The organism is Herbaspirillum sp. CAH-3 (assembly GCF_009668275.1).
In the GTDB taxonomy this organism is placed as follows: Bacteria; Pseudomonadota; Gammaproteobacteria; order Burkholderiales; family Burkholderiaceae_D; genus Herbaspirillum; species Herbaspirillum aquaticum.
Genome location: NZ_VSWE01000002.1, coordinates 113,883 through 170,873, shown reverse-complemented (window position 1 = coordinate 170,873; position 56,991 = coordinate 113,883). Strand labels below are relative to the sequence as shown.

The 56,991-nt window shown below is 65.2% G+C and carries 48 protein-coding genes (2 of these 48 running past the window's edge); 13 read left to right on the top strand and 35 right to left on the bottom strand.

Annotation, left to right across the window (positions count from 1 at the left end; all coding sequences use genetic code 11):
- The 13 genes from FYB76_RS03520 to FYB76_RS03460 all read right to left on the bottom strand — a co-directional run.
- On the bottom strand, window positions 1-111 hold the beginning of the coding sequence (locus tag FYB76_RS03520) for a DUF5666 domain-containing protein (protein WP_370516295.1). Its footprint begins 516 nt before the window's first position; the window shows 111 of its 627 coding nt (coding positions 1-111); its start codon is at window positions 109-111; the stop codon falls past the left edge of the window.
- 256 nt (window positions 112-367) lie between these two features.
- Window positions 368-781 (bottom strand): hypothetical protein, encoded by a 414-nt coding sequence (locus tag FYB76_RS03515; protein WP_154132713.1) that lies wholly within the window; start codon window positions 779-781, stop codon window positions 368-370.
- A gap of 193 nt (window positions 782-974) precedes the next feature.
- Window positions 975-2,525 (bottom strand): dynamin family protein, encoded by a 1,551-nt coding sequence (locus tag FYB76_RS03510; protein ID WP_154132712.1) that lies wholly within the window; start codon window positions 2,523-2,525, stop codon window positions 975-977.
- Window positions 2,522-3,793 carry a GTPase gene (locus FYB76_RS03505; RefSeq protein ID WP_154132711.1) on the bottom strand — a complete coding sequence of 424 codons (1,272 nt, stop codon included), beginning with the start codon at window positions 3,791-3,793 and terminating at the stop codon, window positions 2,522-2,524. Before FYB76_RS03505 ends, FYB76_RS03510 begins: the two co-directional genes overlap by 4 nt.
- A gap of 17 nt (window positions 3,794-3,810) precedes the next feature.
- Window positions 3,811-4,980: a benzoate/H(+) symporter BenE family transporter gene (locus FYB76_RS03500; RefSeq protein ID WP_154132710.1), complete on the bottom strand. Its 1,170-nt coding sequence runs from the start codon at window positions 4,978-4,980 to the stop codon at window positions 3,811-3,813.
- 99 nt (window positions 4,981-5,079) lie between these two features.
- Entirely contained in the window at window positions 5,080-6,447 is a 1,368-nt protein-coding gene (locus FYB76_RS03495) for an MFS transporter (RefSeq protein ID WP_088757081.1), read from the bottom strand.
- Between the two features lie 96 nt (window positions 6,448-6,543).
- Window positions 6,544-6,954, bottom strand: coding sequence for a RidA family protein (locus FYB76_RS03490; protein WP_088757080.1), 411 nt, complete (start codon window positions 6,952-6,954; stop codon window positions 6,544-6,546).
- 34 nt (window positions 6,955-6,988) lie between these two features.
- Entirely contained in the window at window positions 6,989-7,777 is a 789-nt protein-coding gene (gene benD, locus FYB76_RS03485; protein ID WP_154132709.1) for a benzoate diol dehydrogenase BenD, read from the bottom strand.
- Window positions 7,774-8,799, bottom strand: coding sequence for a benzoate 1,2-dioxygenase electron transfer component BenC (benC, locus tag FYB76_RS03480; protein WP_154132708.1), 1,026 nt, complete (start codon window positions 8,797-8,799; stop codon window positions 7,774-7,776). The genes benD and benC overlap by 4 nt, the downstream gene beginning before the upstream one ends.
- Window positions 8,800-8,820: 21 nt before the next feature.
- A complete protein-coding gene (benB, locus tag FYB76_RS03475; RefSeq protein WP_088757077.1) occupies window positions 8,821-9,315 on the bottom strand; it encodes a benzoate 1,2-dioxygenase small subunit in 495 nt (164 codons plus the stop codon).
- A complete protein-coding gene (locus FYB76_RS03470; protein WP_088757076.1) occupies window positions 9,312-10,685 on the bottom strand; it encodes a Rieske 2Fe-2S domain-containing protein in 1,374 nt (457 codons plus the stop codon). Before FYB76_RS03470 ends, benB begins: the two co-directional genes overlap by 4 nt.
- Window positions 10,686-10,797: 112 nt before the next feature.
- Window positions 10,798-11,733, bottom strand: a complete 936-nt coding sequence (gene catA, locus FYB76_RS03465) for a catechol 1,2-dioxygenase (RefSeq protein ID WP_088757075.1) — start codon at window positions 11,731-11,733, stop codon at window positions 10,798-10,800.
- Between the two features lie 49 nt (window positions 11,734-11,782).
- Complete coding sequence (locus tag FYB76_RS03460; RefSeq protein WP_088757074.1) at window positions 11,783-12,976, bottom strand: muconate/chloromuconate family cycloisomerase; 1,194 nt, start codon at window positions 12,974-12,976, stop codon at window positions 11,783-11,785.
- Between the two features lie 144 nt (window positions 12,977-13,120).
- On the opposite strand from FYB76_RS03460, the gene FYB76_RS03455 reads away from it, so the two are divergent.
- The 4 genes from FYB76_RS03455 to FYB76_RS03440 all read left to right on the top strand — a co-directional run bounded on the left by FYB76_RS03455 (window position 13,121) and on the right by FYB76_RS03440 (window position 15,855).
- Window positions 13,121-14,074, top strand: a complete 954-nt coding sequence (locus FYB76_RS03455) for a LysR family transcriptional regulator (protein WP_088757073.1) — start codon at window positions 13,121-13,123, stop codon at window positions 14,072-14,074.
- Between the two features lie 225 nt (window positions 14,075-14,299).
- Window positions 14,300-14,587, top strand: coding sequence for a muconolactone Delta-isomerase (gene catC, locus FYB76_RS03450; protein WP_013233325.1), 288 nt, complete (start codon window positions 14,300-14,302; stop codon window positions 14,585-14,587).
- 77 nt (window positions 14,588-14,664) lie between these two features.
- Window positions 14,665-15,450, top strand: coding sequence for a 3-oxoadipate enol-lactonase (gene pcaD / locus FYB76_RS03445; RefSeq protein WP_154132707.1), 786 nt, complete (start codon window positions 14,665-14,667; stop codon window positions 15,448-15,450).
- Between the two features lie 111 nt (window positions 15,451-15,561).
- Window positions 15,562-15,855, top strand: a complete 294-nt coding sequence (locus FYB76_RS03440) for a hypothetical protein (protein WP_154132706.1) — start codon at window positions 15,562-15,564, stop codon at window positions 15,853-15,855.
- 52 nt (window positions 15,856-15,907) lie between these two features.
- Here the strand turns inward: FYB76_RS03440 and FYB76_RS03435 are convergent, their stop codons facing one another.
- The 15 genes from FYB76_RS03435 to FYB76_RS03365 all read right to left on the bottom strand — a co-directional run bounded on the left by FYB76_RS03435 (window position 15,908) and on the right by FYB76_RS03365 (window position 41,761).
- Window positions 15,908-18,721 carry an ATP-binding protein gene (locus FYB76_RS03435; RefSeq protein WP_154132705.1) on the bottom strand — a complete coding sequence of 938 codons (2,814 nt, stop codon included), beginning with the start codon at window positions 18,719-18,721 and terminating at the stop codon, window positions 15,908-15,910.
- Entirely contained in the window at window positions 18,721-19,467 is a 747-nt protein-coding gene (locus FYB76_RS03430) for a hypothetical protein (RefSeq protein ID WP_154132704.1), read from the bottom strand. The genes FYB76_RS03435 and FYB76_RS03430 overlap by 1 nt, the downstream gene beginning before the upstream one ends.
- Window positions 19,460-20,797, bottom strand: a complete 1,338-nt coding sequence (locus FYB76_RS03425) for a hypothetical protein (RefSeq protein WP_154132703.1) — start codon at window positions 20,795-20,797, stop codon at window positions 19,460-19,462. Before FYB76_RS03425 ends, FYB76_RS03430 begins: the two co-directional genes overlap by 8 nt.
- 202 nt (window positions 20,798-20,999) lie before the next feature.
- Entirely contained in the window at window positions 21,000-22,163 is a 1,164-nt protein-coding gene (locus tag FYB76_RS03420; RefSeq protein WP_229296863.1) for a cell division protein FtsQ, read from the bottom strand.
- A 7-nt stretch (window positions 22,164-22,170) separates the two neighbouring features.
- Window positions 22,171-23,595 carry an MBOAT family protein gene (locus tag FYB76_RS03415; protein WP_154132702.1) on the bottom strand — a complete coding sequence of 475 codons (1,425 nt, stop codon included), beginning with the start codon at window positions 23,593-23,595 and terminating at the stop codon, window positions 22,171-22,173.
- A 36-nt stretch (window positions 23,596-23,631) separates the two neighbouring features.
- Window positions 23,632-24,300, bottom strand: a complete 669-nt coding sequence (locus FYB76_RS03410) for an alginate O-acetyltransferase AlgF (RefSeq protein ID WP_154132701.1) — start codon at window positions 24,298-24,300, stop codon at window positions 23,632-23,634.
- Window positions 24,297-24,968: an SGNH/GDSL hydrolase family protein gene (locus tag FYB76_RS03405; RefSeq protein ID WP_088757064.1), complete on the bottom strand. Its 672-nt coding sequence runs from the start codon at window positions 24,966-24,968 to the stop codon at window positions 24,297-24,299. The genes FYB76_RS03410 and FYB76_RS03405 overlap by 4 nt, the downstream gene beginning before the upstream one ends.
- A gap of 33 nt (window positions 24,969-25,001) precedes the next feature.
- Window positions 25,002-28,724, bottom strand: a complete 3,723-nt coding sequence (locus FYB76_RS03400; protein ID WP_229296862.1) for a cellulose biosynthesis protein BcsC — start codon at window positions 28,722-28,724, stop codon at window positions 25,002-25,004.
- A gap of 291 nt (window positions 28,725-29,015) precedes the next feature.
- Window positions 29,016-30,233: a cellulose synthase complex periplasmic endoglucanase BcsZ gene (gene bcsZ, locus FYB76_RS03395; protein ID WP_154132700.1), complete on the bottom strand. Its 1,218-nt coding sequence runs from the start codon at window positions 30,231-30,233 to the stop codon at window positions 29,016-29,018.
- On the bottom strand, window positions 30,226-32,535 hold the full coding sequence (gene bcsB, locus FYB76_RS03390; protein ID WP_154132699.1) for a cellulose biosynthesis cyclic di-GMP-binding regulatory protein BcsB: 2,310 nt from the start codon (window positions 32,533-32,535) through the stop codon (window positions 30,226-30,228). The genes bcsZ and bcsB overlap by 8 nt, the downstream gene beginning before the upstream one ends.
- On the bottom strand, window positions 32,535-34,814 hold the full coding sequence (gene bcsA, locus FYB76_RS03385) for a UDP-forming cellulose synthase catalytic subunit (protein ID WP_229296861.1): 2,280 nt from the start codon (window positions 34,812-34,814) through the stop codon (window positions 32,535-32,537). The genes bcsB and bcsA overlap by 1 nt, the downstream gene beginning before the upstream one ends.
- Before the next feature lie 50 nt (window positions 34,815-34,864).
- Window positions 34,865-36,205: a cellulose biosynthesis protein BcsQ gene (bcsQ, locus tag FYB76_RS03380; protein WP_154132698.1), complete on the bottom strand. Its 1,341-nt coding sequence runs from the start codon at window positions 36,203-36,205 to the stop codon at window positions 34,865-34,867.
- Window positions 36,206-36,801: 596 nt separating this feature from the next.
- Window positions 36,802-39,108 carry an ATP-dependent DNA helicase gene (locus FYB76_RS03375; RefSeq protein ID WP_154132697.1) on the bottom strand — a complete coding sequence of 769 codons (2,307 nt, stop codon included), beginning with the start codon at window positions 39,106-39,108 and terminating at the stop codon, window positions 36,802-36,804.
- The gene (locus tag FYB76_RS03370) at window positions 39,105-40,757 is read right to left on the bottom strand and encodes a VRR-NUC domain-containing protein (RefSeq protein WP_154132696.1); all 1,653 of its coding nucleotides are present in this window, start codon (window positions 40,755-40,757) and stop codon (window positions 39,105-39,107) included. The genes FYB76_RS03375 and FYB76_RS03370 overlap by 4 nt, the downstream gene beginning before the upstream one ends.
- A gap of 122 nt (window positions 40,758-40,879) precedes the next feature.
- Window positions 40,880-41,761, bottom strand: coding sequence for a LysR family transcriptional regulator (locus FYB76_RS03365; protein ID WP_167386324.1), 882 nt, complete (start codon window positions 41,759-41,761; stop codon window positions 40,880-40,882).
- Window positions 41,762-41,946: 185 nt separating this feature from the next.
- Here FYB76_RS03365 and FYB76_RS03360 point away from each other — a divergent pair, with 185 nt between their 5' ends.
- A complete protein-coding gene (locus FYB76_RS03360; protein WP_154132695.1) occupies window positions 41,947-42,702 on the top strand; it encodes an SDR family oxidoreductase in 756 nt (251 codons plus the stop codon).
- A gap of 115 nt (window positions 42,703-42,817) precedes the next feature.
- On the top strand, window positions 42,818-44,335 hold the full coding sequence (locus FYB76_RS03355) for a lyase family protein (RefSeq protein ID WP_088757429.1): 1,518 nt from the start codon (window positions 42,818-42,820) through the stop codon (window positions 44,333-44,335).
- A 39-nt stretch (window positions 44,336-44,374) separates the two neighbouring features.
- Here FYB76_RS03355 and FYB76_RS03350 read toward each other — a convergent pair whose 3' ends face one another.
- Together FYB76_RS03350 and FYB76_RS03345 are read right to left on the bottom strand one after the other, a co-directional pair.
- On the bottom strand, window positions 44,375-45,283 hold the full coding sequence (locus tag FYB76_RS03350) for an SDR family NAD(P)-dependent oxidoreductase (RefSeq protein WP_154132694.1): 909 nt from the start codon (window positions 45,281-45,283) through the stop codon (window positions 44,375-44,377).
- Between the two features lie 37 nt (window positions 45,284-45,320).
- A complete protein-coding gene (locus FYB76_RS03345) occupies window positions 45,321-46,091 on the bottom strand; it encodes an SDR family oxidoreductase (protein WP_154132693.1) in 771 nt (256 codons plus the stop codon).
- Between the two features lie 110 nt (window positions 46,092-46,201).
- Here FYB76_RS03345 and FYB76_RS03340 point away from each other — a divergent pair, with 110 nt between their 5' ends.
- Window positions 46,202-47,128: a LysR family transcriptional regulator gene (locus FYB76_RS03340; protein ID WP_154132692.1), complete on the top strand. Its 927-nt coding sequence runs from the start codon at window positions 46,202-46,204 to the stop codon at window positions 47,126-47,128.
- Between the two features lie 24 nt (window positions 47,129-47,152).
- On the opposite strand, the gene FYB76_RS03335 is transcribed toward FYB76_RS03340, so the two are convergent.
- A complete protein-coding gene (locus tag FYB76_RS03335) occupies window positions 47,153-48,208 on the bottom strand; it encodes an aldo/keto reductase (RefSeq protein ID WP_154132691.1) in 1,056 nt (351 codons plus the stop codon).
- Between the two features lie 160 nt (window positions 48,209-48,368).
- Between FYB76_RS03335 and FYB76_RS03330 the strand changes: the two genes are divergently transcribed.
- The gene (locus tag FYB76_RS03330) at window positions 48,369-49,265 is read left to right on the top strand and encodes a LysR family transcriptional regulator (protein WP_154132690.1); all 897 of its coding nucleotides are present in this window, start codon (window positions 48,369-48,371) and stop codon (window positions 49,263-49,265) included.
- Here the strand turns inward: FYB76_RS03330 and FYB76_RS03325 are convergent.
- Window positions 49,254-49,676 (bottom strand): EamA family transporter, encoded by a 423-nt coding sequence (locus FYB76_RS03325; protein WP_154132689.1) that lies wholly within the window; start codon window positions 49,674-49,676, stop codon window positions 49,254-49,256. The genes FYB76_RS03330 and FYB76_RS03325 overlap by 12 nt on opposite strands.
- A gap of 54 nt (window positions 49,677-49,730) precedes the next feature.
- The gene (locus FYB76_RS03320) at window positions 49,731-50,834 is read right to left on the bottom strand and encodes an alpha/beta fold hydrolase (RefSeq protein ID WP_154132688.1); all 1,104 of its coding nucleotides are present in this window, start codon (window positions 50,832-50,834) and stop codon (window positions 49,731-49,733) included.
- 205 nt (window positions 50,835-51,039) lie between these two features.
- Between FYB76_RS03320 and FYB76_RS03315 the strand changes: the two genes are divergently transcribed.
- The 3 genes from FYB76_RS03315 (at window position 51,040) to FYB76_RS03305 (ending at window position 53,837) form a co-directional block, all read left to right on the top strand.
- The gene (locus tag FYB76_RS03315; protein WP_088757426.1) at window positions 51,040-51,423 is read left to right on the top strand and encodes a thioesterase family protein; all 384 of its coding nucleotides are present in this window, start codon (window positions 51,040-51,042) and stop codon (window positions 51,421-51,423) included.
- Window positions 51,424-51,606: 183 nt separating this feature from the next.
- Window positions 51,607-52,854, top strand: coding sequence for an MFS transporter (locus tag FYB76_RS03310; protein ID WP_154132687.1), 1,248 nt, complete (start codon window positions 51,607-51,609; stop codon window positions 52,852-52,854).
- Window positions 52,855-52,916: 62 nt separating this feature from the next.
- The gene (locus FYB76_RS03305; protein WP_088757436.1) at window positions 52,917-53,837 is read left to right on the top strand and encodes a LysR family transcriptional regulator; all 921 of its coding nucleotides are present in this window, start codon (window positions 52,917-52,919) and stop codon (window positions 53,835-53,837) included.
- Window positions 53,838-53,946: 109 nt separating this feature from the next.
- Here the strand turns inward: FYB76_RS03305 and FYB76_RS03300 are convergent, their stop codons facing one another.
- A complete protein-coding gene (locus tag FYB76_RS03300; RefSeq protein ID WP_154132686.1) occupies window positions 53,947-54,636 on the bottom strand; it encodes an SDR family NAD(P)-dependent oxidoreductase in 690 nt (229 codons plus the stop codon).
- 226 nt (window positions 54,637-54,862) lie between these two features.
- The gene (locus FYB76_RS03295) at window positions 54,863-55,783 is read right to left on the bottom strand and encodes a LysR family transcriptional regulator (protein WP_154132685.1); all 921 of its coding nucleotides are present in this window, start codon (window positions 55,781-55,783) and stop codon (window positions 54,863-54,865) included.
- A gap of 143 nt (window positions 55,784-55,926) precedes the next feature.
- On the opposite strand from FYB76_RS03295, the gene FYB76_RS03290 reads away from it, so the two are divergent.
- On the top strand, window positions 55,927-56,487 hold the full coding sequence (locus FYB76_RS03290) for a carboxymuconolactone decarboxylase family protein (protein WP_154132684.1): 561 nt from the start codon (window positions 55,927-55,929) through the stop codon (window positions 56,485-56,487).
- Window positions 56,488-56,621: 134 nt separating this feature from the next.
- A protein-coding gene (locus FYB76_RS03285) for a carboxymuconolactone decarboxylase family protein (protein ID WP_154132683.1) crosses the window boundary here: on the top strand, window positions 56,622-56,991 show its 5' portion. Its footprint extends 164 nt past the window's final position; the window shows 370 of its 534 coding nt (coding positions 1-370); the start codon lies at window positions 56,622-56,624; the stop codon falls past the right edge of the window.

Below are 56,991 nucleotides of genomic sequence, written 5' to 3'. Positions count from 1 at the left end.
GATGCCGACCTGCTGCGGCGCCTGCGCCATGGCCGGGGCAGCGAGCAACTGGGTGGCCAGCAGCGCCGGAACCAGCGCAAGACGGAAAACGCGAGGAATGAATATGTTCATCATGGGAATGTGCACCTGAAAGACGTCATTGAAGGGGGAGATTGATTTTAGGCAAAGGAAAACGTCATTCGAATGACGGTTGAATGACAAAAATGTCATTCTTCTCGCGCGCTGGAAGACCGCGCACAAGCGCCCATAGCCCGCACTGCAAGGCGGGCTATGGATGAGGTTGGGAGGGGGCTGGGGCGACGGCCCACAAATGGGCCGACAAACGAAGGGCGAACGGCCTGTGACTGGCCGATCAATGCGCCGGGACTCAGTTGTCCTGATGCGCCCAGTTCAAGCTCAGCGAGACGGGCTTCTCACCCACGCTGACCTTGCTGGTCTTCTTGACGCCGTTGTAGACGGCAGTGATCTCGTAGTCGCCCTTGGGCAGCTTGAGGTTGGTCATGGGGCCGGCGTTGGGCAGGCTGAAGACGCTCTTGCCGTGATGATCGGTCACGTCCAGTTTGACGTTGCTGACGTAGGCACCGTCCTTGGCTTCCGAGAACAGCAGGCGCAGGTTGTAGTCCTTGGCCGATTCGCGCAGCTTGGCCTGTTCGCCGGCGCCGATGCCGCCGTTCATGTAGGCGACCGAACCCTGCATGTCCTGGGCGTAGGTCAGGGGCGCGGCCATGCCGGCCAGGCCGAAGACGATGGCGCTGATGGCGGTGATCTTGTTGATGTCCATGATGGCTCCTTGTCGTGGTTCAGGATGAAAGCGCTGCCGTCGGGGCCGCTCCACTGCTGAGCTGGCCGCCGATGCAGATACTGTAGGTCTGCAGAATTAAGGGATCCTTAACACGACAAAAGATTCCGGGGGTGGAAAAATGCAGGCGCTCTTGCCCGCCCGCAAACTGCCCGGCCCCACCCCGAGCACCGCGTCAGCGCTGTGCCATGTCCTCCGGGACCGGTCGCAACTGTTCTTCAATGCTTGCCAGTTGCTGCGCATGCTCCTCGATGATGTCCTTCTGCACGGACACCGCATCAGACAGTCCCGCCAAGCGGGCAGTACAGTGCCCGGCCACTTCATCGGCCAGTTGCTCCAAGGCCGCCAGTACACTTTGACTCAGCGCTTCGTACAGTTTTTCATAGGATGGCGGCAAGTCGTCGGCAACGCGTTCATAGCCGCTGCCCGCCGGCAGGACCAGCGCCACCGGTGCCGGCGCCGCCAGCACATGGCTGTCCAGCACGGCGCGTGCGTGGCGGTCGAAGGCGTGCAGCAACTGTGGCTGCAAGCGAGCCAGCACGGCATCCACCTCACCGCTGGCGGCATGCTGCTCCAGCAAGGCCGGCACACCGGGCATCACTTCGCGCCAGGCCAGTTGCACGATGCGGGCGCGCTGGGCGGGCAGCGCTGCCTGTTCGCCCTCCAGTAACTGCTGCAAGCCCTTCAGCGCCGGCAAGGTCTGTCCCAGCAGGGGCGCCAGTACATCCTCCTGCAGATGATGCAGCAGCACTTCGGCCGGCTTGCGATCGCGATAGGCCAGGGCCGGTGCCAGCAGGGTGGAGAGCGCGGCATACAGGCGTTCGAAACCGGCGCCGCGCATCGCTTCGGCATCCGCACCGGCGGTACGGGCCACATAGGCGGAGATGGAGACGGGGGCCTTGAGCTGATGCAATGCCACGCCCAGCGCCTGCAGTTTGTCGGCAGCACGCGCGCGGACATCGGCTTCCTGGTCGGCGCGGTTGGCATCGGATTTGTTGCGCAGGCATTTGACGATCTGGCCGTCCACCTCATCCTCATCGATCACGTCGCTGCGCGTGAGCACCGGCAGCAGCGGCTTGCCACGGCGCAGTTCGCGCGCCAGTTCATCGAGCTCCTGCACCTGTCCCGGCGAAGTCGAACTGGTCAGCCACAGCACCGCATCGGCACTGTCCAGGAAACGCTGCGTGAGGGCGGCATTTTCGCCGGTGGCCGAATGCAGGCCGGGGGTGTCCAGCAGCACCAGCCCGTCACCCAGGCAGACGCCCTGCAGGCGCGCCGTGGTTTCGGTAGCGCCCTCATGGAAAGCCTCTTCACTCTCCACCAACTGACCGCCTTGCAGGTGGAAATACTGCACCGCCTGCTGGCGCTGGCGGAAACGCTGCGCGAGAAAGTTGCATAGCGAGCTTTTGCCGGCATTGAACTTGCCGAACACCAGCAGCATGAGCTTGCCCTCGAAACGCTGGGCCAGCGCGCGCGCAGGGGCAAGGGCAATCCACTGCTGCTCGCGGCGCCGGGCCTGGTGGATCCGGTCTTCGTGCAGGGCGGCGATGCGGCGCGCCAGGGGGCTGGCCGATTGCAGGCCACCAGCCGGCAGCGGCGCATCGTCGAAGGCCTGTCCCAAGGCTGCAAGCCACGTACGCAGTGCGGCCAGCACCGGCTGCAGGTCGGCCTCGCCCTGGCCGGTGCGGCCGATGGAATCGATGAAATGCTGTTCTTCGCGGCTCATGCGCCCTCTCCTTCGCGCAGCCGCGCCAGCGCCTGCCGGGCGCGGGCATGCGCGTGCAGCTCGGCCTGGGTGATGGCGATCTGCTGCTGCAGGGCCTGGCGGTCCTCCGACAATTCGTAGTAATGCAGGAAGGATTGCTTCAGCTGCGCCTGCCCTGCGGGCTCACAGAAACGGCGGCGCAGGTCGGCGCGGTATTTGATGGAGATGCCCAGCACGGCCACCATCACCGTATCGAGACTGGCCACCGAGGTCTGCTGGCTGGCCGGCAGGCCCTCCACACCATGCTGGATCAGGTGTGCGCGAATGGCGATGCAGGCGCGCGAATAGGCAACATGGATGCGCGCCCGCTCGCGCTTGCCGGCGGTGAGCTTGAATTCGTCGGCGGCGGTATCGGGCACCAGGGCAGGATCGTCCCCTTGAAATTCCACGACCGGCAGCAGGTCCTGATGCACTTTTTCCAGCACGGCCTGCAATCCCTGTTCGAAATCCTGGCGCTGCTGCTGCTGGCGCTGGCGCAGCGCCAGCAGAGCGCTTTCCAACGCGGCCTGCTGCTGCTCTACCTGTCGGGCGATCTCGGTGAAGAGCAAGCTGCGTTCATGTTGGCGCGCGCCCGGCACCTGCTCGACCACCTCCCGCAGCAGGGCCTGCAGCGCCGGGATGCCGCTACGTTGCAGCAGCAGGGACTTGCCGCCCTCCACACCACTGCGATGCCGCGTCGATGACACCGGATGCAGCGCGAGTCCCGGCATCTGCGCAACGATGGCGGCGCTGACCTTGGCCAGCTGCTCTTCGTCGCTCATCTGGTCCACCTGCGTGAGCACGAACAGCGTCTGCCGCCGCGTGCGCTGCTGATCCTCGCGCAGGGCCTGCAGCAGGTGGCGTTCGGCCGCATCCAGTTCGCCCTCTTTGGCCGCATGCACGAACAGGCGCACATCGGCTTGCAGCCAGGTGGCTTCCTGAGCGTGACTGTCATCCTGCAGGGCGACGTCGGCGTCCAGTCCCGGGGCATCCAGCCAGCGCAGTTCGGCGTGATGGTGCTCGGAGAGCGTGACCGTCTCGCGCCGGTCGGCCACCGCGAACACGTCGCGCCCCATGAGTTCGTTGAGCAGGCGGCTCTTGCCGTGGTTGTACTTGCCGACCACCGTCACGGTCGGCGCGGCCTTGGCTTGGGCCAGCACGCGCAGGCGCGCCAGGTCATGCGCGCGGCCCGGCACCACGGCCAGGACTTCGCGCGCGAGCGGATCAAAGGAATCATGCTGCGGGTTCATTGGGAGTCTCCATGTTTTCATTTTTCCCGGGCGGGACGGCCGATGAGCCAGTGTGCGGCCATGCCGATGACCACGCCCCAGAAGGCCGCGCCCAGTCCGAACAGGGTCATGCCGGACGCGGTAGCGAGGAAGGTGATGACGGCGGGCTCGGCGTGGATGCCGTCCTCGCTCATCAGGCGGATGTTGGACACGATGGCGCCGATCAGTGCCAGCCCGGCCAGGGCCGCGATCAGTTCCTTGGGAAAGGCGGCAAACAGCGTCACGATGGAGGCCGCAAAGGTGCCGCCGATGAGATAGAAGACGCCATTGGCAATACCGGCGATGTAGCGCCGGCCCGGTTCCGGATGCGCATCCTTGCCGGTACAGAGCGCGGCCGTGATGGCGGCCAGTACGATGGTGATGCCGCCGAAGCAGGCCGTCACCAGCGAGGCCAGCCCGGTGCCGGTGACCACGGCGCGCGTGGGCGGATGGTAGCCTGCCAGTTGCAGCACCGCCATGCCCGGCAGGAACTGGCCGGTCAGGCTCACCAGCACCAGCGGCACGGTCAGGCTGAAGAACATGCCGATGCTGAAGTGCGGAGCGATGAAGACCGGCTGCGCCAATTCCAGATGCAGGGCCGCCAGTTCGGTGCGGCCACTGGCGAAGGCCACCGCAAATCCGGTCAGTGCCACCACCACGATGCCGTAGCGCGGCCACCAGCGGCGTCCTGCGAGATAAGCCGCCAGCATGGCAAACACCATCAGCGGCGCCCCCACGCTGGAGCGAAAGGCCTGAACCCCGAACTGGAACAGGATGCCGGCCATCATGCCGGCGGCAATACCCTTGGGAATGAAGGCGAGAATCTTTTCAAAGCCGCCGGTCACGCCGATGGCGATCAGGATGACCGCCGCCATCAGGTAGGCCCCCACCACTTCCGGCATGCCCACCCCGGGAAAGAGGCTCAACAGCAGCGCCGTGCCCGGTGCAGACCAGGCCGTGATGATGGGCATCCTGAACCACCAGCTCAGCAGCAGCCCACTCACGCCCGCGCCCATCGAAATGCCCCACACCCAGGACACCAGTTGCGCTTGCGGTACCTGGCCGGCATGGGCCGCCTGCACGAAGATCACCAGCGGACCGGCATAGGAAATCAGGACTGCCAGGAAACCCGCCACCCACGCGGTGAGCGAGCCTTGTCGTTGAACCATCGAAGCTTCCTTGCGAAATGCAACTGCACGAACGCACAAAAGGTCCGGCACCCGTGGAACGCTTCCCCAGGTGCCGGACCGGCTTGACCGACTACGATCTTAAACGCTGCGCGAGATCGGTGCGGCCGTCACGGTCGGTGCGGCCTCTGCCGTCACGGCACGCTGGCCATGGCGATAGCGCAGCAGGAAGATGCCGATGGCCAGTGCGGCGACCAGTCCCGGCACGGCGAACACCAGGAAATTCATCTTCAGCGGCAGGGCTGCCGCCATCAGTGCACCGCCCAGCAAGGGGCCGACGATGGCGCCCGAGCGGCCCACCCCGGAAGCCCAGCCGAGGCCGGTGGAGCGGATCGCCAGCGGATAGAACTGGGCGGTGTTGGCATACAGCAGGATCTGCGTACCGATGGTCGTGGCACCGGCCACGATGATGAGCAGGTACAGCACCGGGGTCGGGCTGTTGAAGCCCAGCAGTGCGATGGCCACCGTGCCGACCGCGAAGAAGCTCACCACCACCTTGGGCAAGGTGAAGCGGTCACCCAGCCAGCCGCCGCCGATGGCACCCACAACGCCACCGAAGTTGAGCGCCAGCAGGAACGAGAGCGACGACCCCAGGCTGTACCCGGCGCTGGCCATCAGCTTGGGCAGCCACGAGCCCAGCGCATAGACCATCAGCAGGCAGCAGAAGAAGGCGACCCAGATCATCAGCGTACCGAGGGTGCGCTCCTGCTTGAACAATTCCAGCATCGGCGCGCCGGAACCCTTGGCGTCGCTCTGCACCAGCTGCACATCGGCACCCAGGGCCGCCTGCGGCGCGACCTGCGCCAGCATGGCACGGGCCTGCTCCTGCTTGCCTGCACGCAGCAGGAAACCGACCGATTCAGGCAGCTTCCACAGGATCACCGGCAGCAGCACCAGCGGCACGGCGGCAGCGAAGAACATCGATTGCCAGCCGAAGTTGGGCAGCATCCAGATGCCCAGGCCTGCGCACAGCACGCCGCCCAGCGAATAGCCGCTGAACATGATGGCCACCAGGGTGCTGCGCAGGCGCTTGGGCGCGTATTCATTCATCAGCGCCACGGCATTGGGCATGAGGCCGCCGCAACCGAGGCCGGCCATGAAGCGATAGATGCCGAACTCGCTGGGCGAAGTGGCAAAACCGCTCAGGAAAGTGGAGACGCTGAAGAGCACGAAGCTGATCGCCACGCCCTTCTTGCGACCGATGCGGTCGGCCAGGGGGCCGAAGACAAAGGCACCGAACATCATGCCGAAGAGCGCATAGCTGCCCAGCGCACCGGCCTGCACCGGCGACAGGGACCACTCCTTCATCAGCACCGGCAGCACGGCGCCGTAGATGAACAGGTCATAGCCGTCGAACACCAGCAGCAATGCGCACAGGCACATCACCATCCAATGGAATTTCGTGAAACGTGCGCCATCGATGATCTGGCTCACTTCCTGGGTCTTCATGGGTCTCCTCCGTTGTCGTTTGTCTTGCGGGATTGGCGTTGTTATGTGTTCTTGTGTTTGTTGCGCCCAGCGTTTTTCTTGCGGTGATCCTGCGGGTCAGGCCGGTCCCTTCTTGCGCAGATGCGCCACCGCCTTGATCTCGATGATGTAGCCAGGCCCGCCGCCCAGCATGTGGGCGCCGGTAGCGGTCCAGGCTGGCAGCGGGTAGCTTGTCAGGTACTGGTTGCGCACCTTGATGAACAAGGGCAGGTCGCGCATGTCGGTATGGAAGGTGGACAGATCGACGATGTCCTCCAGCGTGCCGCCGGCCTTCTCCAGCACCCGCTTGAGGTTTTCGAAGGCCTGCACGATCTGGGCTTCGCGCGGCTCGACCAGCTGCATGTCGGGACCACGGCCAATCTGGCCGGAGACGTATAGAACATCGCCGACCAATACGCCGGGTGCATAACCGATTTTTTCGTAGACGTCTTCCATTCCCTCGGGAATGATGGCCTGGCGTTCAGACATGGTGTCTCCGTTCAATGAATGGGATCAAAGGGCCTCAGCCGTTGTCGCCACCGGCGACCGGCAAGACGGCCCCGGTGATGTAGCTGGCCTCATCGGAAGCCATGAAGAGGATCGGTGCGATCTGCTCTTCCAGCGTGGCATAGCGTTTGAAGAAGGTGGAGCCGGTCACCTGCTGCACGGCCTCCTGCATCCACGCCTGTTCCTGTGCGCTGTCGCCTTGCGCATTGCGCGGCACGCGGCGCGGCGGTGCCTGGGTGCCGCCGGGCGCAGTCGCCACCACGCGGATACCCTGCTCGCCATATTCCATGGCCAGTGCCATGGTCATGGCATTGACGCCGCCCTTGGCCGCGGAATACGGCACCCGGCGGATGCCGCGCGTGGCGTTGGAGGAGACGTTGACGATGGTGCCCCGGCCCTCGCGCAGCATGTGCGGCAGCACCGCGTGGCAGCCATAGAGCGTGGGCATGAGCGAGCGGCGGATTTCGGCATCGATCTGCGCCGCTTCGAATTCGGCGTAAGGACGCATGCGAATCGCACCGCCCACACCGTTGACCAGCAGGTCGATGCGGCCGTGCAGTTCGATGGCGCGGGCCATGGCGGCCTGCGCGCCGTCATAAGTTTCAAGGTCGGCGACAAATCCGGTGGCGCGGCCACCAGCTGCTTCCATGGCGACTTCATGGATGAAGTCGGCACGGTCCACCATCAGCACCTGGCCCCCTTCGGCGGCGATGCCCAGCGCCACGCCGCGCAGGATGCCCTGGGCGGCGCCGGTGACCACGGCCACCTTGCCGGCGAAACGGGCCCGCGTGAGCGCAGTGCTCATGCCGCCACCGCCACCGGCTGGCTGGTGACGAACTTCTCGTAATGGAAGCTGGCCGGGGCGATGCCCTGCGACTGGAAGTGCTTCTGCACCGCCTCCACCATCGGCGGCGGACCGCACAGGTAGACATCGACTGCGCCATCGTGCAGTACCTCGGCCGGCATGTGCTGGGTCACGTAACCCTGGCGCGGATGCGTGGTCGCGGCATCGGCCACACAGGTGGTGAAACTGAACCCGGGCAAGCGCTTGGCCAGGTCTTCAAGACGATCCACCAGTACCAGGTCCTGGTCGCGCGTGACGCCATAGATCAGGTGGACCGGATGCTGCACACCCTGCTGCACCATCTCCTCCAGCATCGCCAGGAACGGCGCCAGACCGGTCCCACCGGCCAGCATCAGCACGGGCCTGTTGACCGGACGCAGGTAGAAACTGCCCAGCGGGCCGGTCATCTCCAGCGCGTCACCGGCGCCGGCCTTGTTCAGCCAGCCGCTCATCAGGCCCCCCGGTACGTTCTTGATGAGAAAGCTCATGCGCGTGGCGCCCGAGGGCGAACTGAACGAATACGAGCGATGCTGGCCACTGCCCGGCACGGCGATATTGACGTATTGCCCCGGCAGGAAAGCCGGCGCGTCGGCCGCAACCTCCAGCACCAGTTCGAAGGCCGCCTCACCGAAGGCGGTGACCTCGGCCACCTTGCCGTTGAACTTGGCACTGCCGGTCTTGCAGGCGGTGGAGGCCACCGGCACGGCGACCACGCAATCGGATTGCGGGATCATCTGGCAGGTCAGCACCAGGCCTTGCTCGGCTTCGTCGCTGCTGAGCGCATCATCGATGTAGTCGTCGCCCAGGTCGTACTGCCCGCTTTCGGCGCGGCACTTGCAGGTGCCGCACACGCCGTCGGAGCAATCCATGGGCAGGTTGATGCGTTGGCGGAACGCCGCGTCCAGGACCTTTTCCTTGGCGCCGCACTGGATGATGCGGGTCACCCCGTCTTCGAAGTTGAGGGCGATGCGATAGCTGCTCATGTCATGTCTCCTGCGCGCTGGTCAGACGTGGTAGACGTCGATGACCTGGCGGATGTAGTCGTTCTTCAGGGCGATCTTCTTGCGGGCGATCTGGAAGCCGCCTTCGGTCTTGCGCAAGCTGACCAGGGTGGTGCCGAAGAACTGGTCGGTGATCTTGTAGCGGTGCGACAGCGTATGGAAGTTGTAGCGCACCTCCACCGCGTCATCGGTCTCCTCCAGGATCTCCACGTTGGCGATCATGTGGCTGGTGCGCGGCTCCGGCATGGAGGCGCTGGAGCGCTCGGTCTTGATGCGGAAGACGCGGTCTTCCAGGCCATCGCGGTTGGCGTAGTAGATCAGCGAAATCTCGCGCTGCGGGTCTTCGGTGAGCTGGTCGTCGTCGTCCCAGGCCGGCATCCAGTATTCGACGTCCGCGGCGTACAGTTCCAGCCAGGATTCCCACTGGCGTTCGTCGAGATAGCGCGCCTCGCGATAGAGGAAGGCGCAGACGGCATCGAGTCGGGTCGGCTGGCTCATGCTTGTTCTCCTTGCCCTGCGGCTGCGCGTTCCTTGCTGACCGCCTTGCGCATCTGCTCGGTCCAGTAGTGGTGCTGGCAGACGAAGAGACCTTCGTCCTCGCTGCGCTCACCGCTCAGTTTGGGGTTCATGCCCATCTTCTTCGCATTCTCGTCCGGGCCCTGCTTCCACAGCGGCGCCCCCCGGCTCATGTCGTTGTAGCGCACGGCCGAACCGGCATAGCCAGCCTGGCAGGCGCGGAACTCTTCCAGGTCGTCGGCGGTACCCATGCCGGAGACATTGAAGAAATCCTCATACTGGCGAATCCGCACGCGACGGTCTTCATCGCTCTCGCCCTTGGGGCCGAAGCAGAAGATGCTGATCTCGGTCTGGTTCACGCTGATCGGACGGGCCACGCGGATCTGCGTGCCGAACTGGTCCATCAGGAACACGTTGGGATACAGGCACAGGTTGCGGGTCTGGGCCACGATGGTATCGGCGCGCGCCTGGCCCACGCGGGCGGCGAGTTCTTCGCGCTGGTTCCAGATCGGGCGCACTTCCGGATTGAGCGTGTTGGTCCACAAGAGGATGTGGCCGTTCTCGAAACCATAGACACCGGCAACAGCCTTGCTCCAGTTGTTGGCGTCGGTGGCCTTGGTGCCGCCTTCCTTGCGGCGGCTCATGGTGGCGGCGTAGTTCCAGTGCACCGAGCTGACATGGTAACCATCGCAACCATTTTCCATCTGCATCTTCCAGTTGCCGTCATAGAGGTAGCTGGAATTGCCGCGCAGGACTTCCAGGCCGTTGGGGGCCTGGTCGACGATCTGGTCGATGATGACGCGGGTCTCGCCCAGGTACTCTTCCAGCGGCAGCACATCTTCCGAGAGGCTGCCGAAGAGGAAGCCGCGATAATTCTGGAAGCGCGCCACGCGGGTCAGGTCATGCGAGCCGTTCTTGTTGAAGGAGACCGGATATTCGGTGGTCTTCTCGTCCTTGACCTTCAACAGCTTGCCGCTGTTGGAGAATGTCCAGCCGTGGAAGGGGCAGGTGAAGCTGCTCTTGTTGCCATGCTTGCGACGGCACAGCATGGCCCCCTTGTGGGCGCAGGCATTGATGATGGCGTGCAGCTCGCCGTTCTTGTCACGGGTGACCACCACCGGCTGGCGGCCGATCCAGGTGCTGTAGTAATCGTTGATCTCGGGGACCTGGCTCTCGTGGGCCAGGTAGACCCAGTTCGATTCGAACAGGTGCTTCATCTCCAGCTCGAACAGGTCGGCATTGGTGAAGATGTCGCGGCGGCAGCGGAAGATGCCGTTGGTGGCGTCTTCGTCCAGGGCGGTGTCGAGCAGGCGCTCGACCTCGTCATACTTGTCGGCGGCAAGGGTGGTCATGTCTTTTCTCCAGGGTGCAGCCCGCCTGTGGCGATGGAAAACCATCGCGGCAAGGCAGTCGGCGGGGGTGAGGCTGGCCTGCGCCAGCGGCTGGCGCAGGACGATCAGGCGATCAGGCGGCCAGGCGCGGACGGTCCACGACCTGGTTGTCGGCACCGTTGACCAGTGCGGTCAGGCTGATGTCGAAGACGATCTCGGCGAACGGGCCTTCCAGTCCTTCGGCCTTGATGCTGGCCGCGTCGGTGCGCTCGACCAGCGGCGGCACCAGGCCTTCGCGGGTGGCGTAGGCGAAGTCGTCATAGATCAGCGGATCACCGTCGATGTTGATCTGGGTGGTCAGCTTGCGATGGCCGTCCGCCGTGACGAAGAAGTGGATGTGCGCCGGACGGTTGCCGTGGCGGCCCAACTGGTTCAGCAGGCCCTGGGTGGGGCCGGCCGGCGGGCAGCCATAGGCGGCCGGCATGATGCTGCGGAATTTGTAGCGGCCCTGGGCATCGGTGATGATGGTGCGGCGCATGTTGAAGGGCTTCTGCTCGCCGGTCGGGTCGAAGTGGGAATAGAAACCCTTGGTGTTGGCATGCCAGACTTCCACCTGTGCGCCCGGCACGGGCTTGCCATCGGCGCCATAGACGGTGCCGTGCATGATGATGGTCTGGCCGTCCTTGTCGCTGCCGTCATCCAGCCGCGCGAAGCCCTGTTCCACCGGCGCACCGGCCACGTACAGCGGGCCTTCGATGGTGCGCGGGGTGCCGCCGGTGATGCCCAGTGCGGCGTCTTCGGCATCCATGCGCATGTCCAGGAAGCGGTCCAGGCCCAGGCCAGGCGAGAGCAGGCCGGCTTCGCTGGACGCGCCCAGGCGATTGATGTAGGCCACACCGGCCCAGTATTCGTCGGAGGTGATCTCCAGGTCTTCGATGGTCTTGAACAGGTCGGACAGGATGCGATGCACGATCTGCTTGGTGCGCGGGCTGCCGCCTTCGGTATCGAGGCCGCTGGCCAGGCGCAGGAAGTCCTGGACTTCGGGGGTGCTGAAAATCTTGGCTGCCATGTTGAGTCTCCTTTTCGATTTGTAGATTGGGGAAGTGCGTTTTCTTGTTTTATCCGGCCAGGGTGGCCGGCCTCGCTGCTGTCACTGTCGCCCCTTGCTTGCGGTCGCGCCGGAAGTATTGCACACGCTCCTCATCGAGCACGATGCCCAGGCCAGGGCGGTTGGGGATGGCCAGCTGGAAATCCTGGTATTGCAAGGGCTCGGCCAGGATTTCCTCTGTCAGCAGCAGCGGACCGAACAATTCAGTCCCCCACTGCAATTCACGGAAGGTGGCAAAGGCATGGGCCGAGGCGATGGTGCCGATGGCGCCTTCCAGCATGGTGCCGCCGTACAGTTCGATGCCGGCCGCGTCGCCGATGGCGGCCACCTGCTGGGCGGCACGCAGGCCACCCGATTGTTCGATCTTGATCGCGAACACGTCAGCGCCGCCGATGCGCGCCAGCGCAAAGGCCGAGGCCGGGCCGGTGAGCGATTCGTCGGCCATGATGGCGATATTGTGCTTGCCCTTCAAGCGGGCCAGCGCCGGGGCCGAGGCCACCGGCTGCTCCACCAGTTCGCAGCCGGCATCGACCAGGCCGGCCAGGCCGCGCTGGGCTTCCAGTTCGCTCCAGGCCATGTTCACGTCCACCCGCACCGAGCCGCGGTCACCGAGGGCCTTCTTGATGGCGGCCACGTGGGCGACATCGGCCTCCACTTCGCGGCGGCCGATCTTGAGCTTGAAGATCTTGTGGCGGCGCGCGGCCAGCATGCGCTCGGCTTCGTCGATATCCTTGGCGGTGTCGCCGGAGGCCAGGGTCCAGGCGATCGGCAGGCTTTCACGGGCACGGCCGCCGAGCAGTTGCGAGATCGGCAGGCCGGTGCGCTGGCCCAGCGCGTCGAAGAGCGCAGTCTCGATGGCGCACTTGGCGAAGCGGTTATCCTGGATGGCCTTGTTCAGGCGCGCCATGATGGCCGGGATCAGGCTGGCATCGGCACCCAGCAGCAGCGGCGCGAAGTAGGTATCGATGGCCAGCTTCATGCCCTCGGGCGATTCGGCGCCGTAGGCCAGGCCACCGATGGTGGTGCCCTCGCCCACGCCGACGGTGCCGTCGGAGCAGTACAGGCGCACCAGCATCAGGGTCTGCCCGTTCATCGTCGCCATGGACAATTGATGGGGACGGATGGTCGGCAGATCGACCAGGAAGGTCTCGACCCGGTCGATCAGGGCCGGGGCCGCAGCGTGAAGGTGTTGTGGGGTATCCATGGACTGCATTGAACACCGGGAAGCCCTGCCATTGCCAACACCAAATTCGTCTAGTTTCATACCTTTTTCATATAGTTTATGAGCGCTCCTATAAAAATCAAAGGATTAGACATCATTAGTTTCTGTGAGATATGATTTTCCGCCATGGACATCAGACAACTGAAATACTTCGTGGCCGTGGCCAATACGCGCAACTTCACGCGCGCCTCGGAACAGCTGCACATTGCGCAACCGCCGCTGTCGCGCCAGATCCAGCTGCTCGAAGAAGAGCTGGGCGTGCAGCTGATCCTGCGCAACAGCCGCCCGCTGCGTCTGACCGAAGCCGGCCGGGTGTTCTACGAGCAGGCGCTGCAGATCCTGAACCGGCTGGAACAGCTCAAGAACGCTACCCAGCAGATCGGACTGAACCAGCGCCAGACGCTGTCCATCGGCTTCGTCGCCTCCACGCTCTATGGCGGCCTGCCGGTGCTGGTGCGCAAGCTGCGCCAGCACTATCCGGAGGTGGACATCCAGTTGCTGGAACTGACCTCGATGCAGCAATTCGCCGCACTCAAGTCGGGCCGCATCGACGTGGGTTTCGGGCGTATCCGCAGCAATGACGCGACGGTGGCACGCATCGTCCTGCGCGAAGAAAAACTGGTGCTGGCCATTCCCCCTTCCTTCCCGCTGGCCGCCAGCCACCAGCGCGTGAGCTTGAAGGAAGTGCATGGACAGAAGCTGATCGTCTATCCCAAGGAGCCGCGTCCCAGTTTCGCCGACCATATCCTGAGCCTGCTCAATGACCAGGACATCCATCCCTCCGAAGTCCACGAGGTGCGCGAGATCCAGACCGCGCTGGGCCTGGTGGCCGCCGAATCGGGGCTATGCCTGATCCCGGCCTCGGCGCGGCTGCGCAATGACCTGCATTACCGGCTCATCGACGATCCGCGCGCGACTTCGCCCATCATCCTCACGCATCGCATCAACGACAATGCCTGGTACATCGAAGCCATCAAGCAACTGGTGGCTGACATGTATGCCGAACGCCCGGCCTGGCTGGACATCGAGACCAGCTCCTTCCCGGCCACGGGTTTCCCGAATCCCGAACGGCGTGATTGAGGCCCGCGAAAGCAGGCCATCCAGCCGAGCTTGAGCGGGCGTTGACCAGGAGCAAACCGTCTGCCCAAGTTGACAGTTCACGGCGCAGACGCCTACACTCGTTTGTGCGAATAAAGGATTTATGTTCGTTTATCGAACATTTCGACTTCCCGCCGCGCGGACAGACCCGCGATCACGGCGCGCGCTGCACGACATCCCACCCATAACGACAACGGAGCAAACATCATGCTGTTCATGGTTCAAATGCAGGTCAACATTCCCGCCACGCTGGACAAGGCCGTGGCCGACCAGTTGAAGAAGGACGAGAAGGAGATGTCGCAAAAGCTGCAGCGCGAAGGCAAGTGGCGCGACCTGTGGCGCGTGGTCGGGCAGTATGCCAACGTGAGCATCTTCAATGTCTCGGGCAACGACGAGCTGCACAACATCCTCTCGGCCCTGCCGCTCTATCCCTTCATGACCATTTCGGTCACGCCGCTCACCCAGCATCCGTCGGCCATCGCGCAGATTGGCTGATGACCGGCGCATCTGACTCTTTTTGATTCACCCATGCCCGCACCCACCGTAATGTGGGGCGGGCCGAGGACCTCTTCATGCCCTTTGCAACACTGAACGGAATCAAATTGCATTACCAGCTCGATGGCGACGCGGCCCTGCCGGTGCTGGTGCTGTCCAATTCGCTGGGCACCTCGCTGGCGATGTGGGACCCGCAGATCCCCGAACTGAGCAAGCATTTCCGCGTGCTGCGTTACGACACGCGCGGCCACGGTCAATCGGAAGTCACGCCCGGCCCTTACACCATCGCCCAGCTCGGCAGCGACGTCATCGCGCTGCTCGACCAGCTCGACATCAAGCAAGCGCACTTCTGCGGCCTCTCCATGGGCGGCAGCACCTTCATGTGGCTGGCGGTGAACCATCCGCAGCGCGTGGCCAAGCTCATCCTCTGCAACACCGGTGCCAAGATCGGCACGCCCGATGCCTGGAACAGCCGCATCGACACCGTGCGACGTGATGGCCTCTCTGCCATTGCCGCTGCTGTCGTTTCCCGCTGGCTCACGCCGGATTATGCAGAACAGCATCCTGAGCAGGTCCAGGCCTTGACCGCCATGTTGCTGGCCACACCGGCCGAGGGTTATGCAGGGGCCTGTGCAGCGGTGCGCGACAATGATTTGAGGGAAGCGATTGCGGGAATCCGGGCACCCACGCTGGTGATTGCCGGCAGCGGCGACGTGCCGACGCCGCCGGCCGATGCACAGTTCATGCGTGCCACCATTCCGGGTGCACTGTATGTGGAATTCGATGCGGCCCACATCTCCAACCAGCAACAGCCACGCGCCTTCACGCAGGCGGTGGTGCAGTTCCTGACCGAGGCGAGCTGATCGCGGGAGCCGCGCCAAGGGGTGAGCGGCGGGCGATTGCGTGCACTTAGCAGGAGGCCACTATAATGGCGGCCATGTGAATTTTTGTTAGTGTCTGTTCAACGCACTCACATGGTCTCCTGTTACGAAATCACCGCCGACTCCTCCCCGTTCACCTTCCTGGTATGGTGTGCGGCCAATGACGCACAATGGTTCGTCAGTGGCGTGGAAATCCGTCATAGCACGATCGGCAAACTCTTCCCGAAACGTTCCCTGCCGGGCCGCTATTCTTCGCGGCCGCTGGCCCTGGCGCGCGGCATCCACTGGTGCGAATGCGTGGCGCACCAGTTGCTGGAAGCGGAAGTGCCGGACGTGCCGGCCGGACTGCTGCCGCCGGCACCGCGCATCGTGCGCGAATTGCGCTGAAAAAAAGCCGGCATCGCCGGCTTTTTCCTTGCACCCTGCAGTTCAACCGGGCTCAGGCATCCAGCCGCAAGCGCCGCTGCAACACGCCGATGGGCGGAGCCCAGCGCGCTTCGCGCGGCTTCTTCGAAGTGACCAGCGTGATATCGGCCGGCTCGAAGACTTCGACGTTGTGCGTGATGGGCGTAGTCAGCACGTACTGCGCGCGAGTCGACTTGAGGAAGTTGCCGACCAGCTGGATGTTGCGCACGTCCAAGTGAGCAAAGGGTTCGTCGATGAAGACGAAACCGCCCGGCATGTCGTCATCCTTCAACAAGCCCACCAGCAGGATCAGCGACTTGATGACCTGCTGGCCGCCCGACGCCTCGCCGTCATTGAGGCCAATCTCGCCCTTGCCATCGAAGTTGAAGCTGACCTTCAGTTCCGCCTGGCGCAGGATGGTGTCGTCATTGTCCAGGTGCGGCAAGTCGGCACTGACCACCACCCCGGCCAAGGCGCCGAGGTCGACGATGTTCTTGCGATAGCGGCGCACCGTCGCACGCAGCACGTCGATGTAACGTTCGCGCGCATTGCCCACCGCTTCCTCGGCCTGGTGATTGCTGATCTTGCGCGAATCCAGTTCGTTGCGCTGGTTGCCCACCGTGCCCTGCATGATGAGGTGCTTGTCCTCGACCGTGCCGTCCTTTTCCCACTGGCCGGTTTCCAGTTCGTTTTCGACAGAGGCCATGCGCAGCTCGGCCTGTTTGGCGTTGCTGTATTTCTCATACAAGGCCTGTACCGCGTCAGCGGCGGTCCAGCGCGCCGGGAAGCGTCCCTTCTGCGCGCGTGAAGCCAGCGCACGGGCACGCTGGTCGTCGTGACGGCTGCGCCACTCGCGCTCCTGCCCGGCCAGGTCGCCTTCGCTGTCGCGCAGGCGGCGCTGCAGGGCATCGAGCTTGCCATCGAGGATGGTGCGCTGTTCGATGGCCGCGGCATGCTGGGCATCGAACTGGCTGAACCGTTCACTGGCGGCCGCGCGCGCGGCCTTCAAGGCCGGCAACTGGCGCCGCGCCTCGTCGAACTCTTCACTTCTCCTGGCCAGCGCCTCTGCCGCGAGGTGGCCCTCGGTGGCTTTCTTGGCGGCGTCGAGCTGGCGCTTGACTTCGCTTTGCTTCAAGACGATGTCGGTCAACTGCTCGTCCAGCGTAGCCAGGCGCTTCTGGATCGAAGCCTGGCGCGCCGCCATGGCGGCCGCACCGAACTGGTAATCGCCCGGATCGCGCCACACGCTGCGCCCGCCCCGGCCATCGCGCCAGTAGGCTTGCGGCGTGATCCATTCGCCACCACTACGTGCACCTTCGGCGGTATCGGCTACGCGGCGGATCTGCGCCAGCTGGCGCAGCAGCCATGATGGTGCTTTTGCAGAAAAGCGCAGCACCGCAAGCAGACTCTCTGCCGGTGGCTGGGAAGTCGCCGTGGCGGCATCGGAGACCACGTAATGGCGATAGCGCTCACGCTCGGCCAGCGCCATGGCGGCGGCTTCGTCCTTGGGATCATCCAGCACCACCACCCAGCAAGAGGCGCGCAAGACGCCTTCGGCGGCGGCCCGCCACTGGTCGTCCGCGATCTCGATCACGTCAGCCAGCAGGTGATGGGCGATGCCGGCCTGACGCAAGGCCCGCGTGAATTGCTGCACGTCGTTGGGGCGCGGGGCCTGGCGTTGTCCGGTCAGGCGGTCCAAGGCAGCGCTGGCGTCCTTGCGTTGCTGCTCCAGATCGCGCCAGCGATCATGCAGGCTGCTCTTCTGCTGCTCCAGTTCGTCCACGCGGGCCAGCAATTGCGCGGCATCGCCTTCCACGGCGGACAGGGCCAGCAGTTCATCGGCCTGCTTGACCAGTTCTTCCACGGGCTTCTCGGCCTCGCGTGCCTTCTGCTGGGCTTGATAGGCCTCGGCCTTGTCGTGTTCCAGCGTGCTCACCTTCTCGCGCGCGGCCTGTTGCTGCGTCAGCAGGGACGACAGCTGCAAGGTGTCGCTGCTGCGCTGGCGGCGCAGGTGATTGTGATGCAAGCGCTGGCGATGCAGTTCGCGCAGGCGCGTGGCCGTACCTTGTCGCTCTTCATGCCAGCGCAAGACCGGAATGACTTCGGTGGCCAGCGTTTCGCGTTCGCGCAGCTTGCCCTGGTACTGGCGATACAGCGTCACGCGGCTGTCCAGCTGCGCCAGTTGCGCTTCGCTGTAGGCCAGTTCCTGTTCGGCCAGCGTCACCTCGGCGGCCAGGTCGCGCTGATGGCGGCGGGCTTCCTCGTAGCGATCCAGCACTTCCTGGTCGCCGAAGACCTCGAACACCAGGCGCAGCAATTCCTTGGACGAGAATTCGCAGAGGCGGTCGGTCTGGCCCTGCTCCAGCGCCAGCACGCGCGCAATCGCACGCGACAGGCCGGCACCTTCCAGGCGCTTGCGCCAGTGGTCCAGGCCCAGCCAATCCTTCTCGGGCAATTGCGCCAGGGTTTCGATGGCGACATCGCCATCGCTCATGCAGTAGCGCCGCTGCCAGTCACCGCCGTTGCGTTCGATGCGGCAGGCCAGCGTGACCTGGTCCGCATAGAGCAGGTTGCGCGCAAACGGACGGGTCGAGGTCTGGCGGCCATGCGGACGGTTGTCCACCGTGGCGCGCAGCCAGGTGGTGTCGGCGTTGGCATGGCGGGCGTAGGTCTTGTAGCTGCGCCCGCCCGAGCAATCCAGGCCCAGCAGGGTGCGCATGGCGTCCAGCAGCGTGGTCTTGCCCGAACCGTTGGGGCCGGCGATGGTGATGATGGAACCGTCCAGGGGCAGCGTCAGGCGCTGGCAATAATCCCACTGCAGCAGTTCCAGCGATTGCAGGTGGAACATCAGGCGTCTCTCTCTTCGGATGATTCATCGGCGGCGTCGGCAGCAGCAGCGGCGTCGGCAGCAGCCTCGGCCTGCGCCTCTGGCACTGCGTCCGCGTCCTCGCGCGGGGTGGCGCGCGCCAGCACATCGCCCAGGGCGCCGTCGAGGATGCGCGGGGCCAGGGCATCGTAGTCCAGCAGCAGGTCCAGCAAGGGGCCTTCGGCGATGTCCACGCCACGGCGCACGATGAAGCCGTGGGCCTCCAGGCGGCGCAGGTTGGTGTCCATGCGCGTCTTCTTGCCGAGCTGGTTGCCGAAGTCCGCCAGCAGCGCCGTATAGGACACCACCGGGCTGACCTCGGCCGCGGTCGGCATGGGCTTGTCGGTGTGGAACATCTCGTCCTGCTGCTGGGCATCGTCACCGGCGGCGCGCGCCGACTGGCGTTCGCGCTTGGGCAGCACGATCAGCGCCCACAGCACCACCAGCAGCGAGATGGCATCGCGCGGCAGGTCGAGGTTGTTGTTGGCATTCATGCCGGCCTCGCCGAAGACGGCCGATTCGGCCGGGCGTACCAACGCCACGCTGATGTGGTCGGCGTGGATGTTGTCGACCAGGCGCAGGCCGACCTGGGCCAGGCGGTCCTGCAGGGCTTGCCACAGGTCGGCATCGACCAGGGCGCGGCGCACGCGCGGGTGCTTGCGGGGCAGCCAGCGGCGCGCCAGCAGTTCGGCGGCCAACAGGCCGGCCTCGTCTAGGGTCTCACTCATTCGGTCTTTCCGGGGATGGATCTGGATGGACGGCCCCGGCGCTCATGGCGGCGACATCGGGGTCATCGACTTGGTCGACACGCGGCAGGAAGCCGGCCTGCCACGGCAGGCGCGCCAGGTCGCCGGTCTGCCCTTGCAGCGTGCGCGCTTGGGCGTCACCCAGCAGCGGCAACAGTTGCAGGCGATAAGCGGCCTTGCCGAAGCTGCCGCCCAGCACCACCGAGCTCAGTGGCTGCGGTTGCAATCCGGTGGCGTCCTCGCCTTCCGGCAGGGTACCCAGGCGTGTCAGTTGTTCAATCAGTTCGCCCAGCTCGACCGGCATGCGCAGGGCTTCGATCTTGCCTTCCACCGCCTGCGCCGGGGGCGGCAGGCCTTGCTGGCGCTGGGTATCGGGACGGTCGCGCTCGAATTCGCCTTCGGCCACGTCCAGCAATTCATGGCCGCTGACGAAGACGGGCTTCACGCCGATGGACAGCGCCTCCCCCATCAGGGACGACAAGTCGGGATGCGCTTGCAGCCAGCGCCGCACATCCGAGCTGGTCACGCCGGTGCTGCCGAGGGTGACGCGCTGGCGGTCGGCCTGCTGCAGGGCGCGGGTGAACTGGCTGGCCATGGTCAGCAGGCGCGCCTGGCCATTGCCGAGCGCACGCGCTTCGCGCTCCAGGCGGGCGTCGGCGTGTTCGCTGCGGATCAGGGCGGTCAGCGCTTCACCGGCGCGGTTGACCAGTTTCAGGGCCCGTTCGAAACGCGGCTGGGCCTGGCGCAGCAAGGCTTCCGAACCGCTGGCGATGGCATCGGCGAACTGGTCGTGCAGGCGCGCCAACTGCGCATGCAGGTGGCGGATCTGGCTGGCGTCGGACAGGCCCAGCGCCTGGGCACCGGCGACCTGCGCCAGCAGCGCGGCCATTTCGTCATCCTCGCCGACGGCACGCGTGAGCGGGGCCAGCAGGGCTTGCACCTGCTGGGCGATGGGCGAGAGCTGGTAATCCTGGCCGGTGGCGTCCCAGACCAGGAGGCCCAGGTCGCGCAGGCGCTTCAAGGCCGCTTCCATGGCCTCGGGCTTGAGGGCGTAAAAGAGCTGGTTCAGGTCTTCGCGCTGCAGGCGGCCGTGCGGCTGGGCCGCCAGTTCGAGGAACATCCAGATGCGCAGGCGCGCGGCGGCCTGGCCACCGGAGACCAGGCCGCGCAGCGCGTCCAGCACGTCCAGCCGCTGGCCCAGGCCCCAGGCCAGGGGCGCTTCGGCGGCTTGCGAAGGATCGCGGAAGTAGCTCTCGAAGGAGCCGGATTCATGCTCGTCCGCAAGGGGAGCGGGGTCGAATTCTTCTGTCAATTTGTCGTGGAGGTTGACCAGGCACAGGCCTGGGTCCTGCCCCGGTCGTTGGGCGGACCGGCAAGTTTAGCAGGCCCGGGGGGCGGCCTCCAGCAAAGCGGACGGCGGCGCACCTGAAAATGCACCGGAAAGGAAATGATTTATTGCATTAATGCAACGTTAATGCCCGTTGTAACAGCATTAATGGCAGCTTAATGATGAATCAACGGGCCAGTGAGATCGCTTCGTAGGGGGTCTGCAGGTCGCGCTCGGGGATTTCCCACACCACCAGCTTGGGCGGCGTCTGGGTGAAGGCGGGGTTGGCAAAGTAATCGCGGGCGCTGCCGGAGAACTTGCCGCCATCCTTGGCGAAGCTGCCGATCTTTGCGCCCAGCGCCTGCTGCAGGAAGCCGACAAAGTTGGAGTTGCGCGAGAACGAGGTCCCGATCAGGGCCACGTTGGGCAACTGGCTGTCGCCCAGCAGGTCGTCGAGGTCATCGCCGCCCTTGGCGGCAGCCCCCTCCCCGGTCGCCGCCGCTTCGGTGAAGACGGTGGCGGCCACGCTTTCCGGCGTGGGTTGCCAGCGCAGCGGCAGCCAGTCCAGCCCGGCCAGGTGCACCAGGTCGCCGGGACGCTGCGCCAGCTTGCCCGGCCGGGCGGTATAGGCTTGCTGCGGCGTGGCCTGCACGCCAGCGGCCGTGATGCGCTGGGCGATGGCCTGGGCGGCAGCGTTCGCGCCGGTTTCGTTCCAGTGGGTATCGGTGTGCAGGTAGGCCGAAGTACCGAGCGGCGCCAGCGTGGGGGCGAGGTCGATGGCCGCTACGCCGTCCTGGTTCAGTTCGCTCACCCATTGCGCTGCACGCGCATTCAATTCGGCCGGACGGGTGAGGCCACACAGGGCGCTGGCCGCGATGCGGCTCTTGTCCGGTACCACCGCCACCAGCAGGCCGATGCCACGTTGCGCCAGCGCCTGCCTGATGGCCAGCACCGCAGCGCGCTTGGCCTGCGCGTTGGCTTGTGCGTGGCGATTGACCTGCAATTCTTCGGCCAGGAACAGCCAGCCGGGGCAGCCGGGGCGCACGCGCGGGCCGGTATCACCCAGCAGCAGCCAGCTGCCGGCGCGCTCCAGTTTGGCGGCCTGGTCCGGCAGCCAGGCGTTGGAAAGCTGCTTGGCCAGCTGGTGCGTGAGCTCGCCATGGAGGGCGTCGTCGCGCGTCCAGCTGGCAGGCAGCCAGTCGATCTTGCCGGCGTACACCAGCCAGCCGCAGGAGATCAAACCGGCACACAAGACGGCGGCCAGCGCGGCACCGGCCCAGCGGCTGGCGCGGCGCGCCATGGCGCTGGGCTCAGGCGGGGTATGTGCAGCGTGAACGGGAGGCGTGCTCATCGTCGGCTCAGAACTGGAAGTAAAGGAAAGGCACGGTCTCGCGGCTGGCGATCAGTGCAAAGGAAAGCAGGAAGGCGGCAATCGGCCACAGGCGTACGAACCAGAGATAGAGCGCACGTTCGCCGCAGCGCGCCTCCAGCGCCGCCTGCCACAGCGGCGCGACGATCCAGAACAGGCCCAGCAGGACGGCCAGTGCCTGCACCGGCCGCAGCATCACGGCCAGCGCATCGCTCAGGCCCGTGCCATGCAGGCCGAACTGGCCCGCATACATCGTGGCAGCAGTGGCGAAATCCGGCGCGCGGAACAGGGTCCAGGCCAGGCACACGAACAGCAGCGTGAGCACATGCGCCAGCCACGCGGGGATGGAGGGCAGCGAAGACCGCGACCACGCGCGGTCGATGCACAGCGCCAGGCCATGCGCCGAACCCCACAGCAAATAATTCCAGCTGTCGCCGCCATGCCAGAGTCCGGCGATGGCCATGGTCAGGAACAGGTTGCGATAGGTCTTCCAGACCCCGTGGCGATTGCCGCCCAGGCCGATGTAGAGATAGTCGCGCAGCCAGCTGGAGAGCGAGATATGCCAGCGCCGCCAGAAGTCCTGGATGCTGCCGGCCAGGTAGGGATGGTTGAAGTTTTCGGGGAAGTGGAAGCCCAGCATCAAACCCAGGCCGATGGCCATGGCGCTGTAGCCGGAGAAATCGAAGAACAGCTGCATGGAATACGCCAGGCAGCCGATCCAGGCATCGACCAGGGTCGGATGCTCCAGGTGGAAGGCCGCATCCACCAAGGGCGACAGCGTATCGGCCACCAGCACCTTCATGGCCATGCCAATCATGAAGCGGCGCGCGCCCAGCGAGAAATTTTCCCAATTGAACCAGCGCTCGCGCAACTCGCGCTGCACCCAGTCATACCGGATGATGGGGCCGGCAATCGAGTGGCCGAACATCGAGATGTAGGTGGCGTAATTGATGAAGCTGCGCTCCACCGCCACCGTGCGCCGATGCACATCCACCAGGTAGGAAATCGCCTGCAGCACGATGAAGGACAGGCCCGCCGGCAGCGCCACCTTCTGCCACGCCAGCGGCATGGCACCGTAGTGCTGCATGAGATCGCTCACGGTCGCGGCCACGATGTTGGCGTACTTGTACCAGACCAGCACCGCCGTGTTGAACACGACCAGCGCGATCAGCAGCATGGGCCGGCGCACGCTGCCCTGCCCTTCTTCACGCGCACGGTCCACCAGCAAGCCACCGACCCAGGCCACGATGGTCAGCACCACGTGCAGCGAGAGGAACAGCGGACTGAGCCAGCCATAGAACAGCCAGCTGCCCGCCAGCAACACGCCATTGCGGGCGCGCTGCGGCGCCAGGGCATAGACCAGCAGGAACAGCGGCAGGAACAGCGTCAGGAATTCAAGCGAGGCAAAGACCATGGCGTGGTGCAGTCGGCGTCAGTCGGCGTGATTCAATCAGTTGGCCAGCTTGTCGGTCGCAGCCAGCAAGCGCGGTCCGCTGGCCGAAGGCAGCAGCAGGACGCTGTAGCGCTCGCCCGCCTTCAACTCACCCAGGTCCAGCGCGGGGCCGGTATTGGTACCGCCGCACACCAGCTGCACCGACAGCTTGACCGGATTGATGGAGCGGCGCTGCAGGCTGCCCTGCGCCACACCCTTGAACAGGTCGGCATTGCGCCCGGCCGGACGCAGCGCCGCCGCCGCGCAAGAGACATCCAGGTTGAAGAAAGCCAGCGATGCCTTCAAACCGTTGAAGTCATCCGGGTTGTCCTGCACCGTGACCTGGCGGATGCCCTTGGGGTCCGGCAGCACCACCACCGTGGCGAACTCGCCAGGCTTGGCCTGCACGCCCAGTTCCAGGCTCTTGCCAGCCACCGTGAGGGTGCCCTTGATGGTGGACTTGGCCTGCACCGGGAAGAACGACGAAACCGGCTTGGCCGCGTCCAGCTTCAGCGGCGGCTGGCCCTTCTGGGCCACCACTTGCAGTGCGTCCGGCGTGGCGTTGATGAAGCGGATGAAGGCGGCATCCTCGGCCGGGCCGGTCGGATACAGCGGGATGTCAGCGGCCATGGCCACTGCGCAGCCCAGCAGGGCCACGCTCGCCGTCAGTGCGCGCAGCACGCTCATTTCTTTGCTCCCTTGGCGCTCACGGCATCGGCCGGGAGCTTGCCCAGCGCATCGCCAATGGCCGAGCCCCAGGACTTGTAGCCGGCCACGGTGAAGTGCTGGCCATCGGTGGTGATCCACTGGCCCGGCTTGGACATGGCCAGGGAATCGATGTAGGTGCAGGGTGCCACGTTGGCGGCCAGGAACTGCGACATCAGCTGGGTGCGCGCATCGTTCTTCTGGTACATGCCGCCGGCCTTGCCCCAGGCCGGGCCGACCCAGGCGCACTTGGTGCCGGTGGCGGCAATGGCCTTGGTCAGGCTGGTCACGCTTTGCCAGGCCCAGGCCTTGGGGAAGGCCGGCTTGTCGTAGGAGGCCATGGTGTCGCCGATGACCAGCACCACCAGGTCAGGCTTGTCCTTGGCGATCAACTCGGCGATGGGCGTGGTGCTGGCGTCGCGGCCCTTGATCTGGATCTTGCCGTTGTCGACCTGCTCGGCGCCGCAGTCGACCTTCTTGGTGGTCAGCCAGTCGCCGGCGCTGGCGCCGCAGGCGCCGATGGAGTGGACCTTGGCGCCCATCTGGACCAGCTTGGCGTTCAAGGGTTCGGTGAGGTGGTCGGCCAGGCTCATGTGGCTTTCGCCCAGGACCAGGATACTCAGACCAGCGAGAATGGATGCAGCTGCCATGGCAATCTCTCTATCAAAAAAGGTTCAATCAAGTCAGTTGGAGTACGGCGAACGATACGGGCTGACCGGCAAGGTCAGGAAACTGCCCTGCATGTTCTCCAGGGTGTAACGCAGGTACATGGCGACGTTGAGTTCGCGGAAGTCGCTCGAATTGTTCAGGCGCAGCGTGCCGCCCACGAACAGGCGCGGCGCGAAGCGGTATTCGCCGCTGCCTTCCAGGCTGTAGCCGATGCCGGTCTTGGTCTGCTGGGCGTAGGTCTTGCCGCTGGCCGCTTGCAGGGCGGCATCGGTGGGGAAGTAATCGGCCCCGTCCTGGCGGAAATACTGCATGCCCACCGAACCCTTGAGCTGGAAGCTGAAGCGGTCGCTGCGCTTGGCCCAGGTCACCGGCACGCCCAGGCCCAGGTAGGCTTGCGGACTGAAGTAGCCGCCGTGGCCATAGGTGTAGAAGTTCTGGTTGTTGGCGTAGCTGATGAGGGTGGCGGAGACACCGGCCGTCATCTTCTCGTCATTGCCGTTGGCCAGGTACTGGTAGGCACCGCCGCCCAGTTCCACCCGCGTGTTGGATTCAACGTTGCGGCCTTGCAGGCTGTGCAGGGCGCCGTAGGCGTAGACCCCGGTCTGGGCATCATCCGAACTCATCTCGGCGCGCCCGCCATTGGCGGTCACGCCGCCCCAGGAGCGGCCGATGCGCGGATCGGTGCTGCCGGCAAAGGAGGTGATGCTGTCGTTGACCGCACGGCGCGACAGGTTCACGCCAAAGCGGTTGGTGCTGCTGCCGCCCAGGGGCTGCTCCACGCTGACGCCGCCGACCACATTGGGATACTTGAAGCCGCTGGGCGTGGTGCCGATGTCAGCCTTGATGCCATCCTCAGGACGTTCGTAGGCCACAGCCACACCGACCCCGCTGACGCTCTGCTTGCCGACGCCGGTGGCACTGGCTCCGCCCCCGCCGAAGCGGCTGGCAGCTTCGTCGGTGAGCGTTCCGCCATCAAGCGAAACGGGCGTCACGCGCACGGCCACGCGGTCGTTGCCCAAGGGCATGTTCACTTCCAGCGGGGCTTCGATGTCGTTGATGCGGCTCAGGCCTGATTCGCTGGCATTGCCCCGTACCACCACGCCTTGCGTGACGTAGGGGCTGCGGGCTTGCAGGATGTCGTTGAGGGCGCGCTGCGCCGGCGTGAGGTTGTCGGCCGGCACGCCGCCCTGTCCTTGCAGCGCCAGCAGCGCGCGCTGGGCGGCGGTGGCCGCGCCCGGCAAGGCAGTGGTTGCGGCGGCGGGTTGCTGCGCATAGCCGCGCGCCGTGCCTGGCTGTGTGGCCGGCACCATCTGGGCCGGCGCCGCGTTGGCGTTGCTGAAGACCGGGCCGAGCGGCTGGCCATAGGCCACCGCAGGCGCTGCCGGTGCAGCCACCGGACGGGACGCTGCCGGCATCGGCAGCACGTCGGCCGCCGTCGGTGCGGCTGCGTTCATGACGGCCGGACGCAGCACGGTCTCTGCCGGTGGCGGAATGGCGGCCACGTTCTCGTTGCCCGGCAGGCGGCGCTGGGTGCGGAAGGGATTGATGGCGGGATCGAAGCCATTGCCCTGCGCAGCCAGGCTGCGCTGGCGTGCAGCGTTTTCGATGGCCACCGCCTTGCGCAGCAGGGCCGTGGCTTCGCCCACGCGGCCCATGGCGCGGTAGATGCGGGCGGCTTCGGTCAGGGTCGCCGGGTCGCTGCTGTCGAGCTTGCTGACCTGGTCCAGCAGGCCCAGTGCGTAACTGTTGTCGCGCGCCTGCATGGCCGTATCGGCCGCGCCCAAGAGCACGTTGACATCGCGCGGATTGCGCTGCACCAGCGGCTTGTAGAGCGCCAATGCGCGCTCATTGTCGCCGGCCGCATTGAACATGCGGGCCAGCGCCGAGAGGCCGCCGACATCGGTGGGCCGTTGCGACAGCGCCGGGGCCAGCGTGTCGTAGGCCGCCGCCAGGTCGCCACCCTCGCGCAGGCGTTCAGCCTGGCGCACGCGGTAGAGATAGCGCAGGTCGTCGAACTGCTTGCGCGTGGCTACGTCCATGTTCTGGTTCTGCAAGGCCGTCAGGACGCTGTAGACCTGCGCATCTTCACCGGCCTTGAGCAGCACCGAGGCGTATTGCAGGCGCGTGCCGAGCGTGGGCGTGGCCGGCGGTGAGACCAGCGGCTGCATCAGCGCCATGGCGCGCGGCGTATCGCCCGCATCCACATAGGCCGACGCCAGCGTGCCGGTGCGTTCGGCATTGCCGGCCGCTTCGCCCTGCACGCGATCGAGCAGGGCCAGGGCTTCCTGGCGCTGGCCGGTCTTGACCAGTTCGCTCGCATGGCCGACCTGGATGGTCAGCGTGACCTGGCGATACAGATCGGTCATCGGTGCGGTGCGACGGGCATCGGGGATACGGCGCAGGGTGTCCAGTGCATCCTGCCACTGTTCCATCTCCGCCGACAGCAAGGCGCTGGCGTAGAGCGCATCGACGTTGTCGCGATGCTCGCGGGTGAAATCATCGATGGTCACGCGCGCCTGGCGCGACTGGCCGGCCTTGATGTAGAGGCGGGCCAGGTCGAAGGTGGTCCAGACATTGTCGGGATCGTTGCGCACCGCCTCGCGCCGGGCATCCAGCGCGGCATTGAGATCGCCGCGCTGCTCGGCCAGGTTGGCCTGCTGGGTCGCACGCAAGGCGCGCAGGCGGCCCTGGTCACCAAACTCGGCCTGCTGTTGCGGTGTGAGCTTGTCGAGCAGGCGCAGCGCTTCATCGGCGTGGCCGGTCTGCGAGAGCACGTTGACCAGGCCGCGAATGGCGCCGACCTGGGCGGGCTGCACCGCCAGCACCTGGCGATAGTGTGCGCTGGCGGCCTCGAACTGGCCGGCCGTGGCTTCGATGTCGGCAATGGCCACCAGGCCGTCGGTATTCTTCGGATCCAGGCGCAGCGCCTGGGTCAGCGCGTCCTGCGCCTGGCGGGTCTGGCCGCGTGCCTGCAGCTCGCGGCCACGCTGGATCAGCAGCCAGTAGCGCACGCTCTCGAGCGCCTTCTTCCAGCCGCTGCCGCCCTTCGATACGGCGCGCGCCAGCAGCGGCTCGGCGTCGGCCAGGCGGTTCTGCTGCTGGCGCACCACGCCCAGGCCACCGAGTGCATCGGTTTCATCGGGATGGGTGGAGAGGCGTTCCTGGAAGGCCTTTTCGGCTTCCTGCAGGTCGCCCTTCTCCAATGCCTGCAGGCCACGCGAGAGCACCGTGGGCTGCTGCGCAGAGGCGACCTGCGAACGGCCCTTGGCCAGCAGCTCGCGGATGTCCTTGTCGTCCGGATGGACCTTGAGGAATTCTTCAAACAGCGGTGCCTGCGCCGGACTCGGCGGGCCCAGCCAGGTCAGGGCCAGGCGCCAGCTTTCATCGGCATCACCGGCAATGTCGGTCTGCTTGGTCAGACGCGAGAGGATGCGGATGCCCTCCACGCGACTGTCCTCATGGCGCGCCAGCTGCTTGCCGTAGAACAGCGCCAGGATGCTGTCCTCGGGGGTTTCGCGCAGCAGCCGTTCCATGCCCTTGCGCGCTTCCGGCCAGCTGGCATCGTTGAAGGCGAGGTTGTTGTAGTACTCGCGGCCGACCGTACCCGAGGGCGTGAGGCCATTGAACATCTTGCGGAAGGTATCGGTGGCGCGGTCGCGCTCGCCGGCATCGACCAGGCGGCGCGCTTCGGCCAGCAGGGCCTGGTTTTCCGGACGCGCCAGGGCGATGTCCTGCATCAGCTGGCGGGCTTGCCAGGGCTGGGGGGGACAGCGCCTGCAGGCGTTCCAGGTACTGGTTGGCCTGCTGCGGCTTGTTCTGCTTTACGCCGATCAAGCCCATGCCGTACAGGGCATTGACCTGCGCATTGTCCAGCTGCAGCACCTTCTGCCAGACCTCGGCGGCACGCTGGTTGTTGTTGCGCGCTTGCCAGTACTGGCCCTGCTCCACCAGCTGGGACTGCAGGTCCGCAGGTGCGGCCAGGACCGGTGCGGCCGATGCGCCCAACAGTGCACTGAGCACTCCGATGGCTAGCGTGGTACGGCGCGTGCGCATGACTTCTCCCAGGACAAATTGAGTGTTCCGTCGTCGCGGAACTGATATCGCTGCTGGGCCCATCCGATTCCGAACAGGCCCAGCATGACGTTGTAATAAAGGATTTCCGGTTGCGTAGCAGGCTGCGCCAATCCGATCTCCAGTTGCTGCGTGGCACGAGCTTGCCAGAGTGCCGCCAACTTGGCTTCACCCTTGGCCTGCAGGTAAGGCAGCATCGCCGCACCAAAGCCGAACGGTGCCTGCCCTTCGGCGGCACCGGTGGTCACTTTCACCTTCTCCGGGACGGCACCGGTGGCGAGGATGGCTTGCCGCATTCCGTCCAGCGCCGCCAGCAATGCAGCAGCGTCGGGGTCGCGCGGCGAGGTCATACCGGCCCACAGGTAGACGCGGATGGCATCATAGCTGCCCAGCTCGCCCTTGGCCGGATCGACCATGAACTGCCCGGCTGACACCGAGCTCATCTTGTAGCCGACCCAATCGGCCACATAGCCCTTGGGGCTGGTGGCCTGGATCATGCGCACCGTGTTGCCGGCAATTTGCTGCCACGGCCCCTTGGGGCGTTCCTTGTGCAGGCGGCGCAGCAGCGGCAGCGGCAGGTAGCTCGGATTGAGCGTCCAGGCCTGGTTGCGCTGGCTGAAGCCCTGCGGTCCCGGCAAGACCATCTTGCCCAGGCCAGGCAGGTCGACCACCAGGCGCGCTTCGATGCTGTCGAGCAGGCGCAGGGCATCACTGCGATAGGTCGGGCGCTTCCATAGCCGCGCCGCTTCCAGCAGCGCATAGGCGATCCAGAGGTCGGCGTCCGAGGCCGAATTGGCATCCTGCAACTGCCATTTGCCGTCGGCGCCCTGCCCCCACAGCCAGCCGGGCAGGCGGTTGGCGGCATCGGCGGCCATCATGTTGTCGCGGGTCCAGCTCCAGATCTGCTCGAAGCGTTGCGAGTCGTTGGCAATCAGGGACAGCAGCAAGTTGTAGGACTGGCCTTCGGACGTCGTGTGATTGGGCAGCAGGCTGGAGTGCAGGACCCGGCCGTCGGGCTGCACATGGGCAGAGGCCCAGGCTTGCCAGGCCGGCCAGTCGGCCTGGCCACAATCGGACGGGGCGGCACTGGCCGACGCGCCCGCCGCGCCGAGCGCGAACCCGGCCATGGCCTTCAACACGGTACGTCGCAAGGGATAAAACGGCAGGTCAGACATTGAGACGCTTCCTCGCCTTGGCGCGCAGGGTCAGGTAGGCCAGGCCACCCAGCATCAGGATGCCGCCGCCGATCAGCACGAACATGGCCAGCACATGGCGCGAGAGCCACCAGCGCAGCATACGCAGCGGTGACATGCTGCCGACGAAATAATTTTCTTCCGCCAGCAGCGGATCGATGGTGCTGCCCCGCACCGCCACCAGGCTGCCCTGGATGGTCTCGGCTTCCGGATCCTTGCTGGCCATGGCGGCCAGGATCTGGTCCAGCCCCGTGGCATCGCCACCGGCCAGCACGACCACGCTGCGGCTACTGTCGAGGGGCGACTCGAAACCGGTGAGGTAGGAGGTCGGCTCGCCGCCAGAGAACGCCAGCGCCAGGCGCGCACGGCGCTTGGCGGCATCGTCCTCATCGAGCTTCAACCAGCTGCGCACGCGCAGGGACAAGTCGGCCAGCTCGAAGCGCTGCTTGTCGCCCGTCACGGCGGCCGGCAGGCGATCAGCCCACTGCTTGAGCAGGGGCTGGTTCTGGCCCGAGGCCAGCACCAGCAGGTCGCGTGAAGCGACCTTGTCGACCTGCGCAGCCTGGGTCACTGCCACGCCCGTGGCGGGATAGCCGGTAGCAGCGCCGAAGCGGCCCATGAGCGAGAGGTAGGCGCCAAGGTCTTCGGCGCTGGCATTGTCGGGCAGCACCACGGCCGACTCCGACAGATCGGCCATGCGCGTGAAGGGGAATCCGGCATCCTTGAACACGCCCAGGTTGGGCATGGCCATGAAGTGGTCGTAGCCGCGCAGGTCGATGGTGGATTCCGGATCGATGCTGCCGCGCACGTTGTCGATGATGATGTCCTGGCATTCGCCCTGCTTGACGAAGTCATACATGTAGCGCAGTTGCAGGCGCGATTGCGGGCCAGCCAGGTTCAGCGGCAGGCGCACGTTCATCTCGCGGGTGAGCGCGTCATCCTTGATGGCAGCCAGCACGCTCTTGTCCAGCTTGTCCTGGGGCAGCAGTACTTCGGACTTGATCAGGCCATCATTGAGGCTGACCATGAACGAGGAGTTGGAGGATTTGGGCTGCGGCGTATAGCGATACACCAGCTTGAGCTTGGCACCATCCTGGCGCCAGCTGGAGAGTGCCGGCGGGAAGTTGAGCGGAATGGTGATCTCGCCCGGGTTGTAGCCGGATACGTTCAGGCGCTTGGGATCGATCAGTTCCGAGAGCTTCACCGGACGGTCGGTGGGCAGCCAGTTGGGCGCGTCGTACGGCTGGCGCGGAGTCAACGGCTGCAGCTTGTCGATCACCACCGAGTTGCCCGAGAGACCCTTGCCGCCCAGTGCCAGCGCAGCGGCGGCCTGCTTGAGTTCGGCCACGTTGCGGCCGGAGACGATGAGCAGCTTGCCGTTGGCATCATTGGGATTGGGCTGCACGGTCAGGGTCGGTCCCTTGGGCGCGGCCACCTCCACTCCGGCAACAGTGGCCGGGGCCTCACCGGCCACCATCACCACGGCATTGCCGCGCGGGGGCAAGGCATTGACCTGCACCGGGAAGCGCGCACCGCGATAGGCGGCCAGCGCACCGAACCACGACGAGAGCGATCCGGCCGCCTCCAGCGTGCCATTGTCGGGATTGCCGGCAAAGACGAAAGGCAGGCTCAGCATGCGGATGTCACGGCGGTCGAAGAACGGCAAGGGCATCAACGCCAGGTCATCCTTGGGTGGCAGCGCCGTGGTCTGCAGGTCCAGGGTGGAGCCATTGGCCACGCGCGCCCACAGGCTGGAATGCAAGGGGTCTTCGCATCCCATGGTGTAGTGGCCGATGAACTGCAGGCTCAGGCGGTTGAATTCGGTAATGAGCTTGGCCGGGATCTCGACCTTGGCAGTCTGCATGCTGCCCGAGCTTTCCTTGGGCAGCGGGATGCTGCCGGCCACCACATCGTTGACGATCACGTTGATCTGCGACAGGTCCGGCAGCAGCGCGGGCGAATATGTGTAGTACAGCGTCACGTGCGCACCGGTGGCCACCAGCGAGACCGGCACGTCGAAGTTCAGGCTGTCGGTGGCATCCACCCCATGCAGGTTCATCGAGCCGTTGCGGCCCAGTTGCTTGAAGCTGAAGACGTAAGGGTCGCCTGCGACCGGCACCGGTGCGGGCAGTCCGGGAGTGGCTGCGGCGATGGGCGAGGCAGAGGCGGCTGCCGCCAGGACCGGCAGCGGCAAGCTGCCCGCCGTCATCGCGGCGGCCAGCATCAGGCAGAGGGAGCGCTGGCGCAACCGGATCAGTTGCGCTGGTGAAGCCTTGGATGTCATTATTGTTTTTCCAGAGTGTTATCGAGGGCAGGCGCGGTCGCTGCCGGGGCTGCGGGAGCAGGCGTGCGCCGCACGCTGCGCCAATGGCGCAACTGGAGCAGCGCGGCCTTGCAGAGTTGCCTCACGCCGTTCATGCCGATACCGGCCACCTCACGCAAGGATTTCAGGGGAGTATCAGGACGGCTCTTGCCCCAGTTGTTGGCCCAGATGTCGGCGCGCGAGAAGGTCAGGCGCACCAGTTCGCTTTGCTGGCGCAGCGTCAGTTCATGGAATTGCGCGCCCACCATGTCGTTGCGGCTGAACACCACCACCGCCGGGAACACTTTCTCCTGCGCATTGCGGAACAGCGTCACCTCGATGCGGGCGTTGCGCGCGATGCTGGCGCCGGCCGGCAGGCGCAGGCCGATGCCTTTCTGCGAGAAGTCCAGCGTCTTGCCTTCGATGACGCTGCCATCGTCGAGCTTGATGCGCACCGGCAGTTCCGCCGCCACGCGCGGCTCGCTGCGCACCTGGCGGGTTTCGGAGGCCACGGCCATGGCGGCGCTGCTGATGATGACGTTGTAGAGCGTCCAGGCCATGTTGATGAGGATGGTGGTGACCGCGTTGGGGTCGCCATGGATCAGTTGCCAGATGCCGAAGCCCAGGCCCGCCACGTTGAGCAGCAGCAGCAGGATGTAGGGACGCGCCAGTTTCCAGTCGAAGTGGTCAGCGGTGATGATGCCGCCCTTGTCGGTCACGTTGAAGCCGCCCAGCTTGGGGTTCACCAGCGCCAGCAGCACCGGTCCCAGGATGTACCAGGCCAGCACGGTCTCGTAGACCTCGTTCCAGAAGGAATGGCGGAAGCGTCCCTGGATGCGCGAGTTGGTCAGGCTGGCGTGCAGCACGTGGGGCAGCACGTAGGCCGTGATCATCAGCGCCGAGGCCTGGAAGATGTGGGCCCCGAAGAACAGGTAGGTCAGCGGCGCGGTCAGGAAGATCAGGCGCGGCAGGCCATAGAAGAAGTGCAGCATGGCATTGAGGTAGCACAGCCGCTGGCCCAGCCGCAGGCCGCGGCCCTTGAGCGGATTGTCGACCCGGAAGATCTGTGCCATGCCGCGTGCCCAGCGCACGCGCTGGCGGATGTGGCGCGCCAGGTTCTCGGTGGCCAGGCCGGCGGCCTGGGGAATGGCGAGATAGGCGGTGTTGTAGCCGGCGCGGTTCATCTTCAGCGCCGTGTGGGCATCTTCGGTGAGGGTCTCGACGGCGATGCCGCCGATCTCCATGAGGGCAGTGCGGCGCATGACGGCACAGGAGCCGCAGAAGAAGGCGGCATTCCACAGGTCATTGCCGTCCTGCACCAGGCCATAGAACAGCTCGCCCTCGTTGGGTACCGAGCGGAAGGTATTGAGGTTCTTCTCGAAGGGATCGGGCGAGAAGAAGAAGTGCGGCGTCTGCAGCATCGCCAGCTTGGGGTCCTTGTAGAACCAGCCCATACAGATCTGCAGGAAGGAACGGGTCGGCACGTGGTCGGCATCGAAGATGGCCACGAATTCGCCATCGGTGACCTTGAGCGCCTCGTTGAGGTTGCCTGCCTTGGCGTGGCGATTGTTGGAACGCACCAGGTAGTTCACGCCGATGTTGTCGCAGAACTCGCGGAATTCCTCACGCCGGCCGTCGTCGAGCACGTGCACGCGCAGCTTGTCCTGCGGCCAGTCGATGGCCTGCGCGGCGAAGATGGTGAGCGAGACGATGTCCAGCGATTCGTTGTACGAGGGGATGAAGACATCCACCGTGGGCCACTGCGAAGGCGGCATGGTCAGCATCTGCGGCTTGCGGCGCAGCGGCCAGGCGGTCTGCAGGTAGCCCAGCGTCAGCACCAGCAGCGAATACAGCTCGGCCGCCAACAGGCCGTAACCAAAGACGATGTCCAGCCAGCTCTCGAAGGCCAGCGTGGAACTGATGCGCCAATACATGTAGCGCATCGAGACGGTCAGCGACAGCGTAATGAGCACCAGCACCGGGAATCGTCCCGACTGCTTGCGCAGCACCAGCGCGGCGACGAAGCAGCCGATGGCGAAGACGCATTGCGCGCCGAAATCCAGTGGCACCGAAATGATCAGCAGCGCCAGCAGCGTGGCAAACAGCAGCACCGTCCATTGCACCACGCGGCGCGGGCCGCGCGGCAGCCTTTCAAGACGGTTGCCCACAGACTGCATCCATTGCTGCAGGCGGTTGGCCGAGGGCCGCGCGGAGGGCTCCTGCCCCGGCGGGTGGGGGGACAGCGTGTCTGGCGATTTCATCTGGGTCGGTTCTTGCAGGGACGGTTGCGATGGCGCTTGGGATCCGGTCGTCATGCCCGTCCACCTGCGGCGTGCGCCTTGGCAAGGGCAGCACGCAAGGCTTCGCTCACGCGCTGCAGTTGTTCATAAGCCGGCGAATCCCCGCCCTTGACCAGCGGATTGTAGCCATAGGCCAGGCCTTCGCTGATGGCGTGATCGAGGGCGATCACACCGGCCAGGCGCGGGCCCATCCAGCGCTTGAGCACTTCCAGCATGTCCTGGTTGAAGCTGCGGGTGCCATCGTATTTGTTGACCACATAGCGGCAATTGTTTCGGCCATGCAGGACCTGGCGCATGTGTTCCAACGCCAGGAAGGAACCGGCGTCGGGCGTGACCACGGCCAGCACCTGGTCGGCGGCCTGCAGGGCTTGATCGAGGTAGGGAGTCTGGCCGGCAGGCAAATCCAGCAGGACCACGTCGCCCGATTGCAGCTGCATGGCTTGCAGCTGGCGCAGCAGCCATTGGCCATCGTGCGCCATCTGCTGCGCCAGTGCCACTTCCCCGTTATCGGCCACCAAGGCATGGCTGACCACCTGGGTGCCAGCCATGCCTTGGGCCACGCCATCGCGCCACGAAGCGGCTGCGCCCGCCGGCGTCATCGCGGCAGCGGCTTGGGTATCCACGCCGAGATGGTATTGCAGGGCGTTCTGCGGATCGAGGTCGATGGCGAATACGCGGCCATGGCGCGCCAGGCTGCAGGCCAGCGCTGAACAGAGGGTGGTCTTGCCGACCCCGCCCTTGGGCGAGACCACGGCGATGACCTGCGCCGGAGTAGAGGGCGGCTGTGCGTCTTGCTGATCACCCGGACCGTCATTGCTGGCGCCTTGCTGCGCCTGGCGCGCACGCGCGGCTTCACCGAGCATCGAGCGCAAGAGCGAAGGAACGGGCCTATCGGTAGCAACGGCAGTATCGGCAGCATCGGCGGGAATGGCCGGGATGGCGGGAGAAGCTTGCGCAGGCGCGACAGCGATGCGCGAGGACGGGGATGGCGTGAGCTTGGCCGCCGGTGGGACCGGGGCAACAGCAGCCGGGGCAGGCACGGGCACGGAGACGTTTGCCGCTGCCACGGCAGGCTCAACGACAGGTTCGATGACGGGCTCGATACGTTGCGACGGGGAAACCGGGCTGCCCGCCAACATTGGAACCACGGCACTGGCCGCCACGACCGGCGCCGGATCAGCAGCGGTGCTCTCGTTCGGCACGGGAGCCAGGGCGGGTTCCGCCTTGGCCACGACCAAAGGCGCCTTGACCTTGCGGGCCGGTTCCTTGTAGTCGATCGCCGCCTCGATTTCGAGGTATCCATCCACCGTGGCCCCGAACTTGCTCAGCAAGTTGGAGATATCGTTTCCCATGCTTGACTCCTGCCCAGCCCTGCACGCGGCGGCTTTTGACCTGGCCTGCAAGACCTGCCTGCAATTCTGTTAAAAATCGGTAAGTTCTCTCATTTGCTGCTATCCCCCAAGCTATTTTTGACATTCCGCTCTATCGGCGGTCCTTCTTTACTTCTCGTACCCGGTAGCCCCCATGCCAGCCAGGCTCAAAAATATTGTCAATAAGACCATATTTTGAGTTGCCATTAAAACAAATAAATCCTGACGGCGCAAGCGATTCTGTTGTCAAAAAGGTAAAGATCTGTCACCAAGGGCCACATTTCTTTTCAGGAACGAATTCACTGCGAGGCGCGAATCTTACCCGGGCCGAAGCGCTTTTGTCGCTTTGCAGCGACATTTTGTTCCTGTCAACGTCGCGCTTTTGGCACAGTATTTCCCCTGTTTCATCACAGTTGCCACAGGGCATCGCCGCATTGCGCTTTCGCTCTCAATCGACGGGAGCTGCAGGGGGGGCTTGCTGCGTTTGCATCCTGAGTGCGTATGCTATGCGATCAGCAAAACTTGTCACTCGGGAAAAACCTGAACGGCCACACCTCAGCCATGTCGATGGTGCCGTTTCAGGCGCTCAACAAGCCGGGCTGGTCCAGCTGCCACCATGCCGGCAACAGCGCTTGCACTTCCGGCCGGCCGAAACGCTGGTCGATCAGCCAGACCGTGCCCTGGTCGGTTTCGGTGCGGATCACGCGGCCGGCCGCCTGCACCACCTTCTGCAGGCCGGGGTAGAGATAGGTGTAGTCGTAGCCGCAGCCGAAGAGCTGCTCCATGCGCTCACGCAACTGCTCATTGACCGGATTGAACTGCGGCAGGCCCAACGTGGCCACGAAAGCGCCGATGAGCCGTTCGCCCGGCAAGTCCACCCCTTCACCAAAGGAACCGCCCAGCACCGCAAACCCGATGCCCTGCCCGCCGCTTTCAAAGCGGGCCAGGAAGCCATCGCGGTCGGTCTCGGACATGCGGCGCGACTGCTGCCAGGTCGCGATACCGGGATGGGCACGCACGAAGGCATCGTGGGCCTGCTGCAGGTAGTCGAAGCTGGAGAAAAATGCCAGGTAATTGCCGGGCCGCTCGTCGAACTGACGTGCCATCAGGCTGCAGATGGGTGCGATCGAGGCGGCTCGGCGCTGCCAGGTGGTCGATATCTGGTGTGCCACCTTCACCTGCAACTGGCTGGCCTGGAAAGGCGACTCCACATCGATCCAGGCGGTGCTGGCGGGCATGCCGAGCAGGTCGGCAAAGTAATTCCAGGGCGCCAAGGTCGCCGAGAACAGCGTGGTGGCGTGGGCAAATGCAAAACGCGGCCCGAGGAAAGGCGCGGGGACCACATTGCGGATGCACAGCACGGTATTGCGCTCATCCTCGCGGGTCAGGTCGAACAAGGAATGCGGGCCGAAGGATTCGGCCAGCCGCACGAAGGCCATGGCATCGAAATAGAAATCTCGCAATGGCGGATCCAGCGGCACCGCCACCTGGGCCAGGAAGTCACTGATGGCGCCCACGCTGCTGCTCAATGCCTCGACGAACTTGGCCGGGGGCGCCTCCAGCACCTGGTAGGGCAAGTCGGCCTTCTTGCCGGCGGCGGTCCAGGCACGCCCCAATTTCTCCAGCGGCTTGGCCACCGAGGGCGGGGCCACGGCGCGCGCTGCACGCAAGGCGGCGCGGCTCAGTTGTGCGCTGTACATGCTGCGGGCGCGCGCAACCAGGTTGTGCGCCTCATCGGCCAGCACGCTCACGCGCCAGTCGTGCGCCTGCGCCATGCCGTAGAGCATGGCGCCGCCATCGAACCAGTAGTTGTAGTCACCCACGATGACATCGCTCCAGCGCGTCATCTCGCTGCCCAGGTAATAAGGGCAGACCTGGTGCTGCAGGGCCACGCTGCGCAAGTGTTCGCGGTCCAGCAGCGGCTGCGTGAGGCAGGCCGCGCGGGCGGCTGGCAGGCGGTCATAGAATCCTTGGACCAGCGGGCAGGAATCGCCCCGGCACAGGCGATCCGGATACTCGCAAGCCTTGTCGCGGGCACACAGTTCCAGCACGCGCAGCGGCAATTCTCCCTGCGCCGTGAGCGTGGCGGCGGCGTCGAGCGCCAGTTGGCGCCCGGGAGTCTTGGCGGCCAGGAAGATGATCTTGTCCAGCTGCTGCGACGGCGCCGCCTTCAAGGCCGGGAAGAGCGTGCCCAAGGTCTTGCCGATGCCCGTCGGTGCCTGCGCCAGCAAGCTGCGCCGTCCGCTGTGTGCACGAAAGACGGCCTCGGCCAGTTGGCGCTGGCCGGGACGAAAGTCGCCATGCGGAAACCGCAGCGACTGCAGGGCCGTATCCCGCGCCGCGCGATGGGCCAGTTCCTGTTCGGCCCAGCGCATGAAACGCTCGCATTGCCCGGCGAACAGCGCGGCCAGTTCCTCGCGGCTGCGGGTTTCCTCCAGCACCGTTTCCTGCTGGCTGCCAATGTCGAAATACACCAGCGCGAGGTGGATCTGCGCCAGCCCTTCCTTCTCGCACATCAGGTGGCCATAGACGCGCAATTGCGCCCAGTGCAGGTGGCGATGATTGTCGGGCAGGCTGGAAAGCTGGCCGCGATAGGTCTTCACTTCTTCCAGCAGTTGGCGCCTGGGATCGTAGCCGTCGGCCCGACCCCGCACGTGCAGCGCGCCGTGCTCTGCCGACAGCGTCACTTCGCTCTGGTAGCCCTCGCCGCGCCGCTGCGCCACGATGGCGTGACCGGCGATACCTTCCTGGGCGGTGGGTGTGGGCGTAAAGCGCAGGTCGAGATCGCCCTGTTTGGCAGTGAATTCGCACAGGGCGCGCACTGATACGGTGTAGCGCGGCGCGGGCTTTTCCTGTGCGGCGACGGGGGCGCGGTCGGCATTCATGCGGCAGCCTGCTCCCATTGCAGGTAGCACACCGCCACCGGCATGGCGTGTTGCGCGCAATAGTCCAGCCAGCGGCGCTGGTTGTCCTGCAGGCGGTCGCCCGGTCCCTTGACCTCGATCATCCGATAGCGCCCTTCCTGCGGCCAGAACTGGACCAGGTCGGGAAAGCCGTTGCGATTCTCGCGCACGTCTTCCAGGATGCGCAGGCACCACAGTTTCAGGTGGGCGGCCGGGATGCAGTCCAGCGCCGTCACCAGTATCTCGCGCGTGATCCAGCCCCAGGCCACGAAGGGCGACTGCAGGCCCTGCTTGGCCTCATAGGTCGCGAGGATATGCGCGCGATGGCTGCCGTCATCGAGGCGGCCCAGGCAGCGTTCCAGCAGTTCACGCCGGCGCGCTGCGAAATCGGCGCTGAGCAGATCGGCCGGCTCGCGCTGGAAGGGGTGGAAGAAGGCACCGGGAATGGCTGCAAAGATGGCCTCCCAGCACAGCAGGCCAAACAGCGTATTGGCCAGCGCATTCTCGACATAGAACACCGGCGCCTGCGCTTGCTGCAAGTGTGCTTGGACTGCTCGCTCGACGCGGCTGCCATCCGGCGGCAGTACCAGGTCGATCTGTGGGACCACGGCCGCGCGCGGGCGCAGCGCCGGCGGCAAGCCCAGCTGGCGCGACAGGCGCGGTGCGATGCGCAGCAACTGCTGGCGTTCGGCCTCGCTCTCCGGCGCCTGCCGGGCCAACTTCAGCAGCGCGTGGGCGGGACCAAAGCGGCCCTGCTTTTCGAGTACCCGGATCGCACGTGCCCGCGCGCCAGGATAACGGCAGGCCAAATAGACCTGCTGTGCCTGCCCCAGGTCCCCGGCCTTTTCGCACTGCTGGCCGAGCTGGAACAGCAGGCGTTCACGGCGACTCTCCAGCCAGGGATTGTCGAAGCTGCCCGAAGGGAGTGCCGCCAGGATCCCGGTGGCTTCCTCGCCGGCAGAGTAGCGCTCCTTGCAGGCCCGCAGCTGCAGGTAGAGGTCGATATCGCCCCGGCTGCGGAAACCCCGGGCCTCCGGCGCCAAGGCAATTTGTTCATAGCGCAGCGTGCCCAGGTCGGCCAGCACGAATTCGCTCCAGTCCTGGCGCAGGTTGCCGAAGAACATCAAACGCAAACGTTCACACAGCCCGCTCACCCGCATGAACAGGACTTGTTCCCCGCCCTGCCCGGCCGTCATCCAGTGCGCCAGGCGGCGCGGTTCCGCATGGGCCGGATCGGCCGCCAGGGCGGCCAGCAGGTCCTCCTTGCGCGCACTCCTGAGGGCGCCCCGCAGGCCGAACCACCGCACCAGCTCGGGCTTGGTTGCCAGGGCAAACACCTGGGCCAGCGACAGCGCTGCATCCTGCTCCACCCACGCCGATGGCAGGCCCTGCGCGGCCTGCAAGGGGCAGCCAATTTCGGGGTAGTCCAGCCGGCTGGTGCGGAAGTGCTCGCCCCGGCGCATCATCATGCGCACGAAGAGCGCGCGGGCTGCCAGCGGCAAACCCGCGAAGGTCTGGAGGAAGGCGCACTCCTCTTCGCTGAGCAGGTCGGCATAGCGCTCGGCCAGCCACGCCAGCGCCTGCTGGAAATTGCTCAGGTAGTAGAAGCGGTGATCGGGGACGACGGGCATTGCGGGCAAAGGAAGCGGGAGCAAGACTGTATGGATGCACAGTATATCGTTTCCTGCCCGAAGCGACGTATTTTCCTCCATCAAGGTGAAGGATCATGCAGCCCTTCCGGCCGCCCGGCCGCTCAGATCCTGCTTGCCAGCTCGGCGGCAAAGAATTCCGTCACCACCCGCACCCGTTGCGGGATGAAGCGGCGGCGCGGCCAGACCAGGCTGATGTCGCGCGTCTCGGACAGGTAGGCATCGAGCACGGTGACGATGTCCGGATGGCGCATCTCGCCCACCAGCGAAGCCCGGTTGAAGAGACCAATCCCCACGCCCGCGCGAACCGCCGAGAGGATGGCCTCGACCGTATTGGCCGACAGGTTGCCCTGCACCGCCACACTGAAACGCCCTTGCGGTCCGCTGAAGGGCCATTCGCGCATGTCGTTGTAGATCAGGCAGTTGTGGCGTGCCAGGTCCTGGGGCGTGCGCGGCAGGCCATGCCGCCTGAAGTAGCTGCGCGCCCCCACGCACACCAGCGAGGTACTGGCCACGCGCTTGACCACGGCATCGGGATGCTGCTGCGGACTGACGCGGATGGCGAGATCAATGCCATCGGCCAGCAGGTCGCGCACGCCATCGGCAAACTGCAGGTCGAGCCGGATGCCGGGATGGCGCTTGAGCAGCAGCGGCACCAGCGGCAGCACGTGCAGGCGGCCGAAGGTACCGGAGGTGGCCAGCCTGACCAGGCCGGCGGGTTCCTGGGACGTACTGGAAAGCTCGGCATCGGTCTGGGCCATTTCTTCCAGCAGCGGCACGGTGCGGGCGTAGTAGGTGCGGCCGTGATCGGTGAGGGTCACGCTGCGGGTGCTGCGATGGAGCAGTGCCACGCCCAGGCGCCTTTCCAGCGCGCCCACGGCCTTGCTGACGGCCGATTGTGATTCGCCCAGGCGGCGAGCTGCGGCCGAAAAACCACCGGTTTCGACGACGGCGACGAAGGCCGTCATTTCCTGGAATCTGTCCATGGATGCTCGCTATCAAGAAAAGCCCGGGGGCCGATTTATTCCAAAACAGAATAACAGCAATGGCAATCGACGGGATTATCAGCAAAGCACAAGGTAATTAGCATCATCGTTGCCACTGGCCGCTGCGCTTTGCAAGGCCGGCTTCAATGAATGCCTCTTCACTTTTGAACCGACAGGATTCCAACATGACTACAGCAAGCCAACCTCCCTCCCTCTCCCTCACCGGCAAGAAAGTCGTCGTGGTCGGCGGCAAGACCGGTATCGGCCTGGGCATCGCCCGCGCCGCACTGGCCGCCGGCGCCACCGTCGTCGTCGCCAGTCGCCGCATCACCTCCCTTGAAGCCCGCCCTGACCTGGCCGGCTTCCAGCAGGCGAGCCTGGACATGCGCGACGAAGCCGCCGTACGCGCCGCTTTCTCCGCCATCGGTCCTTTCGATCACCTGGTGGTCACGGCTGCACCCGACATCGGCACCTGGGGCGGCTTCATGGATGCCGACATGAGCGGCGTGCGCAGCTATGTGGAAGGCAAGTTCCTCGGCACCTGGGCCTGTGCCCGCTACGCCGCGCCGCTGCTGGGCAAGGGCGGCACCATGACTTTCCTCAGCGGTGGCATGGCAGTGCGGCCCAAGCTTGGCTTCACGGCGGTGACCTCCAGCTTCGCGGCGGTCGAGGCGCTGTCTGCATCGCTGGCGGTGGAACTGGCACCGACGCGGGTCAACACCATCCGCCCCGGCTATGTGGAAACGGACATGTGGAATTTCCTCCCGGCCGAAGTGCGGGCGGGCATGTCGCAACAGGTGGCGGCCAGCTTCCCGGCGCGCCGGGCGGGCCAGGCGGAAGACATCGCCCATGCGGCCCTGTTCCTGATGACCAATCCCTACGTCACCGGCACGGTACTGGACGTGACCGGCGGCGAGAACCTGGTCAACAGCATCGGCTGAAAACAGGACGTGCCGGGTGTGCAGGGTGTGTGATTGAGCGGGCAGAAACCAAGATTGCGTTTGCCCGCTAAGATAGGCGCCCTGCACAGTCCAATCAAACCCCCAGGAGACCGCCTTGCCCAAACTTTCCACGCTCGCCTTTGCCCTATCCGCCGCCCTGCTGGGCAGCGCTGCGCCCCTGCACGCGCAGCAGGCCCCGCGCCATGATGAATTCTTCTGGCTCGGCGAAATCAACAAGGCCACGGCCGTCATCAATACCGACGAAGGCCTGCTGGACAAATCGATGACGCCGCTGGTCGTCAAGGGTATCCGCAAGGTGCTGGCCGATGGCGAACTGCCCGGTGCCAAGCGGCCCACGCTGGTGATCACCTTCGAGCCGCTGCTGATCCAGGCGGCCGGTCCGCAGATCACGCTGCTGCACGCCGGCCGTTCCAGCCAGGACATGCTCTCCACGCTGCGCGCGGCGATCCTGCGCGAAGACCTGCTGACGCTGGCCAACCAGCTCAACGCCACCACGGCCGCACTGGTCAAGCTGGCCGCCAGCCAGCGCGACACCATCGTGCCCAACTACACCAATGGCGTGGCCGCCCAGCCCAACAGCTACGGCCACTACCTGCTGGGCTTTGCTGCCGCACTGGACCGCGATGCCCAACGCCTGCGCGAAGCCTATGTCCGCCTGGACCGCTCGGCCATGGGCACCACCGTATTGAACGGTACCAGCTGGCCGCTGAACCGGCAGCGCATGGCCGACTATTTGGGCTTTTCCGCCATCGTCGACAACGCCTATGATGCGGCGCAATTGTCGGCCGTCGATGGTCCGGTGGAAGCGGGCGCTGTGGTCTCCTCCATCGCCCTGCATGCCGGCGCCTTCATCCAGGACGTGATGACGCAATATGCGCAGCCGCGTCCGTGGATCCTGCTGCAGGAGGGTGGCGCCAATACCTATGTGTCTTCGGCCATGCCGCAGAAGCGCAATCCGGGCCTGCTCAACAGCACCCGGCGCGATGCCTCCACGGTCATTGCCGAGGGCATGGGCGTGGCCATCGTGGCGCACAACCTGCCGCCCGGCATGAGCGATGCCAAGGACGTGAAACCCAACAAGGAGATGGTGCTCAATACGGTCAAGGTGCTGAAGAACTGGGAGAGCATCCTGGGGGCACTGGTGATCGATCCGAAGCGCGCACTGGAAGAACTCAACAGCGACTGGACCGCTTCCCAGGAGCTGGCCGACGTGCTCATGCGCAAATACAAGCTGCCCTTCCGCGTGGGCCATCACTTCGCCTCGGAAGTGGTGGAGTATGCCAAGGCCAACGACATCCGCCCGCTGGACTTTCCTTATGCCCAGGCGCAGCGCATCTATCACGAGGCGGTGTTGAATTCGGAATTCCCGCAGGCCCTACCGATGTCGGAACAGGAGTTCCGCAGCACCCTCGATCCGGTGGCCATCGTGCGCAATCGCGCCACCGTCGGCGGCCCGCAGCCAGCCGAGATGGATCGCATGCTGCGCGAAGCGACTGCGCGCGTGGCCCAGCAGGATGCGTGGATCAAGGCCCGGCAGCAGCGCATCGCAGGCGCGCTGCAGAAGCTGGATGCGGATTTTGACCGGATGGCCGTCTCGGCGGGGGTGAAGTAATCCCGGCCGGGAAAGCCATCCACGACAAGGACCAGCGCATCAGGCGTGCGGCGCCTGGCGCTGCGGCCTGAGCAGGTCCGCCATGCCGACCCGCTGCAGCATTTCCGCGCGCAGCCGGTCCAGCACGGCGAAGCCGACATCGGCCCCATCCTGGGCCGGGTCGATGTGGACCCGGAATGGTCGCTGGCCGAAAGGCTGGCCGACCACATCGACGATGGCCGTGGCCACCGCCCCGGCATCGGCCTCGGGCGGGACGATGGCCGCAAAGGCTTGCTGGATCTGCTCACCAAAGCCGGCATAAGGCCCCTGCTCATACTGCGCCAGCACCCCCTGGTCGGCCGGACTGCCGGCATGCGCGAAGTGATTGGTGCCCGAGGTGAAGGCGCCCGGTACGATGATGCTGCTCTCGATGCTCCAGCGCGTGAGCTCTCGCGCATATTGCACGGCCAGCGCATCCATGGCGGCCTTCGCTGCGAAGTACGGTGACAGGTAAGGCGGCGTGCCGCCGGCCGAGCTGCTGCTCGATACCCACACCAGCAGCCCCTCACGCCGCGCCCGCATGTGCGGCAACACGGCGCGGTTCACGCGCTGGGTGCTGACCACGTTGACGTCGTAGAGCTGGGCGAACTGTTCCGGCGAAAAGGCCTCGGCCGGACCAAAGGCCATGTGGCCGGCATTGTGGATCACCACGTCGATGCGCCCGTGCGCGGCAATGATGCTTTCAACGGCCGCCTCGACAGAGTCCTGCGACTGCACGTCCAACTCCACGGCCTGCAAGGCTGCGCCGTGCAGGTCGGCGAAGGCTGCCATCTGCTGCACTGCCGCCGCATTGCGGCCGGTGGTGGCGCGCATCGAGGCGTAGACGATATGCCCGGCGCGGGCCAGCGCTTCGGCGGTCAGGCGGCCGAAGCCGCTGGAGGCGCCGGTGATGAGGATCACCTTGTCCATGAAGACTCTCCTTTTTTGTCGGTTCGTGAAACGCCGCTCAGATCGAGCCGCCATTGGCCCGCACGGTCTGGCCGTTGATCCAGCTGCCGTCGGGGCCGACCAGGAAGGCCACGATGCCGGAAATGTCCTCCGGCTGGGCCAGGCGTTCCAGCGGCGGCAGCTTGGCCAGGCGCTCGATCTGTTCCGGGGTCTTGTCCTTGAGGAAGAGTTCGGTGGCGGTTGGTCCCGGGGCGACGGCATTGACGGTGATGTTGCGGCCGCGCAGTTCCTTGGCGAAGACATTGGTCATGGTCTCCACGGCTGCCTTGGTAGCCGCATAGATGGAATAGCCGGGCGAGGCCATGGTCTTCATGCTGCTGGAGAAGTTGACGATGCGTCCGCCCTCGCGCAGGCGCTTGGCGGCGATGCGCATGGTGTTGAAGCTGCCCTTGATGTTGATGGCCAGCAGCTTGTCGAAGAGCTCGTCATCGGTATCGGCCAGCATGGTCAGGCCGGGCTGGATGATGCCGGCATTGTTGACCAGGATGTCGACCCCGCCAAAGAGCGTGCTGGCCTGGTCGAACAGGGCCGCCACCTGGGCCGGCACGGCGACGTCGGCCTGGATCGCAGCGGCGCGTCCGCCGGCGGCGGTGATCCCGGCCACGACACGCTCGGCGTCATCCTTGCGGCCGGCATAGTTGACGATGATGGCGATGCCCTCTGCTGCCAGTCGCGTGGCGATGGCCGCACCGATGCCGCGCGAGGCGCCGGTGACGATGGCGACCTGCTGGTGGGCGGGACGGGTGGCTTGGGATGCGGTGGTGTTCATGCTGTTTCTCCTTGTGAAGGTAGGTGGGTTGAAATCGATGGATGAATCATCCCACCGGGGGCGCATCGGCTGTAGCCGTATAATCGACATATCGCTTATCCACTTTTTGCATGACCATGTTCAACGACCTGCACCTGCTGCGCAGCTTCGTCACCATCGTCGACTGCGGCAGCATCTCGGCGGCGGCGCGTGCCCTGCACATGACCCAGCCCACCCTGAGCCGCCAGCTGGGCGCACTGGAAGAACAATGCGGCGCCGAACTGCTGCGCCGGGACACGCACCGCATGAGCCTGACCGACAGCGGCCAGCGTTTCCTGCAGGATGCGCGCGCCCTGATCGAACTGGCCGACGAGGCAGAGCAGCGCCTGCGCCAGGAACAGGGCGGGCTGCAGGGCAACATCCGGGTGTTTTCCACCATCGATTTCGGGCAGACCGTGGTGAGCCGGCTCATCAGCAGCTTCATCCAGGCGCATCCTGGCGTGACCATGGAACTGTCCTATTCCAACCGTCCGGTGCACATGATCGAAGAGGGATGCGACGCCGGCATTATTGCCGGCACCATCACCGACGAGCGGGTGGTGGCCCGTTCGTTGGGCCAGATCCGGCGCCACGTGGTGGCCTCGCCCGGGCTGGTCGCAGCACACAAGCGTTGCCGCCGCCCCGAGGACCTGCAGGCCTGGCCGTGGCTGATCCTGGCCTCGGCCAATTTCGGCGGCACGCGCGAAGTCATGCTCTACGGGGAAGGTGACCAGGAGCACCGGCTGCAGGTGCAGCCGGTGCTGATCTCGGAAGGGGTGACCAGCCTGCGTGAGGCGGCGCGCATGGATTTGGGGGTAGCGGTGCTGCCGACCTGGCTGGCCGAAGAAGACCTGGTCTCGGGCCGGCTGGTGCGGCTGCTGCCGCGCTGGGAGGCCAGGAGCATCCCGGCGCACGTAGTCTATCCGGTGCGCCGGACCTTGCCGTTGCGGGTGCGCACCTTCGTGGATTACGCGACCCAGTACATGGCTACTGCCCTGGCCGCACCGCGCCGGGGCTAGCCGCTGGTGGCGGGCGGACAGCGATCAGGAATGCGTCGCCTCGGCCCACAAGTCCACCGGCCCCAGGCGGTCGGCGCCCTGGGTCGCGAGCATCCAGCCGGGATATTCCGGCGGCAGCGCGCTGGCGGCATCGAGCGCTTGCAACTCCTGCGCATCGAGCTGCAGGTCGATGGCTGCCAGGTTGTCGCGCAACTGGTCCAGGCGCCGCGCGCCCATGATGACCGAGGTCACCACCTGGCGCGAGAGCAGCCAGGCCAGCGCCACCCGCGCCACGCTTACGTCGTGACGTTGGGCAATCGGTGCCATCACGTCGATGATGTTCCAGGCGCGTTCCTTGTCGACGATGGGGAAGTCGAAACCGGAGCGGCGGGTGTCGGCCGGCTTCTGGTGCGCGCGGCTGAACTTGCCGGACATGAGGCCGCCAGCCAGCGGACTCCAGACCATCAGGCCCATCTTCTCGGCCTCCAGCAAGGGGCCGATCTCGCGTTCGAGGTCGCGCCCGGCGATGGAGTAATACGCCTGCACCGTTTCGAAACGTGAGAAGTCCTTCTCGGCCGAGATGCCCAGCGCCCGGGCAATCTTCCAGGCCGGCCAGTTGGAGACGCCGACGTAGCGCACCTTGCCTTGCGTGACCAGGTCATCGAGGGCGCGCAGGGTTTCCTCGATGGGGGTGAGGCTGTCGCTGGCATGCACCTGGTACAGGTCGATGTGGTCGGTCTGCAGGCGGCGCAGGCTGGCCTCGACGGCATCCATGATGTGGCCGCGCGAGGCGCCCACGTCATTGCGGCCGGGACCCATGCGGCTGTAGACCTTGGTGGCCAGCACCACGTCGCTGCGGGCCAGGCCGAGGTTGCGCAGGGACTGGCCCAGGGTCGCCTCGCTGGCGCCGGCCGAGTAGACATCGGCGGTATCGAAGAAATTGACGCCGGCGTCGAATGCGGTCTTGACCAGTTGGTCGGCTTTCTGCTGGCCGACGTTGCCGATGTGCTGATAGATGCCGCTGCCGTCGCTGAAGGTCATGGTGCCCAGGCACAGGCGGGAAACGAGCAGGCCGGTGTGGCCGAGGGTGCGGTATTGCATGGGATTCTCCTCTACAAGAACAGGGATACGAAGACATCGGACGCCGCGACCGGCGGGCTCAACGGTCTGCCATTGCGGCGTCATGAGGACAATGTAGTCCTTGCATCGTGAGAGGAAAATGCAAATAATCGGCGAATCATTTTCCAAAAATGGAAAACCAATGGATTGGAACGACCTCCGATATTTTCTGGAAGTGGCCCGTGGCGGCAGCCTCACGCGGGCGGCCGTCCGGCTCAAGGCCAGCCAGTCGACGGTGGCGCGGCGTATTACGGAACTGGAGCAGAGCCTGGGTGCACGGCTTTTCGAGCGGCACCAGACCGGTTACTTCCTGACCGACGAAGGCCAGGAGATCCTGCAGCGTGCCGAGCTGGCCGAGGAAGGAGTATTGGCGGTGGAGCGCGGTGCGGCCGGGTTGAGCGGCGAGGTCTCCGGCACGGTGCGCCTGGCCACCTCGGAGAACCTGGCCACTGACCTGGTGATCCCGGCCTTGCCCGCGTTTGCACGGCGCTATCCCGGGCTGGGCCTGGAGATCGTCACGCAGACGGCCACCGTGACCCTGGGCCGACGCGAGGCTGACCTGGCCCTGCGCGTGGTGCGGCCGGCCAGCGGCAACCTCAAGCTGCGCCAGCTGGGCCGCATGCACTACGCCGTCTACGCCAGCCGCAGCTACCTGAAACGCCATCCGCAGCAAGACGGCGACCCCTTCGCCGGGCGCGACATCATCACCTGGGATGAGGCACACAGCCACCTGCCGGCGGCGCAGTGGATGAATACGCACGCAGTGCAGGCACGCACGGTACTGGCGGTATCGAACCTGCCGATGCAGATCGCAGCAGCCCGCGCCGGCCTGGGCCTGGCCATCATCCCGGATTTCCTGGCGACGGCTCCGGAGCTGGTCAAGGTCGTCCCTTCGGATGCCCTGTTCGACAACGGCCTGTGGCTGGTCATGCACGCCGACCTGAGCGCCTCGGCACGGGTGCGGGCGGTGGCTGATTTCCTGGCGGAGACGGTGGCGCGGCATCCCGTGTTGGGATCCGCGCGCGGTTCATCCGCGTGAGATGACCAGCAGTCCGGCCGCAATGAGCGCAGCCCCGATCAGCTTGGCGGGGGTGATGACTTCATTGAGGATCCAGACCGCCATCAGCAAGGCCACGATGACACTGCCCTTGTCGATGAGCGCCACGGTCGAGACATCGCCCGCCTTGATGGCCTTGTAGTAGAACACCCAGGAGACGGCGGTAGTCACACCCGACAGGCCGAGCCAGAGGATGTTCTGCCAGGTGACCGCCCCCAGTTGCGCCGCCGGCACCACGGCGGCGGCGAACATGAGGACGAAGACGAACACGAAGCAGGTCCGGATGGCCAATCCCAGGTCGCTGGAGATGCCGGTCAATCCCAATTTGGCGATGACCGAGGTGAAGCCTGCGAAGGCCATGGAAATGAATGCGTAGGCGATCCAGCGTTCCATCGTTTTATCCTTGAATGAAGATCAGGTAAGGCAACAAGCGCAGCCCTCTGTCATTCAGCGCCCGCCTTGCGGCGCAAGAAGCTTGAGCAGCTGCGCATGAAACAGCTCCGGCATCTGCATCTGCGGTGCATGGCCAGCGCCGGGGAAGACGACCAATGTCGAGTGCGGGATGGCGGCAGCCGCCTCCCGCCCAAGGACCGCATAGTTGCCCAGTGCAGCCCGCAATTCCGGCGGCGCGAATTCCTTGCCGATGGCGGTGCTGTCCTGGTCGCCGATCATGAGGACCGTGGGCGTCTTCAGGTTCTTGAGTTCGTAGACTACTGGCTGGGTAAGGATCATGTCATACAACAGTGCGGAATTCCACGCCACCCGCTCCTTGCCCGGCCCGCGATACATGCCGGCCAGCATCTGCACCCAGGGCTCATAGTCCGCGCTCCACTGCCCGGAGAAATACGTAGCGCGCTCGTAGTTGCGGATGCGCTCGGCCGTCGTACCGAGTTCGCGCGCATACCACTGGTCCACCGATACCGGCGGCACGCCCTTGGCGCGCCAGTCTTCCAGGCCGATGGGGTCGACCAGCACCAGCTGCCGGGTCTGCTGTGGATAGGTCAAGGCATAGCGGATGGCCAGCATGCCGCCGGTAGAGTGGCCGACCAGGATGGCCTGATCGATGCCGAGCGAGGCCAGCAAGGCGTGCGTGTTGGCGGCCAGTTGCTGGAAGCTGAACTGGTATTGCTCGGGCTTGCTGGATTTGCAGAAGCCGATCTGATCCGGTGCAATCACGCGGTAGCCGGCATGATGCAGGACGTCGATGGTCTGCTCCCAGGTACCGGCGCAGAAATTCTTCCCGTGCAGCAGGACGACGGTACCGTGCGGGACGCCACCGGCTGCAGGCGCCACATCGAGATAGGCCATCTCGATGTCCTGGCGCTGTGAGTGGAAACGATAACGCGAGACCGGCCAGCGGTAGTCGAAGCCCTCCAGTTGGGGGCCATAGACGGGGGCATCTCCCCTGTCAGGCAGCGCTGCAGCATTGGCAGCATTGGCAGCATTGGCAGCATTGGCAGCAGGTGCCAGCGTCGGCAGAGCGGCCAACAAGCTGAACAGGGTGGCAGCCAGGGAGGCTTTCGTACGAGGCAGGAAATGGGGGGAAGGCATAAGCGGAATCAGGCAGGTGAGATCAGGATGGCGGTTTGCAGGCGATATCGGCGATGGTAGCCGGATTCGCAAAACAAGGTCGGGCTTGACTTCGTTTTACCGGCCGGACCGTTCGCCATGTCCCGGCTCGTGGAGGTAGACGGTAGTCCTGCCGTGCCATTATCTTGTCAACGATTTGATTGATCTGAACGAAAGGAGCAACACCATGTTTTCAAAACAGTTTGAAGTGGATCCAAAACATATCGATTTCCAGGGCGTGGTCGACGGGCTGTATTACCCGTTTTATATGGAATGGACGCGGCACGCCTTCCTCAAAGAAGGGCTGGGCATCGATATCGAAGAAGCCTTCAAGCAGGGCCAGGTCTTCATGGTGCTGGAATACTCGCTGCGTTTTCGCAAGAGCCTGCAGAAGGGGGACACGATGGAGGTCACCTGCGAACTGCAGAAACACGAGAAGCGCAGCCGGGTCAATTTCGTGCAGCAGATCAAGGTAGGAGACGTGGTCTACGCCGAGGCGGTCTTCGTGGGAGCCTGCTTCATGAACAATCGTCCCTTCGTGCCTGAGGCCATTGCAGCGGCGCTTGCGTGAGCAAACCGACGCAGAAACTCCGGCGCAAACCTGGCGGGTATATTATTTTTTGCATCTTCCATTAGTGACTTCCTGTCACTTCATTTCTGATATTGATGCTATCGCCGACTCTTGGACAGAAGATGAAAATTCGGGTGTGCGTTAACACGCCCCATTCGAATCATCTTCCCTACAGGAGTCGCCATGCCTTCATCTTCGCCTGCCACTGGCACTGCCACCGGCAATTCCCGCTCTTCTTCCGGCCTGTGCGCCACCCATCCCCCCAAGGGGGCCAGCGTGCGCACATGGCTGGCCATCCTGGCACTGGCGGTCGGGTGCTTCAGTTTCGTGAGTTCCGAACTGTTGCCGGTGGGCCTGCTGGGCCCGATTGCCGACGGCATCCATCTGTCAGTCGGCATGACCGGCTTGCTGGTCACCGGCTTTGCGCTCTTCGTGGCCCTCACCGCCGGCCCCCTGACGGTATTGACCGCGCGCTTTGACCGCAAGTGGCTCATGGTGGCGCTCATGGGCATCAACCTGGCCGGCAACGCCCTGGCCGCCTCGGCCAACAGTTTTGCCATGCTGCTCCTGGCCCGCCTCATTGTGGCCGCAGGCATCGGCATCTTCTGGTCCATCGCCACGGCCATGGCGATCCGCCTGGTCCCCGAGCACCAGGCCGTCAAGGCCACCTCCGTGGTGCTGGGCGGGCTGGCGGTCGCCTCGGTGCTCGGGGTGCCGCTTGGCACCTTCATCGGCCAATCCCTGGGATGGCATGCCGCCTTCCTGGTGCTGGCCGGGCTGAGCCTCCTGGTTTGCCTGTGGGCCTGGGCGCTGGTGCCATCCTTGCCTTCGCAAGGCAGCGCCTCCCTGAAAGCCATTGCAGTAGCTTACCGTCACGGTCCGATCCGCTTCATCTTCTTTGCTACCTCGCTGGTGATGACGGGCAATTTCCTTGCCTACACCTACATCACCCCGTACCTGCAGAACGTGACCGGCATCGCTCCTTCCTGGATCAGTTCATTGTTGCTGGTGTATGGCCTGGCCGGCGTGCTGGGCAATTTTTCCATCGGCCGCTTCATGGCGCGCTCGCTGCGCGCGGCCCTCATCGGGACCCTCGTCGTGCTCATCGCAAGCATGGCCTTGCTGTGGGCCTTTGGCGATGTCAAGCCGGTGGCCATCGCCTCGCTCGTCCCCTGGGGCATGAGCTACGCTGCCCTGCCCGTCCTGCTGCAGACCTGGGTATTCCGGGCCGCCCGCCAGACCGGCGATTCGGAAGCCGCGCTATCATTGTTCGTGATCGCCTTCAACGGCGCCATCGCCACCGGTGCACTGGCCGGCGGGCTGGTGGTCGACACCCTTGGCCCGAAAGCGCTTGCGCCGCTGGCAGGAATGGCCATGGTGCTCTCGCTCTTGCTGGTCATGCGCTCCAGGCATGCGCACGATCTGCCATGATGCGCTCGGCTGCACTGGCCATGCATGACAAGGAAATCGTTCATTGTTTCTGGAAGGAAGGCATGACATTCGACGAACGCATGTTTAGCGGGATGGGCGTCCTGGCAGCGGTAGTCAAGGGCGGCAGCTTCGCGGCAGCCGCCGAGGCCCTGGACATGACGCCGTCGGGCGTGAGCCGCGCCATTGCACGGCTGGAGCAACGGCTGGCGGTGCGGCTGTTCGAGCGCACCACGCGCTCGGTGTCGCTCTCCGAAGAGGGACGCCGCTTGTACGACCAGATCGCTCCCCTGCTCTCGGCCCTGGAGGAAGCCGCCGGGACCATGGCCGAAGGGCGGCAGAGCGTGCGCGGGCGGCTGCGGGTCAATATCGATCCCTTCTTTTCGCGACTGATCCTGGGCCCGCGGCTGGGCAGCTTCATGCGACGCCATCCGGACCTGCGGCTCGATCTCATCACCCGCGAGCAGCTCGGCGACATGGTCGCCGAAGGCTTCGACCTCGCCATCCGCTTCGGGGAGCCCGCCTCTTCCTCGCTGATCTCGCGCAAGTTGCTGGACACCCGCATCCTCACGGTCGCGTCGCCCGCCTACATCAAAGCCCATGGCCGGCCTGACACGCCGCGCGAACTGGAGTCGGGCAAGCATGTCTGCATCCAGTACCGGGATCCCGAAACCGGAAGACCTTTCGCCTGGAACGTCAAGCGTGGCCGCAAACTGATCGCCTTGCGCGTGGATGGCCCCTTGCTGGTCAATGACGTGGGCACGATGCACAGCGCCTGCCTGGCCGGCTTTGGCGTGGCACAGGTGATGGAACTGGGGGTGGAAAACCTGCTGGCCGAAGGGCGGCTGATCAATCTCCTGCCGCACTGGAGCGATGAACGCTTTCCGCTGCATGCCTTCTATCCCTCGCGCAACTATCTCCCGGCCAAGACCCGCGCTTTCCTGGATTTTGTCTTGTCGATCACCGGGCAAGCGGCGGGAGACTGAAGGTCTGCCGGACTGTACGCCTGTACGCCATCGATGGCAGATGAGGGGCCTCAACAGGCGTGTGCCCGGCAAGGGCCGGGCACATGGGTGATACGACAGCGATGGCAGATTACCAGGGCAAGCTGCGGTCGAAACGGTCAACGAAGCGCAGGCCCGGCTTGCCGTGGTTCTTCTCCAGCATGTCGACCACCAGCGGAATCGTCTCCTCCACGGTGAAGCTGGCCCCCGGCCCGCCCATCTCGGTCTGGATCCAGCCGGGAGCCACCACCAGCTTGGCGCGCTGGTCCCCGGGCCGGGCCGCCGCGTAACACTTCATGAGCATGTTCAGGGCCGCCTTGCTGGAGGCATACAGGTCCCAGCCACCCTCATTGCCGGTGATGCTTCCCAACTCCGATGACATCGCGGCAATGGTGCCGTCCGGCGCCACCATGTCGTCGAAGATTTCGATGAAGCGCATCGGGCTGAAGGCATTGACCAGCATCATGTCCAGGAAGTCCTGGACCGGCGCAGTGCCGGCGCTCTCGTTGATGGACTTTGCGATGCCCGCATTGATGAACAGCATCTCCAGGGTACGACCCTCAAGCCGCTGGCGCAGCGCCCTGACACTGGCTTCGTCGGCGATATCCACCACCTCTACTTCAAGTGCAGAGCCAAAACGCACCTTCAAGGCGTCCAGCGCCGAGGACGGCGTACGAACCGTCGCCAGCACTTGCCAGCCGCGCAGGCAAAATTGTTCGACCAGCGCCAGACCGAGGCCACGCGAGGCCCCGACGATGAGGATAGCTGGTCTCTTTTCCATATGATTCTCCCTATGAAAGTCTTCATGATGACCGCATCGCATGCGTTCGCTGCGACCGGAACAAGGTGGCCTGAGCGCGTTCAGGGAGAGATAATTTAACGTAAAAGCATGGATGACTTTGACGTGATTACGTCACTTGAAAAGTGACACAGCGTCATGAATCGCCATCGCGACATTCCTGCGGCAAGTCATGCTCGTCGCACCCGCGACAGCCGGACGGCAGACCTCAATCCTGGGCCTCCACCGGAGGCGCCGCCCCCTCCCCCATCATGATCTCTTCCACGAAAGCCGCAAACGCCCGCGCCTTGGCGCTTGCCAGGCGGCCGGAGGGATAGAGCGCCCAGACATCGATGGTCGGCAGGGACCACTCCGGCAGAAGCTGGCACACCGTGCCGCGCGCCAGTTCCGGGGCGAACATCCATTCGGACACGATGGCCACGCCCACGTCCGCACAGACGGCAGCCCGCACGCCCTCAGCCGCACTCACGCGCAAGTGCCCGCTGACCGTGACCGAGACCTCGGCGCTGTCCCGCTCGAAGGACCAGGTCGTCGCGCCACCGGCATCGGACAGGTAAACCACCGCCTCGTGATGCACCAGGTCGGCCGGCCTCTGTGGCACACCACGCTGTGCCAGATAAGCGGGCGTGGCCACCACCATGCGGCGCCCCGTGGCGACCCTGCGCGCCGTCATCGAGGAATCGCCGAGATTGCCCATGCGCAGCGCGATGTCGATGCCGTTCTCCAGCAGGTCGATATGGCGGTCGTCGAGGACCACTTCGATCTCCAGCTGGGGATGGCGCTCCATGAAACGTTTGATATGGGGAATCACATGCAGCCGCGTGAAGGTGACCGCCGCCGAGACGCGCAGCTTGCCCACCAGGTCGGCGCTGACACCCCGCACCACGCTGTCGGCCTCGTCGGCCATTGCGATGGCGCGTTTGGCCGACTCGTAGTAGGCCTGCCCCGCTTCGGTGGGCGTCAGGCCGCGGGTGGAGCGCAACAGCAGCCGCGCCTGCAGCCGTTCTTCCAGTTGCGCGATGGCCTTGGAGACGGCGGGCTGCCCTACCGCCAGGCGCCGTGCCGCCGCCGAGAACGAGCCGGTTTCCACCGTGCAGACATAGGTTTCCATCAGGGCGAGTCGGTCCATTGCATTCCTTTGGCAGGCCCTACGCCTGCGCTTGAGTATTCCGTGAAGGAATGAATTATATGCGCGCTGCCGGTCTACCCGGGCCATGGGCGCTGGCCGATGATTCAGGGGTCGCAACAACATCCACCCACAGGAGAATGACCATGAGCAAGTTCACCGTCTACACGCAAGATACCGCCCCCGAAGCCGCCAAACCCGTCCTCCATGAGGTCAAGAAGGCCTTCGGCTTCATTCCCAACCTGCAGGCCAACATGGCGCACTCCCCCGAGCTGCTGGCGGGCTACACCGCCTTGTGGGACCTGTTCGCCAAGAGCAGCCTGACCCCGCATGAACAGCAGGTGGTCTATCTCACCGCCAACTTCGAGCACAACTGCCATTACTGCATGGCTGGCCATACCACGCTGGCCAAGATGATCAAGATGGACGCCGCCGTCATCGCCGCCTTGCGCGCCGGTACTGCACTGCCTGATGCCCGGCTGGAGGCCCTGCATCGCTTCACCACCCTGGTCGTGCGTGATCGCGGCTTCGTTGCCGAGGCCGACGTCGAGGCCTTCATCGCCGCAGGCTACACCCGCCGCAATGTGCTGGAAGTGGTCCTGGGCGTGGCCACCAAGGTGATGAGCAACTACACCAACCACCTGGTCGGTACCGAGCTCGACAGCTTCATGGCGGGCAACGAATGGACCAAGCCCGCACTGGCCTGATCGCACGCCGCCTTGATCGCCGCTTCTACGGTTGCAGGAATACAGGCTATGCCATCCGGCTGGCTACCCCGGCGCGATCAAGGCGCCCATAGTTCGCCCTGTCGCAACCCTTTACTGAACCCCAAGGACATCTCATGAACACCTTCACCATCCCGACCGCCGCTACCGTCTCTCCCGCCAACCAGGCCATCTTCGACAATCTTCGCAAGGGCCTGGGCATGGTGCCCAACCTGTACGCCACGTTCGCCCACTCGGAACATGCGCTGGGCAATTACCTGACGCTGCAGAACGGCAAGAGCTCGCTCACGGCCAAGGAGCGCGAAGTCATCAACCTGGTGGTCAGCCAGGTCAACGAATGCGCCTACTGCCTGGCCGCGCACACGGTGCTGGGTGGCATGGTCGGCTTCACACCCGAACAGATCATTGCGATCCGCAAGGGTGGCGCTGCCTTTGACGCCCGCCTGGATGCGCTGGCCCGCCTGGTCAAGAGCGCCGCCGAACACC

Excerpts from the sequence above, each read along its gene's own strand:
- FYB76_RS03500 (WP_154132710.1), bottom strand. The coding sequence starts at position 4,980 with ATGGTTCAACGACAAGGCTCGCTCACCGCGTGGGTGGCGGGTTTCCTG.
- FYB76_RS03410 (WP_154132701.1), bottom strand. The coding sequence starts at position 24,300 with ATGAGCGTGCTGCGCGCACTGACGGCGAGCGTGGCCCTGCTGGGCTGC.
- FYB76_RS03360 (WP_154132695.1), top strand. The coding sequence starts at position 41,947 with ATGACTACAGCAAGCCAACCTCCCTCCCTCTCCCTCACCGGCAAGAAA.
- FYB76_RS03495 (WP_088757081.1), bottom strand. The coding sequence starts at position 6,447 with ATGAAGACCCAGGAAGTGAGCCAGATCATCGATGGCGCACGTTTCACG.
- pcaD (WP_154132707.1), top strand. The coding sequence starts at position 14,665 with ATGCCCTTTGCAACACTGAACGGAATCAAATTGCATTACCAGCTCGAT.
- FYB76_RS03435 (WP_154132705.1), bottom strand. The coding sequence starts at position 18,721 with ATGTTCCACCTGCAATCGCTGGAACTGCTGCAGTGGGATTATTGCCAG.
- FYB76_RS03430 (WP_154132704.1), bottom strand. The coding sequence starts at position 19,467 with ATGAGTGAGACCCTAGACGAGGCCGGCCTGTTGGCCGCCGAACTGCTG.
- FYB76_RS03325 (WP_154132689.1), bottom strand. The coding sequence starts at position 49,676 with ATGGAACGCTGGATCGCCTACGCATTCATTTCCATGGCCTTCGCAGGC.
- FYB76_RS03310 (WP_154132687.1), top strand. The coding sequence starts at position 51,607 with ATGCCTTCATCTTCGCCTGCCACTGGCACTGCCACCGGCAATTCCCGC.
- FYB76_RS03515 (WP_154132713.1), bottom strand. The coding sequence starts at position 781 with ATGGACATCAACAAGATCACCGCCATCAGCGCCATCGTCTTCGGCCTG.
- catC (WP_013233325.1), top strand. The coding sequence starts at position 14,300 with ATGCTGTTCATGGTTCAAATGCAGGTCAACATTCCCGCCACGCTGGAC.
- FYB76_RS03305 (WP_088757436.1), top strand. The coding sequence starts at position 52,917 with ATGACATTCGACGAACGCATGTTTAGCGGGATGGGCGTCCTGGCAGCG.
- benD (WP_154132709.1), bottom strand. The coding sequence starts at position 7,777 with ATGAGCACTGCGCTCACGCGGGCCCGTTTCGCCGGCAAGGTGGCCGTG.
- FYB76_RS03400 (WP_229296862.1), bottom strand. The coding sequence starts at position 28,724 with ATGCAGGACATCGCCCTGGCGCGTCCGGAAAACCAGGCCCTGCTGGCC.
- benC (WP_154132708.1), bottom strand. The coding sequence starts at position 8,799 with ATGAGCAGCTATCGCATCGCCCTCAACTTCGAAGACGGGGTGACCCGC.
- FYB76_RS03470 (WP_088757076.1), bottom strand. The coding sequence starts at position 10,685 with ATGACCACCCTTGCCGCCGACAAGTATGACGAGGTCGAGCGCCTGCTC.
- bcsB (WP_154132699.1), bottom strand. The coding sequence starts at position 32,535 with ATGACATCCAAGGCTTCACCAGCGCAACTGATCCGGTTGCGCCAGCGC.
- FYB76_RS03490 (WP_088757080.1), bottom strand. The coding sequence starts at position 6,954 with ATGTCTGAACGCCAGGCCATCATTCCCGAGGGAATGGAAGACGTCTAC.
- FYB76_RS03440 (WP_154132706.1), top strand. The coding sequence starts at position 15,562 with ATGGTCTCCTGTTACGAAATCACCGCCGACTCCTCCCCGTTCACCTTC.
- FYB76_RS03330 (WP_154132690.1), top strand. The coding sequence starts at position 48,369 with ATGGATTGGAACGACCTCCGATATTTTCTGGAAGTGGCCCGTGGCGGC.
- FYB76_RS03345 (WP_154132693.1), bottom strand. The coding sequence starts at position 46,091 with ATGAACACCACCGCATCCCAAGCCACCCGTCCCGCCCACCAGCAGGTC.
- FYB76_RS03505 (WP_154132711.1), bottom strand. The coding sequence starts at position 3,793 with ATGAACCCGCAGCATGATTCCTTTGATCCGCTCGCGCGCGAAGTCCTG.
- FYB76_RS03415 (WP_154132702.1), bottom strand. The coding sequence starts at position 23,595 with ATGGTCTTTGCCTCGCTTGAATTCCTGACGCTGTTCCTGCCGCTGTTC.
- FYB76_RS03315 (WP_088757426.1), top strand. The coding sequence starts at position 51,040 with ATGTTTTCAAAACAGTTTGAAGTGGATCCAAAACATATCGATTTCCAG.
- FYB76_RS03370 (WP_154132696.1), bottom strand. The coding sequence starts at position 40,757 with ATGCCCGTCGTCCCCGATCACCGCTTCTACTACCTGAGCAATTTCCAG.
- FYB76_RS03295 (WP_154132685.1), bottom strand. The coding sequence starts at position 55,783 with ATGGACCGACTCGCCCTGATGGAAACCTATGTCTGCACGGTGGAAACC.
- bcsQ (WP_154132698.1), bottom strand. The coding sequence starts at position 36,205 with ATGGGAAACGATATCTCCAACTTGCTGAGCAAGTTCGGGGCCACGGTG.
- FYB76_RS03365 (WP_167386324.1), bottom strand. The coding sequence starts at position 41,761 with ATGGACAGATTCCAGGAAATGACGGCCTTCGTCGCCGTCGTCGAAACC.
- bcsZ (WP_154132700.1), bottom strand. The coding sequence starts at position 30,233 with ATGTCTGACCTGCCGTTTTATCCCTTGCGACGTACCGTGTTGAAGGCC.
- FYB76_RS03375 (WP_154132697.1), bottom strand. The coding sequence starts at position 39,108 with ATGAATGCCGACCGCGCCCCCGTCGCCGCACAGGAAAAGCCCGCGCCG.
- FYB76_RS03510 (WP_154132712.1), bottom strand. The coding sequence starts at position 2,525 with ATGAGCCGCGAAGAACAGCATTTCATCGATTCCATCGGCCGCACCGGC.
- FYB76_RS03460 (WP_088757074.1), bottom strand. The coding sequence starts at position 12,976 with ATGGATACCCCACAACACCTTCACGCTGCGGCCCCGGCCCTGATCGAC.
- FYB76_RS03290 (WP_154132684.1), top strand. The coding sequence starts at position 55,927 with ATGAGCAAGTTCACCGTCTACACGCAAGATACCGCCCCCGAAGCCGCC.
- bcsA (WP_229296861.1), bottom strand. The coding sequence starts at position 34,814 with ATGAAATCGCCAGACACGCTGTCCCCCCACCCGCCGGGGCAGGAGCCC.
- catA (WP_088757075.1), bottom strand. The coding sequence starts at position 11,733 with ATGGCAGCCAAGATTTTCAGCACCCCCGAAGTCCAGGACTTCCTGCGC.
- FYB76_RS03340 (WP_154132692.1), top strand. The coding sequence starts at position 46,202 with ATGACCATGTTCAACGACCTGCACCTGCTGCGCAGCTTCGTCACCATC.
- FYB76_RS03300 (WP_154132686.1), bottom strand. The coding sequence starts at position 54,636 with ATGGAAAAGAGACCAGCTATCCTCATCGTCGGGGCCTCGCGTGGCCTC.
- benB (WP_088757077.1), bottom strand. The coding sequence starts at position 9,315 with ATGAGCCAGCCGACCCGACTCGATGCCGTCTGCGCCTTCCTCTATCGC.
- FYB76_RS03350 (WP_154132694.1), bottom strand. The coding sequence starts at position 45,283 with ATGGACAAGGTGATCCTCATCACCGGCGCCTCCAGCGGCTTCGGCCGC.
- FYB76_RS03335 (WP_154132691.1), bottom strand. The coding sequence starts at position 48,208 with ATGCAATACCGCACCCTCGGCCACACCGGCCTGCTCGTTTCCCGCCTG.
- FYB76_RS03405 (WP_088757064.1), bottom strand. The coding sequence starts at position 24,968 with ATGGCAGCTGCATCCATTCTCGCTGGTCTGAGTATCCTGGTCCTGGGC.
- FYB76_RS03320 (WP_154132688.1), bottom strand. The coding sequence starts at position 50,834 with ATGCCTTCCCCCCATTTCCTGCCTCGTACGAAAGCCTCCCTGGCTGCC.
- FYB76_RS03420 (WP_229296863.1), bottom strand. The coding sequence starts at position 22,163 with ATGAGCACGCCTCCCGTTCACGCTGCACATACCCCGCCTGAGCCCAGC.
- FYB76_RS03455 (WP_088757073.1), top strand. The coding sequence starts at position 13,121 with ATGGACATCAGACAACTGAAATACTTCGTGGCCGTGGCCAATACGCGC.